32 protein-coding genes are annotated in these 47,615 nt (G+C 54.6%); 9 read left to right on the top strand and 23 right to left on the bottom strand.

Going from position 1 to position 47,615, the window contains the following annotated elements:
• Window positions 1–1,383 (top strand): NlpC/P60 family protein (locus CQR48_RS01970; protein WP_180335095.1); only part of this gene is annotated, 1,383 nt, incomplete at its 5' end.
• A gap of 228 nt (window positions 1,384–1,611) precedes the next feature.
• Window positions 1,612–3,333 (top strand): DUF6020 family protein, encoded by a 1,722-nt coding sequence (locus CQR48_RS01965; protein ID WP_101451815.1) that lies wholly within the window; start codon window positions 1,612–1,614, stop codon window positions 3,331–3,333.
• A gap of 490 nt (window positions 3,334–3,823) precedes the next feature.
• Here the strand turns inward: CQR48_RS01965 and CQR48_RS01960 are convergent, their stop codons facing one another.
• The 11 genes from CQR48_RS01960 to CQR48_RS01910 form a co-directional block, all read right to left on the bottom strand.
• Complete coding sequence (locus CQR48_RS01960; RefSeq protein ID WP_143252451.1) at window positions 3,824–4,714, bottom strand: hypothetical protein; 891 nt, start codon at window positions 4,712–4,714, stop codon at window positions 3,824–3,826.
• Between the two features lie 653 nt (window positions 4,715–5,367).
• Complete coding sequence (gene bsh / locus CQR48_RS01955; RefSeq protein WP_101451813.1) at window positions 5,368–6,318, bottom strand: choloylglycine hydrolase; 951 nt, start codon at window positions 6,316–6,318, stop codon at window positions 5,368–5,370.
• A 1,392-nt stretch (window positions 6,319–7,710) separates the two neighbouring features.
• On the bottom strand, window positions 7,711–8,619 hold the full coding sequence (gene rfbA, locus CQR48_RS01950) for a glucose-1-phosphate thymidylyltransferase RfbA (RefSeq protein ID WP_101451812.1): 909 nt from the start codon (window positions 8,617–8,619) through the stop codon (window positions 7,711–7,713).
• Window positions 8,620–8,623: 4 nt separating this feature from the next.
• Window positions 8,624–10,096, bottom strand: coding sequence for a sugar nucleotide-binding protein (locus CQR48_RS01945; protein WP_101451811.1), 1,473 nt, complete (start codon window positions 10,094–10,096; stop codon window positions 8,624–8,626).
• An 88-nt stretch (window positions 10,097–10,184) separates the two neighbouring features.
• On the bottom strand, window positions 10,185–11,204 hold the full coding sequence (gene rfbB, locus CQR48_RS01940; RefSeq protein ID WP_101451810.1) for a dTDP-glucose 4,6-dehydratase: 1,020 nt from the start codon (window positions 11,202–11,204) through the stop codon (window positions 10,185–10,187).
• 159 nt (window positions 11,205–11,363) lie between these two features.
• Window positions 11,364–11,942 carry an RloB family protein gene (locus CQR48_RS01935; protein ID WP_425513405.1) on the bottom strand — a complete coding sequence of 193 codons (579 nt, stop codon included), beginning with the start codon at window positions 11,940–11,942 and terminating at the stop codon, window positions 11,364–11,366.
• Window positions 11,943–12,023: 81 nt separating this feature from the next.
• A complete protein-coding gene (locus CQR48_RS01930; protein WP_101451808.1) occupies window positions 12,024–13,310 on the bottom strand; it encodes an AAA family ATPase in 1,287 nt (428 codons plus the stop codon).
• A gap of 426 nt (window positions 13,311–13,736) precedes the next feature.
• On the bottom strand, window positions 13,737–15,152 hold the full coding sequence (locus CQR48_RS01925; RefSeq protein ID WP_101451807.1) for an amino acid permease: 1,416 nt from the start codon (window positions 15,150–15,152) through the stop codon (window positions 13,737–13,739).
• 168 nt (window positions 15,153–15,320) lie between these two features.
• Window positions 15,321–16,505, bottom strand: a complete 1,185-nt coding sequence (locus CQR48_RS01920) for an amidohydrolase family protein (RefSeq protein WP_180335094.1) — start codon at window positions 16,503–16,505, stop codon at window positions 15,321–15,323.
• Between the two features lie 25 nt (window positions 16,506–16,530).
• Window positions 16,531–17,883, bottom strand: a complete 1,353-nt coding sequence (locus CQR48_RS01915; protein WP_218971677.1) for an aspartate aminotransferase family protein — start codon at window positions 17,881–17,883, stop codon at window positions 16,531–16,533.
• 72 nt (window positions 17,884–17,955) lie between these two features.
• Entirely contained in the window at window positions 17,956–19,293 is a 1,338-nt protein-coding gene (locus tag CQR48_RS01910; RefSeq protein WP_101451805.1) for a type I glutamate--ammonia ligase, read from the bottom strand.
• A gap of 87 nt (window positions 19,294–19,380) precedes the next feature.
• Between CQR48_RS01910 and CQR48_RS01905 the strand changes: the two genes are divergently transcribed.
• Together CQR48_RS01905 and CQR48_RS01900 are read left to right on the top strand one after the other, a co-directional pair.
• Window positions 19,381–20,208 (top strand): class II glutamine amidotransferase, encoded by an 828-nt coding sequence (locus CQR48_RS01905; RefSeq protein WP_143252450.1) that lies wholly within the window; start codon window positions 19,381–19,383, stop codon window positions 20,206–20,208.
• Window positions 20,193–21,074 (top strand): MurR/RpiR family transcriptional regulator, encoded by an 882-nt coding sequence (locus CQR48_RS01900; protein ID WP_101451803.1) that lies wholly within the window; start codon window positions 20,193–20,195, stop codon window positions 21,072–21,074. The genes CQR48_RS01905 and CQR48_RS01900 overlap by 16 nt, the downstream gene beginning before the upstream one ends.
• Window positions 21,075–21,196: 122 nt before the next feature.
• On the opposite strand, the gene CQR48_RS01895 is transcribed toward CQR48_RS01900, so the two are convergent.
• The 5 genes from CQR48_RS01895 to CQR48_RS01875 all read right to left on the bottom strand — a co-directional run bounded on the left by CQR48_RS01895 (window position 21,197) and on the right by CQR48_RS01875 (window position 26,460).
• Window positions 21,197–22,660, bottom strand: coding sequence for a lipopolysaccharide biosynthesis protein (locus CQR48_RS01895; RefSeq protein WP_180335093.1), 1,464 nt, complete (start codon window positions 22,658–22,660; stop codon window positions 21,197–21,199).
• 107 nt (window positions 22,661–22,767) lie between these two features.
• The gene (locus tag CQR48_RS01890) at window positions 22,768–23,523 is read right to left on the bottom strand and encodes a DUF4422 domain-containing protein (protein ID WP_180335092.1); all 756 of its coding nucleotides are present in this window, start codon (window positions 23,521–23,523) and stop codon (window positions 22,768–22,770) included.
• Window positions 23,513–24,436 carry a glycosyltransferase family 2 protein gene (locus CQR48_RS01885; protein ID WP_101451800.1) on the bottom strand — a complete coding sequence of 308 codons (924 nt, stop codon included), beginning with the start codon at window positions 24,434–24,436 and terminating at the stop codon, window positions 23,513–23,515. Before CQR48_RS01885 ends, CQR48_RS01890 begins: the two co-directional genes overlap by 11 nt.
• The gene (locus CQR48_RS01880) at window positions 24,430–25,548 is read right to left on the bottom strand and encodes an EpsG family protein (RefSeq protein WP_101451799.1); all 1,119 of its coding nucleotides are present in this window, start codon (window positions 25,546–25,548) and stop codon (window positions 24,430–24,432) included. Before CQR48_RS01880 ends, CQR48_RS01885 begins: the two co-directional genes overlap by 7 nt.
• 24 nt (window positions 25,549–25,572) lie before the next feature.
• Window positions 25,573–26,460 carry a glycosyltransferase family 2 protein gene (locus tag CQR48_RS01875; protein ID WP_180335091.1) on the bottom strand — a complete coding sequence of 296 codons (888 nt, stop codon included), beginning with the start codon at window positions 26,458–26,460 and terminating at the stop codon, window positions 25,573–25,575.
• A gap of 609 nt (window positions 26,461–27,069) precedes the next feature.
• Here CQR48_RS01875 and CQR48_RS01870 point away from each other — a divergent pair.
• A complete protein-coding gene (locus CQR48_RS01870; RefSeq protein ID WP_101451797.1) occupies window positions 27,070–28,110 on the top strand; it encodes an acyltransferase family protein in 1,041 nt (346 codons plus the stop codon).
• A 69-nt stretch (window positions 28,111–28,179) separates the two neighbouring features.
• Here the strand turns inward: CQR48_RS01870 and CQR48_RS01865 are convergent, their stop codons facing one another.
• From CQR48_RS01865 to CQR48_RS01855, 3 genes are all read right to left on the bottom strand, one after another.
• Window positions 28,180–31,002: a starch-binding protein gene (locus CQR48_RS01865; RefSeq protein ID WP_244898889.1), complete on the bottom strand. Its 2,823-nt coding sequence runs from the start codon at window positions 31,000–31,002 to the stop codon at window positions 28,180–28,182.
• A gap of 442 nt (window positions 31,003–31,444) precedes the next feature.
• Entirely contained in the window at window positions 31,445–32,542 is a 1,098-nt protein-coding gene (locus tag CQR48_RS01860; RefSeq protein ID WP_101451795.1) for an endonuclease/exonuclease/phosphatase family protein, read from the bottom strand.
• 299 nt (window positions 32,543–32,841) lie between these two features.
• Window positions 32,842–33,450, bottom strand: coding sequence for an arsenate reductase/protein-tyrosine-phosphatase family protein (locus CQR48_RS01855; RefSeq protein WP_101451794.1), 609 nt, complete (start codon window positions 33,448–33,450; stop codon window positions 32,842–32,844).
• A 424-nt stretch (window positions 33,451–33,874) separates the two neighbouring features.
• Between CQR48_RS01855 and CQR48_RS01850 the strand changes: the two genes are divergently transcribed.
• Both CQR48_RS01850 and CQR48_RS01845 read left to right on the top strand, forming a co-directional pair.
• On the top strand, window positions 33,875–35,602 hold the full coding sequence (locus CQR48_RS01850; RefSeq protein WP_101451793.1) for a sugar transferase: 1,728 nt from the start codon (window positions 33,875–33,877) through the stop codon (window positions 35,600–35,602).
• 461 nt (window positions 35,603–36,063) lie between these two features.
• Complete coding sequence (locus CQR48_RS01845; protein WP_101451816.1) at window positions 36,064–37,767, top strand: MDR family MFS transporter; 1,704 nt, start codon at window positions 36,064–36,066, stop codon at window positions 37,765–37,767.
• 71 nt (window positions 37,768–37,838) lie between these two features.
• Here CQR48_RS01845 and CQR48_RS01840 read toward each other — a convergent pair whose 3' ends face one another.
• Together CQR48_RS01840 and CQR48_RS01835 are read right to left on the bottom strand one after the other, a co-directional pair.
• The gene (locus CQR48_RS01840; protein WP_101451792.1) at window positions 37,839–39,263 is read right to left on the bottom strand and encodes an Nramp family divalent metal transporter; all 1,425 of its coding nucleotides are present in this window, start codon (window positions 39,261–39,263) and stop codon (window positions 37,839–37,841) included.
• Window positions 39,264–40,363: 1,100 nt separating this feature from the next.
• Window positions 40,364–41,065, bottom strand: coding sequence for an HNH endonuclease family protein (locus CQR48_RS01835; RefSeq protein WP_180334502.1), 702 nt, complete (start codon window positions 41,063–41,065; stop codon window positions 40,364–40,366).
• Window positions 41,066–41,097: 32 nt separating this feature from the next.
• On the opposite strand from CQR48_RS01835, the gene CQR48_RS01830 reads away from it, so the two are divergent.
• Complete coding sequence (locus CQR48_RS01830; RefSeq protein ID WP_101451790.1) at window positions 41,098–41,421, top strand: hypothetical protein; 324 nt, start codon at window positions 41,098–41,100, stop codon at window positions 41,419–41,421.
• Between the two features lie 88 nt (window positions 41,422–41,509).
• Here the strand turns inward: CQR48_RS01830 and CQR48_RS01825 are convergent, their stop codons facing one another.
• Together CQR48_RS01825 and CQR48_RS01820 are read right to left on the bottom strand one after the other, a co-directional pair.
• Window positions 41,510–44,383 carry a CAP domain-containing protein gene (locus CQR48_RS01825; protein ID WP_101451789.1) on the bottom strand — a complete coding sequence of 958 codons (2,874 nt, stop codon included), beginning with the start codon at window positions 44,381–44,383 and terminating at the stop codon, window positions 41,510–41,512.
• 217 nt (window positions 44,384–44,600) lie between these two features.
• Window positions 44,601–45,839: an ABC transporter substrate-binding protein gene (locus tag CQR48_RS01820; protein WP_180334501.1), complete on the bottom strand. Its 1,239-nt coding sequence runs from the start codon at window positions 45,837–45,839 to the stop codon at window positions 44,601–44,603.
• 148 nt (window positions 45,840–45,987) lie between these two features.
• Between CQR48_RS01820 and CQR48_RS09095 the strand changes: the two genes are divergently transcribed.
• On the top strand, window positions 45,988–46,143 hold the full coding sequence (locus CQR48_RS09095) for a hypothetical protein (protein ID WP_180334492.1): 156 nt from the start codon (window positions 45,988–45,990) through the stop codon (window positions 46,141–46,143).
• Window positions 46,144–47,615: the final 1,472 nt, after the last annotated feature.

The raw sequence follows: 47,615 nt of genomic DNA, 5'->3' as shown, positions 1-47,615 counted from the left end.
TGGGAGAACGGCTGGCTCGGCTGGCCCACCGGCGACGAACTCACCGTCAAAGGCGGCGCATCACAGACCTTCCAACACGGCGTCGTCTTCTGGTCACCCACCACAGGAGCACACCCGGTAAGAGCCGAAAACCTCACGGCATACGCCCACTCACGCCACGAGCACGTCTTCCTCCGTCTCCCCGTCAACGACGGGATGAAACTCAGGGGCGGCACATCCCAGGCATTCCAGAACGGGCAGATCCACTGGTCGCCAAGCACCGGCGCCCGCTTCACCAGAGGCGCCATCCAACAATACTGGAGCGCCCACGGCTGGGAGAACGGCTGGCTCGGCTGGCCCACCGGCGACGAACTCACCGTCAAAGGCGGCGCATCACAGACCTTCCAACACGGCGTCGTCTTCTGGTCAAACAGCACCGGCACACATCCGGTACGCGACAACATCCTCAGGGAATACACGGCCCTGAAATACGAACAGGGTCTCCTCGGTTTCCCGGTCAACGACGGGATGAAACTCAGGGGCGGCACATCCCAGGCATTCCAGAACGGGCAGATCCACTGGTCGCCAAGCACCGGCGCCCGCTTCACCAGAGGCGCCATCCAACAATACTGGAGCGCCCACGGCTGGGAGAACGGCTGGCTCGGCTGGCCCACCGGCGACGAACTCACCGTCAAAGGCGGCGCATCACAGACCTTCCAACACGGCGTAGTCTTCTGGTCACCCACCACAGGAGCACACCCGGTAGTCGGCACGACTCTGAGCAAGTATGCCGCTGCCCGCTATGAGCAGGGACAATACGGCTTCCCGGTCGAAGACCAGACAGGACCTTCCCAGAGATTCCAACACGGGTCAATCGCCGGCTGTGGAAAAATCGGCTATCAGAATCCGGGCGGTTTCTTCCAGGTAAGCTCCTGCAATGTCAGCGTTCCTGGAGGAGCATTCGGGTATGCTTCCCCGTCAAGAATCAGCATCAACGCCAACCGCGACCAAGTCGTGAATGCATTCATCAGCCGGGCATATGACTATCTCGGAACCCGATATGTCTGGGATTATGCCATGCAACCCGGCAACGGCGTGGACTGCGCCGGGCTTGTCATGCAGTCACTCTATGCGACCGGAATGAATCTGCAGGATTACAATCCGACCGCACACTGGTACGATCCTTGGCACAGCCATGATGCGAACAACATGAGCAACGACCGCAGGTTCCTGCATATTCCGGTCAGTCAGCGGCAGCGCGGAGACCTGATTTTCTATCCCGGGCACGTTGCCATCTATCTGGGCAATGACCAGGTGATCGAAGCGGTTCCGCCTCGTGTTCGAGTTGCCAACATGTACGCTGGGAACCGTCATCCGACGGGCGCTGCACGGCCGTTCATCTAATCGGCAACGCCAAGGATGCAATGGAAAAGAACCGTGAGAACAATCTGCTCTCGCGGTTCTTTTCTTTTGTCGGTTGTTCGGTATCCCGTTCTTGCTAGGCTGTTAGCCATGATGGAGGGAATAACGGCATCTTCAGCGTCATCAGCATCTTCAACGCAATCGCCTGCACGAAAGCATCATCGGATACCGCGACTGGGGCTCGCCTGCTGCAGCATCATTCTGGCAACATTGGCCGAATATTGCGCTTATCTCAATGAGGGGGAGGCAGGACGTGCGAGACGACTGCCGCATATCCTCGTCTTCGCAGTCTTCTTCTTTATTCTGACGCTGCTGTTTGAACGGTTCATCGCATGGCTGGAAGGCACACCCGAACAGACAACACCAGTACAAACGAAACTTGCGTCAGCACATCCGGAAGATGCCAGGAACGTCAAGGATGCAGAGAGCGCAAGCCCTCACCAATCCGCAACCCATCTGTGGAAAAAGATTCTCCCCGACTTCACCGGCGGGCGGAAATCCGCTTTGAAAGCCACGGCCATCATGGCGGTATGCTGGCTCCCGTACTACGTATTGGCATTCCCTGGAGCAATCTGGTATGACACCGTGCAGCAGGTACTGCAATGGGAGGGGAAGCCGAACGCCATTACCAGCGGCGCGTGGTCCGATCAACACCCGGTGTTCGACACCCTGATTTTCGGGCTGTTCTATCAAATCGGTGCTTGGGTCGGCTCCCCGGCCTTCGGCGTCGCTCTCTACACGACAGTAATCACTGCTACATCCATCGCCGTACTGGTATACGTGGTCCGCTATCTAGCCCGTGCAGGAGCCAGCAGACGGGCGTGCCTCCTCACATACGGGTTCTTCTGCTTATTCCCGTTCGTCCCGATATATGCCATGGCGATGGTCAAGGACGCGGTGTTCCTCCCCTGCTTCCTCCTGTTCTCCGTACGATGCATGGAAGCGGCACGCACACGCGGCGCGAGCCTCGCAACCCCGAAAGCCTGGATTCTCATCAGCACACTGGCGCTGCTGGTGTCACTCACCAAGAAAACCGGCATCTACACAGTGATCATCGCCTGTATTCTCACGATGTTGGCCGTGGCAGGGCGAAAGGCGCGGCTCCGATTGGCGGGAACCGTGCTGGCGAGCGCCATCATCATGTTTTTGGTACTGCCTGGCATCCTGTTCCCGCTGTGTCATATTGAGGCTGGTGGCAAGCAGGAGATGATTGCCGTTCCGTTGCAACAGTCGGCGCTGTTGTTGAAAGAGCATGGTGACGAGTTGTCCCAGGCGGATCGTGACGTGTTCGAAGGGATTCTCGAGCCCGATGCCGCCAACAAGTTCTTCTGGCCGGCTGTCGATCCCATCAAAGGCACGCATTGGACCGCGCAACGCGAACGACTGTTGAAACCGTTCTTACGTGTGTGGCTGCGTAATGGGGTAAGGTACCCCACAACATATTTGCGCGCATATTTCCTGCTGGAACAAGGGTGGGTCGCCATGCCGAACCAAGCGGCATACGAATCGATATACTCCGGCATGCGCCCGGCATACGTGTACACGAGAGCGTCCTTGGCGCCAAACGCTTCTGACTCTGGGCTACCCGTGTCAAGTCACGCATTGTTCTACTCGGGGTTGGATCAGGGCTTCGCATGGCTGAACGAGCAGTTCTTCCTCCAGCCGTGGTTCTGCCGCGCATTCTGGGCGACTTGGCTGCCCTTCATGCAGTGCTATCTTGCCGTGCGCAGGCTGCGGGCGCATACAATGTCTTGGAATCAGGCTGCTTGGCTCATACCGATGCTCGCCACGATGCCTTTTCTGTGGATTTCCGGGGCGAGCGTATCGTACGAAGGCATGCGGTATGTGATTCCCATGGTGTTCATTGCTCCGATCGGGTGCGCGATGTTCACAGTCGGTCTGGAGAATCGTGCTCTGCGAGTTGGTGATTGACATTGCTGTGGTATGAGCACGGCGACATCACTATAATCGAATGCCGCCTATGCCAGCACATCTTGCTTCCCTGCGGTCCCTGAAGGCGTGTATCTAGTCTATCCGTAGTATGTGCATGGGCGTTTCTCCATTATGAGGGTTTCATTATTGACCTAACCGCAAACACAAGCCATGCAATGTCAATGGTTCTATCTTCGACACCAGGCATCCACGAACCCCCGTAGGCAAGATGGCTTCCGGCACGTACTACGGATAACGCAGATAGCCGATGCAAGTGAGGTGTTCATCGGATTCTCCCATTTCTGTCTTTCCCGACGTCAGAACACCGCTCACGCATATCGTTACCAGTTACTCCGAACGAGTATGTTTCGCGTCTACTACCCCGTGAAACCAGTATTATTTCCTCCAACCAGACAAGATGAACGAGGCCGAAAACTGTGCCCCTATATCCCGTTCTTCCCTTCCCGAACCAATAATGTGCCTCTCTGCCTCAACGGTTCCAGACCCGACGGCCATCCGCCACCTGCTCCAACGTCAGCGGACTCGATAACGCATCCATCCCCAACTTTTTAGCCACCAATGAAACGAGTCGCTCCCTCTGATCCTCGCTTGACAAATCATATGCAGTCACTTGAATATGCTGCCACCCCTGTTCATCAATGAACTTCAATCGATCACAGTCTGCGAGCCACTGGTCGCGATGATGCGTACCATCATACTCAACCGCCAGCTTCTTTTCGGGATATGCCATATCCAAATAGAACAGCCGGCCCGAATCAGGAATGCGCATCGGCACATTGATACGGGGACAGCCTAAGCCATAGCGCATCAACAACAAACGCAGCCGGGTCTCCTGCGAAGAATCAGTGTGCTCCCGCATCAACCGCACCGCCCTGCTCATAGACCGGAACCCCCGAGGAAGCCGCAAACCCCGCACTTGCGCCTCCTCACGCAGATTCTGCAACAACCGAATAAAATCTTCTATCCGTATGCCACGCGAATTACGCCGCATCATCGAATCACCGAGCACAACCAACTCCTGCAACGACAACCTAGCAGCGTACATCGCCCACACATACACCGCATGAACGCAGCGAAACCTGCCACGCTGCAAAACTACCGTCTCGAAACTTCCCTGCCAGGTGACGAAACGCACGCCTTTCACTCGCCAGCGATCACTCTCGTGGTGAACTGCTGCGTACACCACATCGTCTTGTAATCGCGTTCGTTCGCGAGGCGGCTCGATGCCAAGCAGCGCCAAGGCTGTCGACAGCGTAAACACCAGCGTCATCGAAGTTCGGTTGCGGGCCTCGTCACACGCTCGCAGTGCCGTCGCATGGTTTTGGATGATGTCGTGCTGATACATAGGATAATCTGCCATGACAGCAACCCTAGTGAATCCTGTCCGCCACGTGCGAGCCGGAATTGAAGATGTGGTCAGAAGTCGTGCGACGCCGCCCGTTCATCTGATTACCGACAAAGTCTGGTGACAAGTATCTCGTGTATTGATGGGTTTATGGTGGGGGAGAGATTATATCTCGCATATCCGTAGTACTTGCCAGAACGTATCTTCATTACGAGGGTTCGCCGATGCCTGATTCTCAAGCACATACCACGGAATACCAACAGTTCTATCTTCGATATCGGGCATCAACGAACCCTCGTAGTTGAGTTGATCTCCGGCAGGTACTACGGATAGCGCAGATAGACAGTCGAAAACGCTACGAGAGGCGCCGCAACAGAACAAAACACCGCACATTTCACAGCAAAGTCACCGCTTCCTATATGCCGCTGCGAGCAAATAGTTCTTCAGTCGGTCGCTGTTCTCGACCATCCGTCGCGCATCCCCTCATTTTCTAAAGCAACAGCATTGTCTGTCGACGATGTACTTGCCACAATCCACGAACCAGCAGCACAGAAGAATGCGGGGCGCCAGGCAACCTGCGGTTATCCCGCACGCACCCAGCGCCCCGCATTCAGCCGTTCCTACTGGTTCAGACGTTCAGCCAATCAGACGCTTGACAGCTGCCCAACTCACTCAGCGGTCTGCAGCTCGGAGCCTTCAAGGTCGAAGTCGGCCATACGGTAGCTCTTGATGGCCGGATCCTCGTACGTGTTCTTGTAGTAGGTGTTGGTCTTGGCGGAGAAACCGCTCGTGTAGATCGTCTTCTCGTACTGGCCGTTGCTCATGAGCGCGCAACCATCCACCATCGCGGCGGAATCCAGCGTGTGGAACAGGCGGGAGACGTTCGACTCCTCGGTCTTCTGCGCCGGGTAGTGGGCGTTCGTGTAGGCAGCGCGCACGAAACGCGACGGCGAGCTGTAGTCGCCCGGAATGCCGCGCATGCCGGAGCCGGAGCCCCACGCGCTGAGCTCCTGGGTGCCCCACTTGACCGGCTCAGGGACGCGCGGATCCATGCTCAGGTAGTTGCGCAGGTTCTCGGTATGCCAGTCGAAAGTCGGCTGGTTGGCGAGCACATCGGCACCATCATGATGCACATGGATGCCGTCAGCCATGACCTCGATCACAATGCTACGCTTGCCGTCGCCAACGATCCAGTGCAGCAGCGAGACCGGATACTGCTCGTTGACCTGCTTGGCCACCACGGTCACGTTCTTCAGGGCTTCCTCCACCTGATCAACGGTGGAGAAGCTGCGAGCGATCCAGAACGGCAGCTCATAGGCAGCCACGTTGACCGTGCCGTCCACCGGAGCGTCCGCATACTGGGCGTATCCGGGGAAGTTCAGGCCGGCAACGGCCAAGCCCTCATCATTGGCGCAGTCGAAATACATCGGCATGCCTTCGACGATGATGCCGACACCCATGACCGGCTTCGGGTTAGCGACCGTCGCGTTGAATGCGACCGGCGCCTGGTACCCGCGCGGCGTCACGACGATCTTCTCGCCATATGAGAACGACCAATCAAGATTGCGGCCGAAATACATGTTGCCGTCTTCATCTGCAAAACGAACTCCAGTGCACATGTCACCTGCTCCTTATCAACATCAACGCCCCTCGTGGGGGCATGCGGACTGCGCTTGAGGGTTGACGCCACCGGGGGTTTCCGGCGGCTGTCGATGGTTGCCAATCGCCGACCGACTGTCATCGCATCCGACTCCAGCGCGGCGCCCCGTCGGCAACTCAACCAACAGGTTCAGCTGTCGAAGCCAGGCGCAACCGTGTTGCCCTCGCACATCCGCTTTGTTATCTTTCACTACTCAGCATAGTCTTCGCAAATCAAGCGGATACGGCAGTTCGCACGCGCATTGTTAAGCTGTTTTCCTTGATATATCGGGGTTTTGAACGCGTTATTACACCATAACGACTCTTTAATCACATAAGAAAACAGCAGAAGATTCTCAGGTTATTCTTAGGATTGGGTGTGGGGTGGGGGTCGCGGGCGCATGGAGTTGACGGGGGGATGCGGGAGATTGGTTGACGGGTTGACTGGTCAGTACGGCCGCGAGATGCGGAGTGGGATGATGATGAGATGACGCAAAGGCATGGGGCATGATGACGAGGCGACGGGGCGAGTCGTGCCCCAGACCAAAACGGAAATCACACGACGGAATCGGAACCAGTCCGCACGAGCACTTGTCGACACTTGTCCGTCTGCCACAACAACACCACAAACCCACTAGATTCCAATGAATTGCACACACTGTGGCAATCAACCACTGTCAAGACATCCGCCCGAACCACCCGAATCACGGACCAAACCGGAGAACGAATCCCGAAAACAGATTCAGTCCACGCAGATGCCGACTGTCATGTACCCGTCAACCACCACCACACCGGAAACCCACAGAATCCCAACAATCAGCCGACAAACCTGAAACGAACCGCCAAGGCGTCAACCATCCGGTCGCCCGAACCGGCAGACTGAATCAGGAATCACACCCCCGATTCCGGATTCAGTCAGTATTTAGGGCATTTCACTCATGAAGATGGTGATTAAGGGAAGAATACCTCATTCGTCTCTCCAATCGAACGATTCAAAACAATAGGATGACAGCTTTCGATAGTCTACATGCTCAGAAAAAGGCATGCCGCTTCTTCATCAAACAAGTTCTTCATCTTATTGCTTGTAGCCGTCAACAGCACTGATAATCTGATTGCGAACGCCACTGCTGAGAATATATTAGAAACACTCTAAGTTGCCTGATGCCAATGCGGACATCACGGTGACGACCACAATCCCGTCATTCCATGACGCTCTCAGTCCCCCTGACGGCACAAGAGACAGCTGCGTACAGCAAGACTCCAGATGTCTGATTAGATTAGACATCAAACTATCTGGTAAGCACTGAACTCATGAGATTCAGTGCTTACCAGATAGAATTGTCAGTATTGCCGTATTGCGTATTAGTCGTTGGTTATTCCCCATCCTTGCTGTTGTCGACGAGGCGGATGTCGCCGTCGGCGATGCCCTGCAAATGCCGGCCGTATGGGCTCTTCCCGTACCGCTTGGCGGACTCGAGCAACTCCCCGCGCGTGATCCACCCGTTCTCGTAGGCGATCTCCTCGACCACCGCGATCGGCAGGCCCTGCGCCCGCTGCACCGTACGCACGAACTCACCAGCCTCGAACAGGCTGTCCATCGTACCCGTATCCAGCCACGCATACCCACGGCCCAACGTCCGCACCCGCAACGAACCATCCTCCAGATACATGCGGTTCAGATCCGTGATCTCCAACTCGCCACGCGCCGACGGCTTCACCTGCTTCGCATACTCCACCACACGCCGGTCATAGAAATACAAGCCCGTCACCGCGTAATTCGACCTGGGGTGCGCGGGCTTTTCCTCGATCGACACCGCCCGCCCGGTCTCGTCGAAATCGACCACGCCATACCGTTCCGGGTCATCCACGTAATAACCGAACACGCTCGACCGGCCAGCCTCGGCGTCACGCACCGCGCCACGCAGCACACGGCCCAGACCGTTGCCGTAGAAGATGTTATCCCCCAACACCAGGGCGCACGTATCCCCCGCGATGAACTCCTCGCCCAGCAGGAACGCCTGCGCCAAGCCATCCGGGCTCGGCTGCACCTTGTACGACAACCGCACCCCGTACCGGGAGCCATCCCCCAACAGACGCTCGAAATTCGGCAGGTCCTTCGGCGTCGAAATCACCAGGATATCCCGGATACCCGCCATCATCAACACACTCAACGGGTAATACACCATCGGCTTGTCATACACCGGAAGCAACTGCTTCGACGTCACCGTCGTCAACGGATACAACCGGGTACCAGAACCACCCGCAAGAATAATACCCTTCACGGTCTCACCTTCCCTCCACGGAACCGCCGCGCGCGGCCAGCTCCGCCTTCACATACGCCCTCAACGACTCCTCCCAATCCGCAGGCGCATAACCCGCCGCCTCGATCTTGGACAGGTCGAGCGCCGAATGCACCGGGCGCGGCGAGACGGGGTTCTTGGCGGTTTCGAAATATTGCTGCGTGGTGACGGGTTTGACTGCGTCGCCGTTGCCATTCGTGAGGTCGAACACCTCGGCGGCGATGTCCTTCCACGACCTGACCGCGCCCGACCCCGTGAGGTTGTACGTACCGTACGGAGCCGCGGAACCGAGCAGGTGGAAGATGGCCTCGGCCATGTCCTTGGTGAACGTGAGGCGACCGAACTGGTCGTCCACCACGGTCACCTGGTTCAGGGACTCGTCGGGGTCGGCCACGCGGTCCGACAGACCCATCATGGTCTTGACGAAATTATGGCCGTCGCCGATCACCCAGCTGGAACGCAGGATGTAATGCTGCGGCGCCTGCGCCACGGCGATGTCGCCCGCGGCCTTGGTCTGGCCGTAGACGCCCAGCGGCGCGAAACCTTCGGTCTCGGTGTGCTGGTCGCGCGTGCCATCGAACACATAATCCGAGCTCACGTGCACCAGCGTGATGTGGTGCTCGCGCGCGACCTTGGCCAGCAGCGCCGGACCCGTGGCATTGGCCTTCCATGCGGCGGCGCGGCCTTCGGCGGTCTCGGCCTTGTCGACGGCCGTGAACGCGCCGGCGTTGATGATGGTGCCGTAGAGGTCCCAGTCGAACTGGTCGTAGGCGGCCGGATCGGAGAAATCGAAGGTGTCGATGTCGTGGTACTCGAAGTTGTGCAGGTCGTGCGCCTCGGCGTACTCCTTGATGGCGCGTCCGAGCTGCCCGTAGGCGCCGGTGACGAGAGTGCGCTTGGGTTCCATCGGCTTGGCGTCGGCGAGGAACGGATGGTGCAGGTCGGCCTCGGAACGCTCGGTCTGGTCCAGCGGGATCGGCCACTGGATGTTGAGCGTCGGGTCGGCGAGGTTGACGAAGGTGTAGGTCTTCTTCTGTTCCAAGCTCCAATGCGCGTTGACGAGATAGGTGTACGCGGTGCCATCCTCGAGGGTCTGGAAGGAGTTGCCCACGCCACGCGGCACGAAGATGGCCTTGGACGGGTCAAGCGTGCACGTGTACACCTCACCGAAGGTGTCGCCGGGGCGCAAATCCACCCACGCGCCGAACACGGAGCCCGTGGCGATCGAGATGTACTTGTCCCACGGCTCCGCATGGATACCACGCGTCACACCACGCTTCGTATTGAAGCTGATGTTGTTCTGCACCGGACCGAAATCCGGCAGGCCCAAAGCCGTCTCCTTCGCCCGCTGCCAATTCTCCTTGAACCAGCCGCGGTTGTCACCATGCACCGGCAGATCGAAGACGATGAGCCCGGGGATGTTGGTCTTGGTGACCTTGAGTTCTTTTTCGAATTCCATTACCTTGCCTTTCTGAGTGACCAACGAAGGCCGTTTTCGTGAGGTTTGTGCAAAAAACGCCCCGAAAACGGCCTTCATTGGTCAGCGGTCACTGTCCCTGGCGCTTGTAGCGCTCCTCAGTGGCAGCCTTGGTCTTCTCCCACCACTGCGGGTTGTTCGTGTACCAGTCGATCGTGGCCTTGAGCCCGGATTCGAAATCGGTGTGCGTGGGCTTCCACCCCAGCTCGGTCTGGAGCTTGGTGGAGTCGATCGCATAGCGGCGATCATGCCCCGGACGGTCCTTGACATGGTCGAACGCATCCTCCGGCTGGCCCATGAGACGCAGGATCATGCGCAGCACGTCGATGTTGTTCTTCTCGCCGTTCGCGCCGATCAGATACGTCTCGCCGATACGCCCCTTCGTCAGAATCGTCCACACGGCCGAGGAATGATCCTCCGTATGGATCCAGTCACGCACATTCAACCCCGCGCCATACAGCTTCGGACGCACACCCGTGAGGATATTCGTGATCTGCCGCGGAATGAACTTCTCCACATGCTGGTACGGGCCGTAGTTGTTGGAGCAGTTCGAGATGGTGGAACGAATGCCGTAGGTGCGCGTCCACGCGCGCACCAGCATGTCGGAGCTCGCCTTCGTGGACGAATACGGGCTCGACGGGTGGTACGGCGTCTCCTCCGTGAACTTGTGCGGGTCGTCGAGCGCCAGGTCGCCGTACACCTCGTCCGTGCTGATGTGATGATACCGGATATCGTACTTGCGCACGGCCTCGAGCAGGCGGAAGGTGCCCACGACGTTCGTCTGCACAAACGGTTCGGGGTTCGCGATCGAATTGTCGTTGTGGGACTCGGCGGCGTAATGCACGATGGCGTCATGGCCCGGCACGATCTTGTCGAGCAGCTCCGCGTCGCAGATGTTGCCGTGGACGAAGTCCATGCGGTCCTCGGGGATGCCCTTGAGGTTGTCGAGATTCCCTGCGTATGTGAGCGCATCCAGCACCGTCACATGCGTCTCGGGATGATTGTCTACAACATAATGCACGAAATTCGAACCAATAAAACCGGCCCCACCCGTAACAATAATGTTCCTCGGAACAAATGTCTCAGTCATGGTTGCATCTTATCGCATGGCAAAGATGTTGGAGCGAATCCAGACACGAATCGAAACGGAGATGCTCAACTTCCGTGTCGAATCCTCATCGAGCACCGAAAGACATCTGCCGAGGCTTGGCACCATTGAGGCAACATTGCGATGTAGATAGAAGCCTGGTCATTCCTTCGGCTGCTGTTGTTCCAATTCCTTAATCACTTCCGGCATGTCAGTCCAAGGAGCAAATTCCAATTTTCCGGTACTTTTCAGCGATTCCCTGCTCCTCTTCCGATTCGCTGTGTTGTGCTGCTCTGCATTCTGCAAAGCCGTATGGATTGCCTCGGATGTCAACACATCATCCACGATGTATTTGTGATTGCTCCCCGTTGTAATTTTCGCTTTCGCAGCTGCCCGTGTGGCTGACTCCGTGTCTTGAATACTTGACGGACAGGGACGCTTATGGTCAAGCAACCACACTTCAAAACATGGATTGGAAATGATGAACTCTATTCCATTCTTCAAACATATTCTCTCCGCGTCGGCAATATCCTTGTACTGATCCACATCAGCGACAACCCATACTTTGCGGTAATGATCGGCCCAGTCATCCTGCTCGTCGCTCTCTTTGAGGTCACATGCCATCTCTGCCAATTCGCTTGGACTCACGGCTTTTTGTTTGTATTCAATCACCACCTCAGAAAACATTCTTTTCAACGCTTCGAAATATTGCTTCTCGGTCACTGCACCGTTGCCGACCACAAGATACCGTGTCTTGCGGTGCCTTGATACATGTCGAGTACGTCTTCCTTGGGGAAAGCCGGCGGCTATTCTTTGACGACATCAGGCCCCCTCCCCGCTCACCATCTGGGCGAAGTCCATATGGAAGGACGGCTTCGGGTTGGCGCCATACACGCCGTTAAGATAATTCTTCCCGATATTCTCGCCCTTGCGTATGCCCAAATCGGTCACTGGATACAGTTCAGACGCGCCCTCGCTGTTCTTTTCAACGAGCCAAATCTGGTCAGGATCCAGCGGACTCATCATGCCGGAGTAGTTGATCAATGACACATCATGCGTAGTGATGATCAATTGAGCTCTGTGAGGGTTCGTCATCGGGTCGGTATACAGCTCGATGAATTCCTTGACCAGAGTAGGATGCAAACTCGTGTCGATTTCGTCGATAATCGTTACCGACTCTTTGGAAAGTTGGCGTAACACCAAGGAGAAGAACGACATGGCCGCCAGCGTGCCGCGAGATTCTTCAGCTTGGTCAAACTTGGCAGATACCTCTTTCCCGGCATGAGTGAATTGCAAATCTCCGACATCGCCGAGTTGTGCATCTTCACCAAATTGGTCTTTTACTTGTTTGGCCAATTGTTCGATGAGCTCTTGAGGCGCCTTCTCGGTCTGCACATCAGTGATGCCGAAATCGGCGTATCGAATCAACTTGGTGAGGTTCTGCGAGAAACGAGAACCACTACGGTATTCATCAAACATTCGAGGAACTTCCGCAGTGTATGCAATAGCATCGCAATATGTCAGCTCGTTTGCGAAAAACCTGAAAATCGGTCGAATAGATTCAATACCGGCAGCAGCTGAAGCGGAAAGCAGCAGGGCGTTGGGGCGAAGTTCCACTGTCCTCTTCACCTGTGCACGCGGCCCCTTAAACGCCGTACCGAATTTGATATCGCCCGACTCCTCACGCGTGAACAGCAATGAAGAGCGAGAAGACCAGCGATTGCCAACCTTCTTGTAAAATACGAGCTCTTCGTCAAGAATTCTCTTGTCATCGAAGCCGAAAGAGTACCGGTACTTTTGCCGATCGTCAGCAATACATTCCACAAGGAACGAGGTCGGGCGTTTGCGGAAGCCTTCTCTCAGGCGAAACGGGTCCCGCTGAATCCCGCTGTCAGCGTCCCCGCTGCTGTAGCTCGTGAGCACCATCTGCTGCATTGCGTGAATCGCGCGCAGGAAGTTTGACTTGCCAGACGCATTCGCACCATATACGGCTGCGACCGTAGAAATATCCTCGGAACCGGCATCCATATACCGCCGCTCTCGTCGCATCGAAAACGCTTGGTCTGCATCGAAGCTCCTGTAGTTTGAGAAGCTGAAATCGATGAGCATGACACACCTCGGATCATTCACGAATATGAACTACACAAGAAAAGTATATCCAGAAACCAGCCATTATTGCAAATTCTTGCAAAATACCACGTTTTCACAAAGCATTAGTGACTAGAACCTGCCATTAAGATACATAATCGGACGAGACAAGCCGGAAGCCATTCCCCCTTCGTTGTGTTCGGCATTGGCCCCCATACCCCAAGCTATGACGCTGCTATTCCATAGCACATACTTGGGGCACGAAACAAACCAACACTGATAGCGCAGAAATACTATGCGGCACTACAGATAGACGAGACGCGTGCATCCGCCCCCGTGCCAGCCCAGAGGCGGCAGGTGGTGCCTGAGCGAAATTTCACCCCGGCACCACCCACATCATCGCGCGGAACAGCACTTCCGACAGATGCAAAATGAGATATCAGCCGTCTATTTGTTTGCCGACATTGCCGACCGTTCCGCTTCGCTGGCGAGGAACCGCTTCTTGCCAATCGCGAAGTAGTACCCGGTGGCAATCAACAGCCAAATGATACCTGCCAGAAGGGTTTCACGCCCCGAGACACTGAACAGCTGACCGACATATATCGCAGCAATCAGCACCACAGCGGCGATCTGCAGCGGGCGGCCACCGGGCGCCTGCCAAGCGAGTTTCCCGTCGCGCTTTAAAGCGATTGCTCGCATTCCAGGCTGGGACAGACAAATCATCAACCATGCGAACAGGAATCCGAATCCGGATACCGAAGCAAGCCACGTGTAAGCGAAATCCTGGAAGAAGTAGTACAGAATCGCACCGATGAACAGCATGAGACAGCTGACAAGAATGGCATTCACAGGTGCCTTTGTTTTCGAACTTGTCTTAGCGAATACCTTGGGGAAGAACCCGTCTCGGCTCATCGAGAACATCATGCGGCTCGTGGCATAGATGCCGGCGTCAATGCACGACAACGCCGCAATCAGCACCACGAAATTCATGATATTCGCAGCAATCGGGCCGGCGAGAATACGCGTGGCATCGACGAACGGGCTGGAAGAAACACCGGCCTTCTGCCAAGGCAATACACAGACCAGCACGAAAATCGAAAGCACGAACAGGATGAGGATTCTTGCCAGCGTAGACCTCAGAGCCTTCGGCAAATCACGCTCGGGATGCTCGGATTCCTCCGCAGCAGTGCCAATCGCTTCGGTACCGCCGAAGGAGAACATGACAATCATCATTGCCGTGGCAACTCCGCCAATTCCCGCGGGAGCAAATCCGCCATTCGACGTGAGGTTAGAGAACGACACATGCTCCACTGGCGCGATTCCGAACAATGCCACGCATCCGCCGATGATGAACAATGCCAGCGCCACCACCTTGATGAGGGAAAGCCAGAATTCAAGTTCCCCGAAGAACTTCACACCGACCAGATTCACAATGGTCATCAGCGCGGCAACAATCAACGCAAATACCCAAATCGGCACTTGGGGGAACCAAACATTGAGGAACGTGCCGGCTGCGATGCTCTCAGAGGCAGGGCCTATCAAGAATGCCAGCCAGTATGTCCATCCCGTCAAGAACCCCGGCAACGGCCCAAGCGACATTTCTGCGTATTTTTGGAATGATCCAGCCACCGGCGTGCTTACCGCCATTTCAGTGAGCAGGACCATGACGAGGAACGTAATCAAACCACCAAACAGGTAAGAGAAGACCACTGCGGGACCTGCCGTGTTGATGGTCGACCCGGCGCCAAGAAAGAAGCCGGCGCCGATAACTCCCCCGACGGCCAGCATGGTGACATGCCGGCTTTGCAAGCCTTTCGCAAGGCTATCCCCGCCATTCGGCGAGGTATCTTGTTGAACAGCCATGAGTTTCCTCCGTTCCCATTCATCACTGCGACTACAGCAGATTTCATACGGGATCCGTTCTCCCGCATGCGATCAGTATTGACGAGCGATATGTCATATTCGTTACGAATGAGACCGTTTTATATGTCTTGTTTCATTTATTACATCCATGCCATTCATGCGCCCCACTCACGAGCCGCAATGAGTGCAGGAGCCGACTCCATAGAGTCTTTGAGCATTCTTCGAACCGATTGCATCCACTACGCGCAATGCATCCCCGGCAGTCCAAGCCCCTTGTTCAACCCACCCGCATACCAGCGAAGTCAGGGAATCACGGAACAGTTTCGCAGCAAAATAATGCTGCTCAGGCAATCCCCATGCATCCGAAGAGTACAGCAGACGCGAGAACGGACACAGTTCCATGGATCTGCGCAAAGCATCAACGCCTTGGACTCCGCACAAATACATGGCAAGCCCGACATCCATATACACGTTGGTGAAGTTCTGGCACAGATAACCACATTCACGCTCGAATGGCCAGCAATGCAACAACACCATCGGAACATCCAATTGTTCTGATTCGACGAGCAAAGGTCTCAAATCAACCGGATCGCTATGCCGTAAGTCAACATCCCGGTCGCCTAAACCCACATGGAACTGAATCGGCTTACGATACCTCATCGCCTCATGCACCATGAAACTGCATACGATTGCATCATCAATCCGGGAACGGCTTGCAGGTGAGAGGCGGGAGACCGAACGAATAACATCGTCGTCCGACGGAGGCCGCCAATCAATATCGAAGCCGCACCGGTAGGCGCAAATCGTCTTGAATCCCACGGAGCCTTGCTGCGCTTGCGACAATGCCGAACGAAACGCCTCGGGAAAGCTACCGGCGGAAAGCCCGGCAGCAAGCACAGACTCGGCAACCGCCTCAAGCCGCACGACAGTATGAACTTCCCCTTGAGCTCTTAAGGCAAATTCTTGAACACTGATGAGATTCGTCGCGGCCCACCCTGGATCGATAATCCATGTGGATACACCCGCAGCAGGCAACAATGTCTCGCCGATCTGCCGTTCTTTCAGTTTTTGACGCTCCAGAAAATAATCCCGAGCATCACAGCGCTGCCCAAACAACAGCGGAGAACAGTATCTCGCCAAGGCAAACCCGGCTTGACTATCAACCCGGCTTTGACCGTTTCCAAGCGGCCCCGCGCTTTCACATAATAATCTCTCGAACCCGAGTTCGTCAGGGCTTTGCAACAGACAACTATGGACATGATTGTCCACCAGTGGCATCGTCTCGATACGATTGCGCAGCATCTTGGCCGCTTCTTCACGTTGATTGCCGTACATCGCTTCAACTTGACCCATGTTTGTGTTCACCACCACGCTCCAATCACCAGCCGCCGAATCCTGCGACCGCATCATCCGGCACATGCCCAGCCGCCACATCGTCAATCGCCCGGACAACAAGATCCAAACCGTTGTACAAGGTATGCTCATCAATGGTCAAAGCGGGTGTGATTTCCAATACATGCCCGCCAACGTAATAGACAACCGCACCGAGTCTGTCGGCCTGATAGCACACTTTCTCCGCAAATTGCTCGCTGCGGTTCCCGTCATCGAGTTCAACACCTATGGCGAGCCCTCTGCCTCGAATATCCGTAATGTGTCGCCGGGATTCCTCTGGCAACGCATCAATCGCCTCGCGCAGATGGCCACGCGAGAGTCGTCCAAGCCGGTCGGCGCGTTCATCAAGCCGATCATCAATGAGTATGCGCAAGAACTCGATTGCTGCAGCGCAACAAATAGGGTTTCCTCCCATGGTGAGCAGTGAAGCTCCAGTCGCGCAATCCAAGATTGATGATGGGCCTACAATCGCCGATATCGGCAGCCCGCCGCCTAGGGTCTTTCCGAAAGTGACCATATCCGGGTGTATTCCCTCATACTGGTAGGCGTGTATGGTTCCCGGACGCCCGAGTCCCACTTTTACCTCATCGCAAATCATCGGTATTCCCGAATCATCGCAAAGAGACCGAAGCCCGGACAAGAATCCATCAGGAGGAACGATCATTCCACCGTCAGATAGCACAGGTTCCACAATCAGACACGCTACATTGGAGTTCATCGCCTGACGTACCGCATGGAGGCAATATGCCAATTCATCCTGAGCATTCCCGTCAACATGAGGATGAACAGTATTGGGATACGGCAGAAATTCGACGTTGTCGTCTCGTTTCGCCCCCGACTCCACTTGCACACCGGAAAGCCCCAATGCCTTCCCGAAACCTCCGTGGTAGCTGTGCTCGAACGCCAGAACTTTTGTACCGCCTCCATGCTTCACACTTGTCATACGGCAAAGACGCAGCGCAATGTCATTTGCATCCGACCCACTGTGCCCGAAATACACTCGCCCATTGTCGGCACCATCGGCATGTGCTTTGATATCCGTGATTTCCAGTAGTTTGTGGGCCAACTCAACACTCTGCGGATTGATCAGTGATCCCAAACCTAGCCCCGGGCAATTATCGAGCACTTGGTCAACAGCCGAGCGGATACGCGGGTCAGCATACCCGAGTCCTGCTGCTGTCCAGGTTGCGGATAGATCGATAAGCTGTTTCCCATCCGCGGATTGCAGCTCCGACCCCTTGCCACCGATTACAGCACGATTGAAAAATCTGACTTTTTCAGTGGCCGCAATAGCACGGTCGCCATGCAGTAGATGGACGGCTTCCTGATCCATGTTCATGAGCATCTCCTTTGCAACTAGAAAACTACATCGCCGATATTGTCCAGTTCCCAATCTCCCGACGCAAAGGTCTCACCACGCGTAGCGCATCACGTCAGCGCGATCCTGATCCGAACGTGAACCATACGTACGAGACATCAGTCGACGTATCGCCAAGTCCGCTTCAACGACATCCTCACCAAGCAGTTCCTTTGCGAAGGACGATTGCGCGAACGCTTCCGTCACCTCGTCATACGTGGACGGCAACCGCGACACCCCGCAGCGTTCGCGTTCCTCCTGCGGCATCGCGCTAGGGTTCACCGTAATCTCGGGCGGCAGTTCCATTGATCGGTCAATTCCATCAATCGAGGAACCCAGTATGCACGCCAAGGCATAGTACGGATTGGCCGACAAATCGCCGCACTTCAGCTCAACATTCGCCCCATGGGGATTACCCGGAGTTGCCGCGCAGAAGCGAATCGCCGCCTCTCGATTCTCAAGGCCCCAACACACTGCTGCTCCGGACCATGAGTCCGGCGACAACCTCAGTTGCGAAACAGGTGAACCCGCATACAGCGCGCTCAATTCCACAACATGGCTTTCGATTCCCGCGATAGCAGAACAGCCGCGTTTCGTCAGCGCATGGGGACCATGCCCCGTTGAGAATATCGGTTCTCCCTTGTACGTGATTGAGCAATGAATATGTCCACCGTTGCCGGATAACCCCAAGAAAGGTTTCGGCGAAAAACTGACCTTCTTGCCGAACATGTGCGCGGCACGCTTGATAACCATCTTCGTGAGTACTGCAGTGTCTGCGGCACGCAATGGTTCATCGGGCGCCGTGGAAATCTCCAACTGGCAATGATCGTATTCGCAATGCATCTGTTCCAAGGGAATTCCAGACTTGGCACACATGTCTTGTAGCCGTGCGAAGAATTCGCTGCGATCCAGGAAACTATCCGCACCATATGCACCCCATTGCTCCGAAGCGACATCTTGCTCCGTGACACCGGCATTATCGAGCAGATAGAATTCAAATTCAAAGCCGAACAGAGCCGAATACCCCATGCCCCCGGCTTTGCGCACAACCCGACGCAGTGCTTCACGAGGGCAGTATGGTGAAGGCGAGCCATCTTGTGTTCGCAAGTCTGTAGGCGCCCAGACGATGCCTTCGCCGAGAGACCGTTCCATTGAACGATCTGCCACAAGCCTCCAGTCACCCACGACACTCAATTTGTCAGTGAACGCAATAGCATTGTCGGGACAGAACACCGCCCAAGTCGGCGATGCCCCCATACCTGACGAAGCAAAGGCAGCTTCACGCGCCCCGGGGACGGCTTTCGAGCGAATCACACCGTCGAGGCCGACAAACGTTCCGATCATCATCTCATGTGTACCCGCACCGCATGCGGACTCCATTTGTTTTTCCATGATTCCACTGTCCCCCTCAATAATGTCCGAATTGTTACATCTATCTAAAATCTTGTGTTTTTGTAATGTATATAATGTGTTCGTCCGTTGGAACAACCCACTGAATCGAGGCAAACCATGTGCCGTCTGCTCGCAATTTCATCATCACGCGCCATCACCGTCAGCCAAGCACTTGGAAACAAGGCGACCGAAGAATTCTCAGCATTGAGCGAGTTCCACAATGACGGATGGGGTGCAGCATGGGTGTCAAAAGAGCAGCAGCTGCGCAAAGTCACCTCGACTAAGCAAGCAGACACTGACCCGGCATTTGCTAGACACCTTTCCCATCAAGCCGCCAAGCAGCAACTCGTGCATTTGCGCTGGGCGAGCAAAGGAATGCCGAATACCGCATACAATACCCACCCCTTTGTTGAGGAGGGCTTCGCCTTCGAACACAATGGCAACATCGCGTACGCCGAGGATCTTGAGCGAATGCTCCAGCATCAGTTTCTTGCCACATTGCACGGGAACACCGACTCCGAACGATATTTTGCATTGATCCGCCAATGCTGCTCAGCATGCGGGTCCATCCGGCAGGGGGTTATCAACGCTGTCGAGATGCTTGAAGAAGCATACCCCCACAGGAGTCTCAACGCCTTTCTGATGCACGGCGACTGCATCTATATCATCAACGTACACGAAGGAGCCTCGTTCAGCCTTGACGGATATCCCGACCGTGAAGAAGCTCCGCTTCCCTACCAACACACACCGGAGCATTACCACGATCTGATGCTTCAACGCACGTCTCAAGCAGTCGTCGCTGCATCAAGCGGCATCCGTTCAGGAGCATGGGAGAAAATCCCCGAAGGGAGTATCGTAGTGATTGAGCAGGGGCAACAAGTCCCGACAGTCACAACGATATGGAACAGAAAGTGAACAGTTCGGACGTTTCGATTTCGGATGCCATCAAGGAAACATTCCCAAAGTTGTCCCACGCCGAAAAACGAGTGGCAAGAAGCATGCTATCTGACTACCCTGCCTCTTGTCTCGGCTCCGTTGCATCAATCGCCGAACGTGCTGGAGTATCGGCCCCTTCGGTAATCCGATTCGTAAAATCGCTCGGCTACGAATCGTTCGTCGGATTCCGCGATGCTGTACTTACTGAGATGTCCGAACGCAGCAAAGGGCCGCTTGACAGAGCACGGCGTATGGAAGAGGCAAGCAGCGCTGGCGACAGGGCATCCAAAGCTTCCGAACGTATCAACATACTAGCCGTCCACGCGAGTAGCGACCTGGATGCCATTCCGCAAACCGAATGGGACCAAGTCGTTGCATTGCTCGCAGACAAGAAGCGAACCATCTACGTAGCCGGCGGCAGGTTCAGCACCGCGGTCGCCAGGATCCTAGCACTGAACCTACAATTGCTACGACCAAACGTCATGCTGCTGGACGATCTCGACCAGAAGGACAAAGGATGCCTTCTGGACATGAACCGACGATCAGTGTTCGTGGTATTCGATTTCGCCAGATACCAGAAGAACATCATCAGAGCCGCCCATGTAGCCAAGCAAAAAGGCGCGACCATAGTCCTGATCTCCGATGGCGAACTGTCACCGATCAAGACAGACGCGTCCATAGTCCTCCCCATATCCACCGACAGCTTCCTGCCATTGAGCGGCATGGCAACGGCGACAGCAATCACGGAAATCCTGCTCAGCGACGTTTACACGCAAATAGGCTCGTCCGCGAACGAACATCTCACCGAGTGGGAGTTGCTGACCGGCGGGGAGACCGTGGAGTAATTGTTACGCGTTAATGTATCAGAGAACAATAACAATCACATCCAAGAACAGCATCAAGATAGATTTATTGCTGTTCTCATGTTTATAGATGCAGTAGAATATTTATCCCATCCCTATTCTTGTTAATCACCGTTACGGCGACCGCTGATGCCGGAATGGCACAACCGCCCAAGAAGGTCCTGCATTTTCATCCAGCAAATTTTTAATACACACATAATTGCAAGTATCACTATGGCTTTCACAAACAATGACAAAAAGACATTTTGAATATTGATATGCGCATATTCACAAATAAATAATGCGATAATTGCAATTGTGATATCTGGCAGCAAATACCCAGCGAAATATGAAGTAGATTTCATATTTATGCAATATTTTGAACAATAATGTACCGGAAGAAGAATTTCACAATTATACGCAATGGCTACGCAAATAGCCAATGTATAAACTGAACCCAATACGCCGCCCAGAACAATCATTCCCAATGTCACCATGGTGTTAATCAGCGTTGACCTCATCAATAAATCTGGTCTACTTGCCGCACTGAGCAACGGTGCATGGACACCATTAACCCCTCTCGCATAAATCGCCAACGCTAATACTTGAAGCAACGGAGCCGCCGGCGCCCAAACACTTCCGAACAATATTTGAATAATCTCAGGCGCACACACACTCATGCCTACAGTGCAAAGGGAACAGATGAACGATACCTTGCTCATCACCCCAAGAAACTTCGCCCTCAACGCTGGAACGTTCTTTTGCAGGGGCGCAAAGAATGGAATTAGAGTACTTGTTATCGGAGCAGTAAGGATGTTGATGGGACTCCCATACAGTTGGTATGCCTTGTTGTAGTATCCAAGAGCTTCGGACCCGAACATTTTCCCCGCCAATAACGAATCGGCATTCCCGGAGAGCCACGCAATCGCCTCATGACCGAATTGATATAGCGAAAATCCACCCACCTTGCGCGCTATTGGCCTCACATCCCCTACAGACATCTTTAAATGAGAAGTCGATAAATTCCATATGAGAACGAACAATGATGTCAACACCGTATTGAGCGCAACAGCATAGCAACCCCATCCAGCAAAAGCCATGAAAATGACCGCAATTCCAACCACTAGCGTGCAGACGACGAGCCTCATGCCAATCAGACCAAATTTCCGTTCTTTTATCAGTACACCGTTCGGCACCATATTTAGTGCATTACACATTACAGCCAAAGTCATCACTGCACCAAGAGGCACGTAAATAGAATCATGGTAAAACCAAGCTATGCCAAATGAGAGCCCGAAGAACAAAACTGACAGCGCAATACCAATCAACAACGATAAGAAAAACATTCGCTGATAGTCTTCCTCGCGGAGATCTTGGAATTGAGCTATCGCAGTAGAAATTCCAGCATCAGCAAGAATGCTGAAGAAACTTGAAAATACAATCAGAATAGCCACTACGCCAAATTCTGCAGGCGAGATAAGACGAGCCAAAACCATTGTAATGGCTAATTGCATCACAACATTGACGACTTTCGAGCCTACCTGAGCAATAGATGCACTACGGATAGAAGTGAACTCTTTCCCTATCATTTGCAACATCCCCCATCAAATATCTAAACAGGCATGAATCATTGCTCACCACAGTTTGGAAAAGCTTCTACTTGACCAACTGGAACCATTACAACGTTCGTCAAAGACTAATAGAATATTTTTTTAATAGCATTTTTGGCTGTAGGTAGAAGGATATTTTCTTGAATGTTATATACAGGCTTTTCTATTATATGGCAATCATTTGCAAGGATCCATATATTAAACAGACGCTCTGACAAAAAGCCATCAACACGTTGATTATATTTGTCATTATATTGATGTTTATAATCCTTGTCAAATAGATGCAATATTGGAAAAAGCCAAGAACAGTAAGAATTAAATGTGTCCTTATCAGCTATCATCATGTTGTAACAATACATCCATTTACGATTGAAAACAATATCACAATAAGGTAAATATCTGGAATCATAATACGACAAAATGGAACGTATCGATATTAAGTCCTTGATATCATGGAAATCACTAAAGTCATCAAAACAAGACTTACGAAAATAACGTTTATTTGGAACGACAACGTCGCCATGCTCAAGCTCTTGGAGATGTTGCTCAGAAATTGGTTCCAAAAGAAGCCTACGGAATAGACTAGAAAAGAAATATCTACGATAATGGCAAAGGCCAACATACTTGTTTGTGCTATTTTTCCAAATCCAATATAAAACCGTTAGTTCGCAATAAGATTTATTGAGATTCGAAATGTTATCTCCAGTATTGTCTAACAGATAATTCTGATACACCTCGCCAGTATATTGTTCTGCTCCCGCAATGATTGGAGAATATATCGAGGGAAGTGGGATTTCTATCTTTTGTTGAGTCGCAACATATAAGTTAATATCAACGGTCATTAGAAGCTCCTTCAAACGAATGATGTCGTAGTATGATCCCGTCATGAAGACCACAGAGAATTGCTCTAGTTTTATTTATTTTATCTCTTTCAAAGAATAATACTCGAATTAGGTCACGAAGAGGTCGATATTTCTCCCATTTCTCACCCTGACTGAACCCCTTATCCTTTTTCAACAAATAGATGAAGTTCCTCGTTTGATAGTAAAGTCTAAAAGGTGAATATGTTACGAGATAACGCTTTTTACCGAGAAAATTCACATATTTAGGGTTACTGCCGATTTCATGCGGTAATTCAACATTCCTCATTTGTATTATTCGGTAGTTAGCTTTATTCAAACGGTAGCAATAATCATCATCGACATAATCGATAAATAAAAAGTTATCAAACCCACCAATGGCATTCCACGCCTTGACAGAAGTTAATGAGCCGGATGTGATACATTTTGGCACGTCAACAAATCTACTGGCTGTGTTCTTGGCATGATACTTCTCTTTTGGATTATCAAAGCGCTTGTTTGTCCTGACGTCATAAAAGATAGGACACATAATACCAACGGTAGATAGATCGAGCGCATTTGAAGCATCAATAAATTGACTGATTTCCGATGCCTCAAATTGACTATCTTGGTCAAGAGTAAGCACCCAATCAATCCCATCTTGTAAAAAATATTCCATAATTTGATTCAGCGCACAAGCAATCCCAAGATTTTTATCATTTGAAATGATATTAACCTTAGGATATCGGCTCAAATTATCTTTAAGCTCGAATTGATTGTCCGACCCATTATCGACGATAACAATTTGTAGATTATCGATTTCGGCAACATTGTGGATTATCTGCCGAATATCGGGATTGTATGTTACAATACCGATACCGATATTTTGATTGTCTTTCTTTGCATTTATCACCATATTATACCTGCTTCCAACATTGGTACAAGTACATCTTTAATTGATATACTATAGAATAATAATAACGCTGTTATTATACAAAAAACAGCCCTCATCATCCACTGCTTTAATACAGATATTTTTACATCTGGTATCCCCAAGCCGCCTTCTTCTATATAATATTGTGAAATATAATCTTCTATTACGAAAGCCATCGCTAATTCCGGCAATCTAACTAAACGCGTTGTATCTGGAAACTGGAAAATCAAGGGTGATGCCAGTAAATATATTAGCAGCATACTCATGTTGCCCTGATACATTGCAGAATGCTGATTTAGATAATCATGTTTGTTCATAACAGATATTGTTATGCCGTATATAACAAGCAAAACAGACGCTATAAACATTAACTGATTATAAACAAAACTCGATACGTCACTTCCAACAGTCATGTACAAGTTGCTCTGTTCATTACCCAATACAGATTGCATTATCCTGATGTAGATATTTGGGTTACACATAATTATCCCAAACACGATTACTGTCACAAATCCGACAATCTTTATATTTTTAATAATTTTGTTGATCGCAAATACGCCAATATATATTATTGTTGTCGCATGTATTAAACATGCCAACACCGCTAAAACAATTGAAAATATTTTCAGTTTTTTACTTGATATATTAAAATATATGATATATGCACAATATGCTATTGCTATAGACAAAAACTGTCTGATCTGAACTACATTCACTAAACCTGGGTATATCAATAAAGTAATTATGATACTGTTTATTGAATCTTTATAATATGCGCTTATACCAATTATTAATATAACTGATGTCATCACAATGCATGTTTGGAATAATCTATATGAAATCCCAATACTATTGGATATCGCCATTAACACATCCCATAATGGATGAGTTGTAATTCCATTCTGAACGCCCTTGACAACATCACTGTAATCATTCTCATACATGTCGTAATCAGGTCGATCAGTTGCCTGCCAGGCAATATACCCATACATTAATGCAACAATTACACCAGCTCCAACACTTATCTTCTTATTCCACTGAACAGTGACAGCGAACAACAATGTACAGCATAAAATTAATATAACTGCATTCATAAAACGGCATCTTTCTTCTATTTTTTATGCCCCACACAAGGGGTGATATCTCTCCACCCTCTTTTTCGTTCCATCAACTACTCCCTTTATAAACATTTTCATCTTCTCATGCTTATTATTCTCAAATAACAAGACTAGCATCATCTGAATAGGTATTTGGTATACGCCTTCCATTTTATTTAAAACATATTTGCCATATTTCTTTGTATAGTATATTCTGTTTCTCGCTTTGTAATAGCACCTCATCGGCGAATGGCCAAACGCATAAAATCTTTCAATCTTCCAACTTCCATCTGACTCTTTACGCGGCGTGTACAACCATGTCGGCTTCGCGTTGCCCACCTCCTGTATTAATTTTGCCCTATTTACCTTTAATAATTTATATCCATTCAACAATAACCGCTCATTAAAATCATAATCAACATAATCAATGAACATATATTCATCAAAACCACCGACTCTCGACCACGCACAAACATTAGTTAGGCTTCCTGCCGTAATGATGCCTTTTCTCGCAGCGGTTGTTACTTCTATAATTGCATTATCGTTTGTGTCTTTTGTCTTAAATCCCTTATTTCGATCCAAAATCACTGGAGATACTATTCCAACATTCTTCGCCACATATGGAAGCATCTCCGCTATCATATTTTCAGTTGCCACAGAGTCTTGATCCATAAGCAATACCCAATTTACTCTGCAATCAGACGCCTTCTGCATGATGACGTTAAGAGCAGCAGCTATTCCCTTATTTGAGTGCAACTCGACCAAACAAACATTATTGTAATGTTGCAACAGCTTTTTTATATCATCAATATTCTTCGACCCATTGTCTGCAACAATAACAGTCTCAGTCTGCTTGGCAATCGATGTTATGTTCTCTCGTAACCTCTCGATTTCCGGATTGTAGGTCACGATTCCGCTAAAGATGCGCATAACCCCTTATACCTCCCCACCACGATAATTTCATGGATGATATGCACGAATGCAATGAGGAAAAGCATATTTCTTCCTCTTGACATACTCAGTTGAACGCCATAGCTGCCCCCCACCTATAATTTTCTGTGTGGTTAGCGTCATGGCTAGGAACCTGATTGATTGAAACATTTATGAGACATTCTTTTCCCGAGCATAGTACGAGTCAATGCTCAACTAAACGAGCATCTGTCAATCCGAAAGTATTCTGGTTCTCCGGTCTGCTACTCCGTGGCAGATGATATAAATATTGTAGTATCTTGGTGATTTCAGACAGAGGCATACAACATCTTGCATTTCAAACCGACAGACAATTATTCATAATTAAAACAAAATTCTCGATTCCAATTGATTATTAATCATCACATCGATATTATTATACGCGCATTTATTTTAGATTTTGCAATTATTTTTTACTGGAGGACTCTAATCTACATTATCAACAGACTTAAAAGACCTCATATTTAAAATACAATCATTATTGTTATTCACAATTACTCTATAATCAAGGAAAAATATATGATTACGACTAAAAACAGAATTGAATGAATCGATATAGCCAAAGGAATCGGAATCACACTGGTCAGCTTCGGACATCTACGCAACGGGGAAGGGCAGAGCGAATGGCTACCGGAATTGGATACGCTCATCGCGATAATATACCTATTTCACATGCCACTGTTCTTCGTACTTGGTGGCATTACATTCAGCATGAGAGGAGGCTTCCGTCAATTCCTAATCCGAAAAATCAAGACACTCATCGTTCCCTACTACATTTTTTCTTTGTATTATCTTGCAAAACCATTCGCAGTATTTGTTACAGCTGCGTGGCAAGCACAGCACAGTGCAGCTGCATCTGCTTTGGAAACTAGAATAATCAATGTACTTTTCATGGGCACAGGTCTATGGTTTCTCATGGCTTTCTTTATAGGTGAATTGCTGATGTACGCAGTAATTACAATCGCTAATCGCACAGTATACTGTCAGCACTTCATCACAGTCGTCGGCTTGTTTGCTATCATCATCTTTTCCATATACCACGGAGTGTTATCGCTTCCAGAACTGCCTTTCCAACTCGACCGCGGTGTTCAAGTCCTCGGTTACATGTGCCTTGGTTACGCGTTCAAAAGAACATTAATCGCTCTCACACATCGACAGGGGGTCATCCTCTTCTTGCTTGCCACTCCCCTGTTCTCGATACTCGCGATTACCAACAGCCTCTGCACACCAGCCATTGCAACATTTGAGTCAATCCTCGCCGCAGTTATCGGATCGACAGCTGTCATTGGGCTCAGTGTAGCGATAGCTCAAAATCGCATTATTGCCTCAATAGGAAAAAACAGCCTCGTATACTACGCATTGAATAATTTCACACTAAATGTATGTCAGCTGGGAATCTTCCGCGTGCTCAATATCAATGCCACAACCTGGCCCTGGATTGGCCAGTTCCTCATGGGCATTGTCGTCACAATACTTGCTCTCGCACTGCTCACGATTGAAAATGCGATTGTTCAGCGCTGGCTGTGGTGGACGATTGGAAAGCCGCGTCCTGTTGCGACTGTTCCCGCTATGCACGCCGAATCCAAATAATAGCCTCCTAAACCAGTTGGTGTGGTGCGCAGCCCAAGCCACGCACCACACCAACCCGCTACCGACCGGCTACTTCACCGTCACTGCCAGCTGATACGTGGCATCACCCGTGGTGACGCTCACGGTGCTGGTGCCGGCAGTCACGCCGACGATCAGGCCGGTTCCGGTTACGGCGACTGCCGCACCATCGGACCACCACTTCGCGTTGGGCATGGTCACGGTCTTGCCGTTTACACCAAGCTGCACGGTCTTGCCGGCGGCAATGGCGAGCGCACCGTCCGCCACCCCGTCACCGGTGATGCCGTCGGCCGCCGGCGGCACCGTCTGGCAGCTCAGCGTGTTCAGTGTGTCGCCTCCGGTCCATGCCATGGTTCCTTTCAGTTCCATGCCTGCCTTCCGGGCTCCGGGGGTTTGTTGCGAGCCGCCGTCGTTGAAGATCACGCGGTAGGTGCCGGTTCCCAGGTCGGGAACTTCGTACCGGTACATGCCGGCTTTCGCGCAACCGTCATCAGCGGTCAGCCGGGTCATGGCGACACCCGGCCATGTTGCGTTGCTCTTCGCCGAGGTGCCGTCGCCGGTGTATACGTAGGCATACAACGCGTTCCAGCCGCTCGGCTTTGACGCGTACACCACGTTCTTGGTTTCGCTGCCGGACTGGCTTGCAGTCACGGTCACGTCAACACTCGCGGTGACATTACCAACGCTCGCTGTAATGGTTGTAGTACCGGCTTTGAGCGCCGAAACACGCCCGTTGGCATCCACCGTGGCGATCAATGGACTGGATGAAGCCCAGGTGACCGTACCGGTTGCCGTGCTCGGCGTGACAGTGGCAGTCAGCTGTGCAGTCGCTCCGGTGCTCAGACTGAGCTTGCCGTCAGTTACGCCGTCACCGCTGATGGCCACCTTGGTGGCCGGGGTGCTGCATTGCACTGTTTCCAGCGACGTGCCCTGTCCGTCCCACTGCACCGACGCACCTCGCGTGAACGCCATGCCGGCGACCATATCCGCGGGATACCGGTTACTGGAGCTTCCATTGTCCGAGAAAATCACACGGTAGGTTCCGCCGCCAAGATCTGGGACTTCCACACGGTATGTCCCGGCTGTCGCGCACCCGTCATCCGCGGTGAGCCGTGTCATGGCAACGCCCGGCCAGGATGCGTTGGATGCTGCGGATGCGGAACCATCATCCTTGTAAATATAGGCGTTGATGGCGTTCCACCACGAAGGCTTGGTCGCGTACACCACGCTCGTGCCAGTCGTTTGCCCGGAACCGCCTGTGCTGGAGCCGCTTCCCGAACCGCTCGTCTGATAGAAGGCACTGACCGCGTAGGCTTTCGCCGTACCAGCGGTGATTTTGCCGCCGGAGACGGTGATGGTGCCGCCGTTGACCTGGTCGGTGTAGGTGCCATCGTCAAGGGTGGTGTCCGAACCGGCGAGGTTGACGTCGCCGCCCATGTTGGCGATGACCACGCCATCGTCATCGGTCTTGCCGTCCTTGACGTAGCGTTCGACCATGAGGCAGGAGTTCTGGCTCTGGCAGTTGCGCAGGTACTCGCTGTTGCCGTTCATCTTGTTGCGGAAGTGGTTGACCGCCACCACAGCTTTGTCTTTCCACATGTTGTCACCGGCATCACCCAGCTGGGACTGCTCGGCGAACTGGGCGTTGTTTCCGCCGGATCCGACCGGGCGGTTGAAGTACAGCGGGGCGCCGCCGGCACGGGAACCGACGATGGCCCAGCCCATGCGCAGCTGATAGTCGTTGAGATACGTGGATTCCTTGTCGTCGTTCGCATAATTATCATGCGATTCGACCCAGGTGACCAACTGGTCATCCTTCGCACCGCCGTTACGCAGGCTCGTCAGGTTGCCGGCGTTCAAGTTGCTGCTCCTGATGGCCACACGCACGGTCTTGCCGTAGTCGGAAGCCGTGGCGCCGCCGCCATCGGAGGAATACTGGGTGAACATGTTGGTGTAGCCCGTATAGTTCAAGCCGTTGTCACCCTGGAGCACCTCGCCATACTGGTACTGGGCGCCGTTCTTCAAAATGGTCTCCCAATACACGGAATGCTGCGGGAACTCGTCAGGAAGCTCGACGTGCTTGGCCGCATCGAAGCGGAAACCATCGACACCGTCATTGACTGCTTCGACGAGGAAGTCCTTCATCTTGTTGGCGGCGGCCTGATTCTCGGTGTTGATATCCCACAGGCCGAGCAGATGGCAATGCGTCACCTGCCAACGGTTGCTGTAGTTGATCTGGTCGCCGTGCTTGCCCGGGCAGTTGGTACGCGAGTGGAACAGGCTGGTGTCCTTCCAGTCACTGCCGATCGCGTTCCAATCGGACGTGAAGTGGTTGGCGACCACGTCAACGATGATACGCACGCCGTACTTGTGGGCTTCGGCGCACATATCCTTGAGGTCTTGTTCGGTACCGACCACGAAGTTGCCGATGGTCGTGTCCGTCGGCTGGTAGACGTAATACCAGTTGTTGGCGAATTTCTTGCCGTTGGCGGGGTCCGTCTTGATGGCGCTCATCGGCTCGGTCTGGACCGACGTGTAGCCCGCTTCGGCGATCGCCTTCATGTTGTTCTTGATGGTGTTGAACGACCACATCCACGCGTGGAGGATTGCGCCGTTCTTCATATCTTTGGTCAGGCCATACTTCGCGCGTGCGGCTTCGAAATCCGCATTGCCCAGCGTATCGGTATAGCTGTCACGGCCGGTTCCGGCGGCGAGCGCCGTCTGCGTACCGACAATGGAGAAGCTGGCGAACAGCATGGCGCATACCGTGACACCGGCCAAAATGACGCGCATCACATCATGTGACGCGCTATGGTGATGCCGTAATTGTGCGGCATCGGTTGAGAGTGCAGTCGACCATCGACCAGTACTCATTGAGCCTCCTTGACTCGACGGAATCGGGCATCGCCTCGATGGAATGCCGCGGTTCTGCTGGTGTTATGGCGCCGGACACTGTTGTCTGACACCAGACTCAGTTTATGCTGAGCGCAAGCCTGAAAACGATTGCAGAAACCATGTCTGCCGGCTTATGAAACAGTTGCATCGCCGGGCCTTCAAACGGTTCTCTCCATTCGCAACAGAAACGCCAAATATGTTGTCAAAGCGATTTCGACACGCCGGGCGTGTTGAATCACCGGGGTGAAACATGACAATACGGCGTTGCAACATGCCATGCCGGTATTGCAATTTTCATCACCGCTGCCGAATATTCAGCACCAACGTTTCAGACAAATATGCGCGGATATTCGAAATACGGGAATGTAACGTTTGCATAAGATTTGCATGCATACTGCCGGTCTCTGCTTGCCTGTTTCGTTCAGTCCTCGACATCAAGCGTGCCGAGCAGGGCCTTGTGATCAGAGCCGGCAATCGTCACCGTCTCCAGATCCCCGACCACGACACTGCGATCATGCACGATATGGTCGATCTCCACCAGTGACGGCACCTTGACCCGACCGCCGAACAAGGTGATATTCGACGGATACGTCATATGGAACCATGAGCCGTTCTGCTCGCCGGCGTCAACGAAGCGGTCACCCAGCAGGAAACGGAAGCTCGCATGGTCCCACGTGGAGTTGAAATCACCCATAAGCACGAACAGGCGGGCATTCGACTGCAACTTCGCGATGCTGTCAAGGCCACTGTTCCACAGGCCCTGATTTCTGGGCCGAGGAGAGAAGGGGTGCACGCTGCCGAAGCACACCGTTCTCGATGCCATGCGCACGCATGCCGACGGCACGCTGGATGCTTCGATGGGGATTAAATCGCCGGTCGTGCTGACAGGCTTCGCTGCGGTGTACAGCACGTTCACCCCGCCGTTGTCATGGCCAGTCGGCGCGGCCACCACCGAGTACGGCAGCGCACTACCCAGCCCGGCGGCCGCCAGACGCTGCAACAGGCCAGTATTCGCCTCCTGCAAGGTCAGCACCTCGACATGCTCCTCGCGTACCGTGCGTACGATTTGCTGGGCATCGGCCAAGCCGTTCTTGGTGTTCAAGGTCATGACGCGGGCATACCGGTCCGCGGAACCGCCCGTGAGGCTCGATACCGACGGCAGTTCGTGGGTACGCTCATCTGACGTCCAGATATACCCCCAATGCCAGCACAATTGGGTCAGCAAGCACAACGTGCACACCACCGCGAGCGCCCGACGACGCCCGATCAACGCGCACACCAGCGTAACCGCTGAAACGCACGCCATCCACGGCACGAACGCGACCACCACAGGGATGTATTTCTTGCCGTCAAGACCGTTAGGAGTCATGCGCAGGACCATGATGCCGATCACCGCAAGCGTGATCAGCCACAAGACGGTGAACAACGGGCGTGCACGCAGGGAATCCTCACGCTGCCAATCGCCGTACAAATCCTGATCGGTGTCGACCTGGTCATACAGCTGCTGGACATCACCCATGCCATACCTCGTTCCATGATTCCTTGATTCCAGGACGCGAGATTCCCTGCGAAATCCGCGCGAAACCCCGCGTTCTTGCCATGCGGCCTGCCGCGAACTCCCCGGAAACGACATGCGACCACCTTAGTGCACCAGCGGCGAGTGTGACAGACGGTGTTACAGAAGTCTCACGAAACAAGAATATACGGCGAGGTTTGCGTGGATGCTCTGCGGCACAGCTGCGCATGAAGCCGAACGTATGCGGTTCAGCGAGCGTCGGGACACTTCAGGCACACCTTGAACCGCCCCGAACACGCCTCTCAGACGGTGGCTGTAAGCCCCTGCCACATAATTTGCGTGCGCTGCGGGGCCGCCATAACGCCATAATGCTTGCGCATGCTGGTGAGAATCGTGCGCAACGCGGCATTGGTCTGGTTGGCGGCGATGCGGAACTTGTCGAATTCCTTGCCATGCGGGTCTTCGATGTCCGCGGATGGCGGGAGCATCGGGCGGACCATCGGCGCTAGACTGATCACCGAATTGAGCCGTTCCTGGATGGTACGGCCCTGTACCATGCCGTGCTCGGCGCAATATTGGCATAGCGCAGCGAATTCCGTAAGCACGAAGGTGTAGCGAACCGCCGTTGGCGCAAGGGTCACAATATCTTTACGCTGTGAAGCCTCGAAGCACAGAATCAAATCGGCCTCCTGCGCGATCTGTCTGGTCAGACGCCGCGAACGGAAGCCACTGGAATCAATGCCAATGCTGGACATGAGCCGGGCGCTCGACGGATCGATGGGATGCATGGGCAAGCCCTTGGTGCCGGCGCTGCTCACCGTGATGGAAGTGCCGGAAAGGTAGCGGGACAACAGCAACTCGCCCATGGGCGAGCGGCAAATATTACCGGTGCACACGAACACAATCTGCATACGACCTACCCTTTTCACGGCTGGGAGTCTTCTTGGGGAAGACCTATAAGCCACCATTCTACCGGGATGGCACGTCTTTGTGAACGACCATATAGAAGACCATCTCGACCGGGGCTTGGGGGAAAAAAGGGAAAGAGACCTCGGATGAACTCTATGAATTTCAGCAATCATCGAAAACATGCTATTGAAACACCTATGACGACACAATGAAACAACATTGCAGGGCAATGTGTTGGATTGATATCGCAAACATGAGAAGCTACCAATTTGTCGTTCAGGGTCAGGGTATACTCGACCCCAGAACATGCCGTGAGCCCTACAAACCGGTTCGATATTCAAGAGCCGAAACGGTCCATACTTCTTCAAGCATGGATAGGGGGGGGGGAGGCATAACAAGACGCTTACAGACAGGAGAGTACAGAAGATGCCAGCTCGGGAAAGCTCCACAACCGCAGTGCAATCCCGTGACCAGCGTGTGCAGGACATTCCTGCTCCCCCGGCCGCGAAAAGCAAGCCACGTGTAGCCGCATCCGGCGCCGCCCACCCAGGGCAGACCAGTCGGATCGAGTCATCCGAGCGAAGCCGTGAAACATCGTTCTTCGATGGATCGTATTTCACGCCTGACGACCAAGGCGTTCTGCATCGCACCGGCAACACCCATCCTCCGCTGGGGTACACCATTCCCCGCTGGCGGTACGTGTACAACACGACGCTTGTCGTACTTGATACCGTGATGGCCTTGCTCGCATGCTGCTTGGTATTCCTGTTCAACCGCGATGCATATCACTCGCTGCTTGCCAGCCACGAGCCAATCGACGGGGTCATCGGATTCCTAGCGATTGTGTGCGTCTCAAACCTAATCTGCCTGTACCTGTGCAAGAGCTACGAGCGACACACCATGGGCGAAGGCTACGAACTGTACACCAAGCTCATCAACGCCCAGCTGCTGAATTTCGTCATGCTGTGCACCGCCACGTACATCTTCAAGCTGGGCATTCCCCGCACCTTCACCTTCCTGGTGCCGATTTTCACGTTGCTGCTGTTAATCATCGAACGCTGGCTGATGCGCCGGTCGCTTCACCGCAACCGCAGGAACGGCGAATACAACTATCCGACCGTCATCGTCGGTTCCCCGGACGGTATCCGTGAGACCATCGCCAACCTTGGAGAAAACAATTCCCTCGGTTATGACCCCATCGCGATCTGCCCCATCACGGCCATCTACAAATCCCCTGACGCGGATTCGCCACAGCATCTCGTCTCCGTACCGTTCGAGGCGCAAACCGATTTCGAGCGGAAGCTGAAGGTCCTGCCACTGAACTCCCACCTGCCGCAAGCCGCAAAACGGCTCAACGCACAAACCGTGCTCATCAGCGATGTGCTCACCCGCGACTCGGAAACCATGCGCACGCTTTCTCTGGCCGTGGAATCCATGGGCATCGAACTTGCTTTGACCACGAAGGTCGCGGATATCGGTGGGGCCACGCTCAACATGCGCAATGAGACGTCTCTGTCGGTGCTGACCGCATATCTGCCGCAGTACAGCCTCAAGACCAGGATTCTCAAGCGCATCTTCGACATCATCCTTTCGACGATCGCCATCATCATCAGCTCGCCAATCATGGCATATGTAGCGTTCCGCGTGCACCACGAGGACGGCGGCCCTGCAATTTACAAGCAGCAGCGCATCGGCCTGTACGGCAGGCCTTTCACGCTGTACAAATTCCGGTCCATGCGTGTCAACGCGGACAAGGAAGACAAGAAACTTGCCCAGGAGATGGGCGCTGAACACGGCATCCTGTTCAAGCCAAAGGATGACCCACGTATCACCAAATTCGGCCATTTCATCCGCAAGACATCATTGGACGAATTCCCGCAGTTCTTCAATGTCTTCAAAGGTGATATGAGCTTGGTTGGACCACGACCACAACAGCAGTATGAGGTCGACGAATACAACGCGCTGTACTCCACACGACTGCTCGTCAAGCCAGGCATCACCGGGCCATGGCAGGTTTCGGGGCGTAGCGACCTGAGCCAAGAAGAATCTGAGCGTCTTGACGTCTCCTACGTCGAAAACTGGTCGATTACTGGAGATATCGCGATTCTGTTCAAGACGGTTTCGGCGGTGCTGAAAGGCACCGGGTCTTACTGATTCACTTACTGATTCAGACGATTGGCTGGTCGGGCTGGTCAGGTCAGTTAGGTCAATCAGACCGATCTTGCCAATTAGACCAATCGAAATCAATGCGCGGAATCGAACCTGTCAAGTGACCGGTATCGCGGGATAACCGGTTCGATCCCATTCACTCTTGCGGGAAGTCTTGACGCGCCGGGAAGGGGACGTATCACGGCATTCCGCTATAGCTTCCAGTGGGCGGTTGCTCGGGCATAAGGCTTGGGCAGCCGCCCACTGTCGTTGTGCGCCGGCATGACTATCATGGAAAGTTCCAAGGCAATTAGGAAACACAGGTACGCGACACCCGGGAGAGGTGCCACACGGCGTGACGATGAACTGGCGAAACAGGTGAGGTATTGAGCAGGAGAGACGATGACAGGCGACAATCCTTGGCAGGCAGGAACGCGACGACGGACCAGCGAATTGGAGGCAAACGAATCGGCAGGAAAGTCGGCAACAATGTCGGCAAGCCGCTCGATTCCGCGGACGCATACGTGGACGGGCATCTGAGCCGAACCGCGTTCATTTCGCTGATCATTCTGACCTTTATCACCTTCGTCGGCAATTTCACCCAGCTGCAACTCAGTTCGGCGCTGCCCACCATCGTCAAGGAATTCCACATCAGCGTCACCACCGGGCAATGGCTCACCTCGGTGTTCCAGCTGGTCATGGGCGTCATGGTGCCGCTGACCGCATATCTCACCAGGCGGTTCACAACCCGGCAGATCGTCATCACCTCCATGCTCGTGTTCACCGCCGGTTCAGTACTTGCCTGGCTTGGCCCGACCTTCGTGATTGTATTGCTCGGGCGGATCCTTGAAGCCATTGGCACGGGCGTCATGTGGCCGGTTCTGCAGATTACCGTCTTCTCCATCTACCCGTTGTCCCGTCGCGGATTCGCCATGGGGACCGTCGGCATGGCGATGAGCGTCGCACCGGCCATCGGACCGGTGATTGGCGGGTGGCAGACCGATGCGAACGGATGGCGCTCGATTTTCATGACGTTGACGGTCATCGGCGCGGCTTCGGTGCTGCTGGCCTTCTTCGGGCTGCACAACTTCGGAGTCACCGACCGCAGCACGAAAGCGGACTTCTTCTCCGTATGCCTCTCCATCTTCGGTTTCGGCGGGTTGATGTTCGGATTCACGAACATCGAGGCGCACGCATTCACGCATCCGCTGGTCTGGGTGCCAATTCTTGTGGGCATCGCCGGCATCATCTGGTTCGTGATGCGGCAGATTCACATGGCAGCCGCGTACCGGGCGTGGGAGCGTGTGGAGAACGCCAATGCCCAGAGCAAGACCGGCGTTACCGTGGCAGGCGCTACTGTGGGTATGAACGGACGCGCAGACGCGCGGAACAGCGGACGTACGGCTTCCGCCGCAGCGTCAGGCGAATCGGCACGTGTTCCATCCGGATTCCCGGCGCCGCGACCGGCATTGCTCAACCTTGGCGTCCTGCGCAACAAGAGCTTCACCGTGGGCACCATCTGCGCTGCACTGAGTTTCTTCGCATTCAGCTCGATTATGGTGATCATTCCGCTGTACATCCAAAACGACCGCGGATATAGCGCAACCATGAGCGGCCTGATCATGCTGCCGGGCGCCATCGGCCAGTGCATCGCGCAATTCTGCGGAGGCCGGCTGCTCGACCGTTTTGGGGCGCGGCCCGTTGCACTGGTCGGATCGGCCACACTGCTGATCGGCACCATCATGATGAGCATGATCGGCACCGATACGTGGATCTGGTGGGTATCCATCTCGCAATTCACACGCCAGATCGGCATGGGTCTGGTGCTCATGCCCGTCACCACATGGTCGCTTAACTGCCTCGCCCGGCAGGAGGTGTCCGCGGGATCGGCTGTCACCAACACCGTGCGTCAGATAGCCGGGGCCATCGGCGCGCCGGTTATGGTCATCACCATGGAAACCCTGACGCGGGTGTTCCACGAAGGTGGGCTGGGATCGACACTCGCCAACATCGACGGCGTGAAATGGACGCTGCGCATCAGCGCCTGCTTCGTGCTCGCGCAGCTGCTGCTCGTGATGTTCGGCGTGCACGGGCGAGGCGCAGGCTCGGCGCGGGAGGCGGCGCAGTACGCAATCAAGCGGATGCGGTCGCATGGGGGTGCCGGAGATTGAGCCGACGGCGACGCAGCAGGTAAGCTGAAGCCATGCCTCGGGGCCGCCGATGTCGGGCGGGCACGCTTGTCTCAGTTCTGACCAGTCATCGTGAGATATACCAACACCACGTTCAACGCGATGATCAACACCGCAACAAGCAGGAACACTACATGCTTGAACAAACCATCGCGGTACTCCCCCATCAGCCCGCGGTCACGGGTGTACCGCATCAGCGGGATAATCGCGAAGGGAATACCAATCGACAACACCACCTGACCGATCACCAACGTATACGTCGGATTCGCAGAAAACCACAGCACGACCAGTGCCGGGACCAGCGTCACAATGCGGCACGCCCACATCGGCGCGTGAATATGCAGCAGTCCGCGCATGATTTCGGAGCCGGCGTATGTGCCCACCGAAGTCGACGACAGCGACGAAGCAAGCAGGCCGATTGAGAAAATCGTTCCCACCGCCGGGCCGAGCGCCATCTCAATCGCATGCTGGGCGCCCTCGATGGTGTCCGTGCCCTTCATGCCGTACAGCGAATTAGCTGCCAACACAAGCAGCGCAAGATTCACCGTGCCCGCCAACGCGAGCGCCCACACCACATCAATCCTGGAGCCGCGCAGCAACTGTCTGGTGTCCGGTTTTTCTTCGTCTGGAGCATAATGATCGTTCACCAGCGTCGAGTGGAGATAAATCGCATGCGGCATAACTGTCGCGCCCAGAATCGACGACGCCATCAGCACCGAATCCGCGCCACGGAACCGCGGAATCAAACCGGAGAGCACATCACCGCCGTTCGGCGGGTCGACGAACAGGCCGGTGATGAAGCCGAAGGTGATCACCAGCAGCATCGCGATGACGATTTTCTCAAACACACGATGCGTGCGACCGCCTTGGAACCACAGCAGAACCGTTGACACCACGCCGATTACGCAACCGCCCCAGAACAGCGGCAGGCCGAACAGCAGGCGCAGTGCGATTGCTCCGCCGATGACTTCCGCGAGATCCGTTGCAATCGCAATCACCTCGGCCTGCATGAAGAACATGTATCGGCCGGCGTCGCTCATCCGTTCGCCGAGGATCTGCGGGAGCGACTTGCCGGTCACGATGCCGAGTTTCGCGCTCTGATACTGGATCAGCACGCTCATGAGGTTCGCCAGCACCAGCACCCACACCAGCAGATAGCCGTAGCGGGCGCCCGAAGTGATGTTGGCAGCCACATTGCCCGGGTCCACGTAGGCGACCGCGGCGACGAAAGCCGGGCCGAGGATCGAGGCGAGCGCATGGCCGTGGTGGTGTGGTTGGGGTTGGGTGTGGGATTGAGTGGGCTGAGGGTGTGCGGGTTGGGTGGGCTGAGGGTGTGGTGCGCGCCCGGTTCTCTGCGCTGCCGATGCTCCCGCGGGCAATTTGCCACCCACGCGTCCGCGTACTGACTGATTCGGATCCAGCTGCGCCTTGTGGGCGGCTGTATCCGTATTCTTTCCCCGATGTTCCGACTCGTTCATGTTCAACCAGCTCTCATGTCTCGTCGTGATATCTCATATTCATTGTCGTGCCGGCGGGGTGACCGCCTCACGAGTCCGTTAGTGTTATAGGTCCGGTTTGTAACGCTGTGTAACATGGACCGGCATGCGGCCTCCAGCCCTTGCGCCGCAAGGCGACACGCCGTTGGCCGGTGGAGAAGGATGCCAGGATGAGCGCCGAAACGTGAACGCCGGGACAGAGGAATCGGAGAATAAATCTTGGGCCTTGCCCGGAATCGGACAGCTTGACACGCACGCGCCTGAAATCGGGAGCGAAGTGTCCGATTATCCCGTCATGCACTTCACCGATTCGACTCGCACACATACAGAATCTGGGGCCGTCGATGAATCCTTATGTTTGAAACCAGCTCGATTCGCATCTGGTGACCGCAATATCCATTGGGCCGATCCATCACGATGCCGACCGCTTCGCATTGCGCCCGGGCAAACCATCCGCAGGGCCCAAATCAGAGATTGGATGTTGAAATCCGACTCAGGTCGCATGCATCGGCCACACAAGGCGATGCCGGGCTACCACTCCGTAGCGTACCCGACAGAAAATCGCAGAACCAAGCCATTCTGGAACAGGCCTCGTCCGACTCTGCGTACGGGGCCAGCCCGTTTCACGGACCAAATCGGAAATCAAATGCCGGACTCGGAACCAGTCCACGGAACACCACCGGACAAGGACCTCCGACCCGTCAGGCATCATCGACCACACGCACCAAGCCGCGGAATTCCAACGATTCCCACCGGTCATCATTGCCTCGCACAACCCGGATACAGCAGACGCCTGGCCTGAATCGAGAACCAGCCGCCGATATCCGATTCAGTCCAACCGCTCCACCGAACACAGACCGGTCGCCAACACCACCATCAACCCGAAACCCCGGAACCAAGCCAATCACCCTACACCACCCGACCGCGCGGACCCCAAAACCAACCCGCTGCACGGACCAAATCAGAGATCAGACGTGAATATCCGATACAGTCCATCAACAACACCCCACCCGCATGAACCACCGCCTGCCACCACCGCATCCGCCAACTTGTCCTAACAGCAATCAGCGCGAATCCGAAGTTCACCGTGTCTGCTGGGTCGGAATCTGCTGATTCGGACATCCTCGCAGCACCGCGGCCATCGCCTCACGTTCCTGTGGCGTCACACTCAGCCCATATTTGGCCTTCACCGCGACCTGCAACGCCACATACGTGCAGCGGAACTCAGCATTCGTCGGCAACCAGTATGCCGCGGACGCCGCCCCCTTCTCCTCATTCGCAGGACCATCGACTGCTAGCAGATTCAACGGATCATTGCCGAAATGATACCGCTGTGCACGGTTCCACCGGAATGCGCCGGAACGCCAGGCATTCTCCAAGGCAACCACATGGTCAATCTGGACGGCGGTGCTTGATTGTGCGCCGCGTACGAAAGCAATCGTGCGGCCGGTATACGGGTCTTCGAGCGTGCCGGACCGCACAACGCAGCCACCCGCTACGGTGAAGCGCACATCATGCAAGTCCCGCGCGAGAATATCGTCGCGGATGTCACAACCGTTCCCGTCATCGTCGGTCTGGCGATACCCGAATTCGTCGCGCTCGTACCCTTTGCCGGATTGCCGGGCATTCACCACGAGCGTGCGCAACACATCGGCGACCGGGCCAGTCGCCACGTATTCTCCGGTGATCCGCGCTGCCGGCGGACTCACGTACGGCAGAGCCAAACCGACCGCAAAACCGAAGCACGCGACCACAACGATGACAATCAGGCATCTCGCCCGCAGACTCGCGAAACGCGGGCGGCTGAAACGCCCCGATGAAAGATGTTGCCGCCGATGCCAGTGAAATCGCCGAAACCGTTGCGATGCCCGAGGAGACTGAGACCGCGAAGACTCCCGAAACCGTTGATACTGCTGATACTGCTGACGCCGCCGATACTGCTGATATTGCCGATATTGCTTCCGCCCACGGTCCATGGCTCCCCCTGCCCGTTATCGATGTGTCCGATGTTCATGACATCTCCGTCGCCGCTCCCCAGCTTGCCCCGGATTCAATCTATCGGACGAGTACGACAGCCTTGCCCGCCCATTCATACCGGCCACAATATGACACTTCCCGCACTCCGGGTCGCAAGCATTGACACATACTTGAGACTCCGAGTGCGGGAAGGTCATGCAGCTACCTGCTACAAAGCAGGTCAGCACGCGCAAGTCAGCACGCCGGTCTGTTTACCAGCGATCCTGATGTTTGCCGGTCTTCTTGGCAACGCTCAGCACAGCACCTGCACCGGCAAAAGCCGCCAGCGCCAGCAACGAGGCAGTCATATCGGCTCCAGTATGGGCAAGCTCGCCATCCGACGGCTTGGCCTTCCCCGTGGCAGAAGAAGCAGCAGTCGAAGCTGATGCTGCTGCATGCCGCGCCGGCGTGTTGGACTGCTTGGCGGCTTCAGCTTGCTTCTGTGCTGCTTCACGAGCGGCATCCACCGCGGCCTGAGCCGCCTTGAACTGATTCAGCCACAGATCAGCAATTGCCTTCTGCGCTGCCGCGTTACCAGACTGTTCTTCAGCGGTCTTGAGCTGCTCTTGAGCGGCTTTCAGCGCATCTTGGGTTTCCTGCACTCGCTGGTCTGCCGCCTTCTTGCTCGATTGCGCATCCTGAACAGCCTTCCGCGCATTAGCCAAGGTGGCGTCCGCAGAATCGACAATGCCCTTGAGCGAAGCAAGCTTCTGCTGTGCCGCCTGGTAGTCGTCTTGCGCCTGCTTGAGGGCGGACTGGGCATCAGCCAAACGCTTGTTGGCGTCAGCAAGCGTGGCATTCGCCTCGCGCAGAGGCTCGGCAGCGGCATCGGCAGCCTGTTTCGCCTGAGTGGACTTCTCGTTGGCTTGACGCAATACCGCATTAGCCGCATCCGCCTTCTGCTGGGCAGTCGCGAGCTGTTGCTTGGCCGTCTGGTATGCGGCAAGCGTGGCGTTCGCCGCGTCGATCTTGTCTTGTGCCGCCTTCACAGCCTGCAAAGCCTTCGCATACTGTTGCTGCGCCGCCTCACTATCCGTCTTTGCGGTTGCAGCTGCCGCAGCAGCCGACGTTGCCGCTACCTGCTTCGCTGCGTAATCAGCCCTTGCCTGAGTGAGTTTCTGCTGCAACTGGGAATCAGCGGATTCGCCGGCGTGGGCAGCCGCTTGGGCTTGTGCGACCTTCTTGTCTGCAGCGGTCTTGTCCGCCTGTGCGGAGGTCACATCGCTCGCGGCAGCCGCAGCCTTGGCATTCGCGGAATCCAGAGCGTTCGCGGCAGCCACGGCATCCTTCTGCTTGGACTGATATGTCGCCAGCGCAGCCTGGTAAGCGGCAGGTGCCTGTTCAAGCATTGCGCGGTACTGTTGCACGTCCTTGAGATAGTCATCGACGCTCATGACACGGCCGAGGGAATATTCCTTCGTGAAATCGCCGCGCTTGTATAGCACATCACTTGAAGAGCAGAACTCTTGAGCATCTAACAGGGGGAGGAACGGACGCGGATCGTCTTCCCAATGCGCGGCATACCCGCTATGGCCGAACCCTGTGGTCTGATAACCTGAATCTACGATGTTCAGATAGTGTCCGGTTTCTTGACCATCGTTATCGATATACGACTTCTTCTCTTCGGTATACCACCCATCGAACGGATCTGGATATCCATATGAAAGGTTTTCACCAGCGTTATACAGCTTTGTATGACCCCGTTTTACGGATGCGTAATTCGCGTTCGTCATGCCTATAGCCATCAAGGTATCAGACACCGTGAGCGCATTCCTGCCGGGGAACTGGTCGTCAGACTGACGCAGCTTGTTGCCTTCCTTGATGTAGTTCAAGGCAGTGATCATGTTGTCGAACGATGTCGCATCCTTGGCATTGCCGATCTGTGTCGCCGAAGCATACGGATTCTCCGTGGTATCGGTCAGCACTTGGGCCGCATACGACTGGCCCTTATCGGTGAAGTACGCCAAAGCGCCCTGCTGAAGCTTCTTGGATGATTCGTCAGCCGCCACCTTCTTCGCATCGGCATCGGCCTTGGCAGCGGCTGCAGCCTGATCAGCGGCGGTCTTTGCGGCCTTGGCCTGCGCTGCATTCTTCGCAGCCTCGGCGGAAGCCTGCTGAGCTGCGGCGAGCTTCGCAGCTGCCTCCTGCTGGGCTTGCTGAGTCTGCTTGAGGTTGTCGGATGCACTCTGAGAGGTTCCAGCCTGCGATTCAAGCGTCTTCACGGTTTGAGCCGCGGACTCGGCCTGCTGCTGAGCGGTTGTGGCAGCAGACTGTGCATCATCGGCTTTGGTCTGCGCGGTCTTGGCCGACTGTTGGGCTGATTGCGCCGCGGACTCGGCCTGCGCCTTCTCGTTGGTTCCATCGGCAAGCTGCTGCTGTGCGGAAGCGGTCTTCGCCGGATCATTGGCATCAACGGCATTCGCGGTGGCTTGTTCAAGCTGCTGATTGGCGGCATCAGCCTGCTGCTGAGCCGACTTCTGCGCCGCCTGGGCCTGCTGGAGTTGGGCATTTGCATTGTCCGCCTGCTCAGCTGCCTTGGTTTGCGCCGTCGCTGCAGCTTGCTGGGCGCTGGATGCGGCGTCAGCCTGCTGCTGGGCGGCCTGCTGGGCGGCCTGGGTGCTCTTCACGGAATCCTGCGCCTGCGGAAAATCGGCTGTAGCCTGCTTAATCTTGGCTTCAGCATCGTTCAGCGCCTGCTGTGCAGCCTGCTGGCTTGCTGCGGCATCAGACGCCTGCTGCTGGGCTTGCGTCTGTGCTTTCGATGCAGCTTCAGCCGCGGCACGGGCGTCTGCTTCCTGTTTCTGGGCTTCAGCGAAAGCCGCGTTTGCGGAATCGGCACGCTGTTGCGCTTCATCAAGCGTCTGGGGAGCCTGAACAGATGAAGCAGCAGATACGTCATCTTGCGCAGAGGTATCGGCCGAGCCGTCGGCAGAAGACACATTGCCGCCCTGCACGCTGCTACTAACAGGCGTCATGTTTTGATCAGCGAGCGCAACATCCCCCGGTTCGGCGGCCATAGCAGCGACCGGGCTGACCAGTGTGGCTGCCGCCACTGAAATCCCCACGAATTTCTTCTTCGAAGTCATCACAGCTCCTTCTCATCTGTAATATCAAGCCCCTGCCTGATTACTTGGTTATTCTACAATCTTTGCTGGATTTCTACCCAACGAATCCCGGCCGCTGCATGAACCAACCCGATCTTCCCAACAACCCAAATCACACCGTCAACAACCCCAACAAACAAGCGAACGGCGGCAAGCTGCCTGCGCAACTTGTCGCCGTCACCCGAGCGTATCGCCGAAATCACGCCACCTTGCCGGATTGCAAGTGGTCGAAGACCGGCTTGTTATCGCCGTCGAACTTGTAGACGCCGATGTTGGCGCTCGACGGATCATGGTCCTTGTTGAACGGGCCGATGCCGGTCAGACCTTGGTACTGAATGGATTTGCCGCCCTTGATCAGCGCCAGGCACTCCTTGTAGCTCTTGCACTTCGTGCCGCCATCCGCACCGGAGACCGCAGGCAGATTGTCCTTGATCGTCGCACCGTCAACCGCGCCACCCTTCTGGGCAGCGAGCGCGGACAATACTACTGCGTCATAGGTTTCAGCCGCATACGTGAAGTTCTTGACCGACGAATCAATGGACTTGATGCGTTTTTGGAACTCGTCACTCGCTTCGGCGCCTGGAATCGTTGCGGCATCGCCCTTCAACACACCGGGGTCGAAATCGCCCGAATAATCCTGGGTGTTGCCATCAGTCAGGTACAGCTTGTTGGTATCGATGCCTTGGCTGATCATTTCCTTGACCAACGCTTTGGTCTGATCGAAGGCAATCACCAGAATTGCGTCGGGGTGGGAGGCTTTCAGCGTGGTCACCAGTGACGAGAAATTCGTCTCCGTCGGGTCGAAGGTCTCGGTCTTGCCGTAGACGATATTGACATTGCTGTCGGCGAGCGTATTGACGATCACCTTGCGCAGCCCAGTGCCGTATTCGTCGTTGAACACCGCGATGGCGAGATTTTGCACGCCATCCTGTTCGATGACGTTGCCCATCACCGCGCCCTGCACGCCGTCAGGGGCGATTGTGCGGAAGAAATACTCGTCGATGCCGGACAGGCTGGGCGATGTGGCGCCGACCGAAATAACCGGGACCTTGGAACCGGAAGCCTGCTTGTAGATGTTCTTGGTCACCGAACTGGACGGCGAGCCGATGATGACGCCCGGCTTCTTGGCGAGCAACGACTGCACACCGGAGGTGTTCTGGTCGGCGTGGTCGGCGTCTGAGGAATCGGCGATGGCGGTGTTCACGTCTTTGCCGAGCACGCCGCCTGCCGCATTGACATCCTTGACGGCGAGCTTGAACGCTGCGACCGTATCGGGGCCGAGGTATGACAGGCTGCCAGTCTCAGGGAAGAAGCCGCCGAGCATCAACGCCCCGGAATCGGCTGAGGATGAGCCTGATGACGAGGATGCCCCCGAGCCGCAGGCAGCGAGGCCGGACAGACCGAACGCGGCGGCGGCGAACAGTGCGGTCGCGCGCATCGTCGCCGTGCGAGCGGAGCGGCGGCGACGCATGCGTGCGTGGTGGTGTTTGCGGTTGAACCGCTCGTTGTCCGGGCTTGACGCATGGCCTGCTTCGTGGCCTGCTGCGGTATTGTTCATCGCATGCCCGGTATCTGTGAATCCAGTCATGATAGCTTCCTTTCTTCTGCTTCCCAAACAATCCGCCTCCCCGGGAACCGGTATCAAACTGATGCTTGAGCTTGGGCTTGAGCTTGGGCTTGAGCCTGGGCTTGTGCTCGAGCCGATTCGAATCATCGGCATCAAACGCGCGTCTCATCGATAGCGGTTTGCGCCAGATGATGGTTTCCGGTGCAATACCGGGGTGTTGCGTTGCGCACCATTGTGCGGATTGAACATTTCCCCGCCGTTCCTCTTGGGCAACATCGCTGTTGCCGGACGGGACGGCGCGTAACCATCAGCGCACAATCGTGTTTCGGGGGTGGTTTGACTGGGCGGGGGTTGCAGGGGCTGCGTTTGGCGGGGCCTAGGTGTGATGCGGTCGTAGTTTTGTGGGGCGTGAGTATTGCAGGGGCTGGGGCGGTGGGGCGTGAATGCGGTGGAGTCGAAGCCTGACGGGATTCGGCTTGGTACAACGGAGTACTATACGGTATGGCTATCTGCCGTATCTGTAGTACCTGCCGGAAGCTATCTCGCTTATCTGTGTTCGTCACCCGCAGATACCTGCAGTAGGGTTGTTGATTTTCCGCGGATTGTACTTGCGGTATCAGGCATATGCGAACACAGATAGCTGAGATGCGGTCCGCGAGGTACTACAGATAAACGAGATGCCGGAGTTCCGATACCACAAGAATGCGAACGCCAGCACCGAGCCGACACAGGTCGCAGTGGATGGGAGCACAAAGGCTCCACTATGTGAGGATTGGCTCGCACAATGGCCTGACAAGTAACCGGAATCGGCCACACGGGCCAGCCAAAGGGCGAGTTTGTGAGGATCAGCTCACACAATGACCCGACAAGGGGTCAGGGCAAGCAATATCAACAACCCGAGGGGAGAGTTTGTGAGGATTCACTCACACAATGACCATGCCTGCGGTCGGGGCTAGCAGTACCGGCATCCCAAAGGGGCATCGTGTGAGGATTGACTCACACAACGGCCCGGCAAGTAACCGGAATCGGCCACACGGGCCAGCCAAAGGGCGAGTGTGTGAGGATCAGCTCACACAATGACCATGCCGGCGGTCGGGACTAGCAGTACCGGCATTCCAAAGGGTCATCGTGTGAGGATTGACTCACACAACGGCCCGGCAAGTAACCGGAATCGGCCACACGGGCCAGCCAAAGGGCGAGTTTGTGAGGATCAGCTCACACAATGACCATGCCGGCGGTCGGGACTAGCAGTACCGGCATTCCAAAGGGGCATCGTGTGAGGATTGACTCACACAGTGACCGGATCGACGACCAGAACCAGCCACCCGCATCAGCTGAGCGGCCACCGTGTGAGGATTGACTCACACAACAGCCCCACCAACGACTGAAACCAATCATCCGGACCAACCGAAGGGCGAGTTTGTGAGAATCCGCTCACACAACGACCCGACAAGGGGTCAGGGCAAGCAATATCAACAACCCGAGGGGAGAGTGTGTGAGGATTCACTCACACAATGACCATGCCGGCGGTCGGGACTAGCAGTACCGGCATTCCAAAGGGGCATCGTGTGAGGATTGACTCACACAACGGCCCGGCAAGTAACCGGAATCGGCCACACGGGCCAGCCAAAGGGCGAGTTTGTGAGG

It is taken from the genome of Bifidobacterium thermophilum, assembly GCF_002846655.1.
Lineage (GTDB): Bacteria > Actinomycetota > Actinomycetes > Actinomycetales > Bifidobacteriaceae > Bifidobacterium > Bifidobacterium thermophilum.
Note: the sequence above shows the minus strand (reverse complement) of the source record. Positions and strands in the feature narration are given on the sequence as shown.

Excerpts from the sequence above, each read along its gene's own strand:
- CQR48_RS01910 (WP_101451805.1), bottom strand. The coding sequence starts at position 19,293 with ATGGAAAAACAAATGGAGTCCGCATGCGGTGCGGGTACACATGAGATG.
- CQR48_RS01930 (WP_101451808.1), bottom strand. The coding sequence starts at position 13,310 with ATGCTCATCGATTTCAGCTTCTCAAACTACAGGAGCTTCGATGCAGAC.
- CQR48_RS01830 (WP_101451790.1), top strand. The coding sequence starts at position 41,098 with ATGAAAGATGTTGCCGCCGATGCCAGTGAAATCGCCGAAACCGTTGCG.
- CQR48_RS01860 (WP_101451795.1), bottom strand. The coding sequence starts at position 32,542 with ATGGGTGATGTCCAGCAGCTGTATGACCAGGTCGACACCGATCAGGAT.
- CQR48_RS01920 (WP_180335094.1), bottom strand. The coding sequence starts at position 16,505 with ATGGGTCAAGTTGAAGCGATGTACGGCAATCAACGTGAAGAAGCGGCC.
- CQR48_RS01865 (WP_244898889.1), bottom strand. The coding sequence starts at position 31,002 with ATGAGTACTGGTCGATGGTCGACTGCACTCTCAACCGATGCCGCACAA.
- CQR48_RS01900 (WP_101451803.1), top strand. The coding sequence starts at position 20,193 with ATGGAACAGAAAGTGAACAGTTCGGACGTTTCGATTTCGGATGCCATC.
- CQR48_RS01895 (WP_180335093.1), bottom strand. The coding sequence starts at position 22,660 with ATGATAGGGAAAGAGTTCACTTCTATCCGTAGTGCATCTATTGCTCAG.
- CQR48_RS01880 (WP_101451799.1), bottom strand. The coding sequence starts at position 25,548 with ATGAATGCAGTTATATTAATTTTATGCTGTACATTGTTGTTCGCTGTC.
- CQR48_RS01885 (WP_101451800.1), bottom strand. The coding sequence starts at position 24,436 with ATGGTGATAAATGCAAAGAAAGACAATCAAAATATCGGTATCGGTATT.
- rfbB (WP_101451810.1), bottom strand. The coding sequence starts at position 11,204 with ATGACTGAGACATTTGTTCCGAGGAACATTATTGTTACGGGTGGGGCC.
- CQR48_RS09095 (WP_180334492.1), top strand. The coding sequence starts at position 45,988 with ATGATAGCTTCCTTTCTTCTGCTTCCCAAACAATCCGCCTCCCCGGGA.
- CQR48_RS01825 (WP_101451789.1), bottom strand. The coding sequence starts at position 44,383 with ATGACTTCGAAGAAGAAATTCGTGGGGATTTCAGTGGCGGCAGCCACA.
- CQR48_RS01855 (WP_101451794.1), bottom strand. The coding sequence starts at position 33,450 with ATGCAGATTGTGTTCGTGTGCACCGGTAATATTTGCCGCTCGCCCATG.
- CQR48_RS01820 (WP_180334501.1), bottom strand. The coding sequence starts at position 45,839 with ATGCGCGCGACCGCACTGTTCGCCGCCGCCGCGTTCGGTCTGTCCGGC.
- CQR48_RS01925 (WP_101451807.1), bottom strand. The coding sequence starts at position 15,152 with ATGGCTGTTCAACAAGATACCTCGCCGAATGGCGGGGATAGCCTTGCG.
- CQR48_RS01890 (WP_180335092.1), bottom strand. The coding sequence starts at position 23,523 with ATGACCGTTGATATTAACTTATATGTTGCGACTCAACAAAAGATAGAA.
- CQR48_RS01960 (WP_143252451.1), bottom strand. The coding sequence starts at position 4,714 with ATGGCAGATTATCCTATGTATCAGCACGACATCATCCAAAACCATGCG.
- CQR48_RS01840 (WP_101451792.1), bottom strand. The coding sequence starts at position 39,263 with ATGAACGAGTCGGAACATCGGGGAAAGAATACGGATACAGCCGCCCAC.
- CQR48_RS01915 (WP_218971677.1), bottom strand. The coding sequence starts at position 17,883 with ATGAACATGGATCAGGAAGCCGTCCATCTACTGCATGGCGACCGTGCT.
- CQR48_RS01945 (WP_101451811.1), bottom strand. The coding sequence starts at position 10,096 with ATGGAATTCGAAAAAGAACTCAAGGTCACCAAGACCAACATCCCCGGG.
- bsh (WP_101451813.1), bottom strand. The coding sequence starts at position 6,318 with ATGTGCACTGGAGTTCGTTTTGCAGATGAAGACGGCAACATGTATTTC.
- CQR48_RS01850 (WP_101451793.1), top strand. The coding sequence starts at position 33,875 with ATGCCAGCTCGGGAAAGCTCCACAACCGCAGTGCAATCCCGTGACCAG.